The sequence below is a fragment of the Cellulomonas sp. P4_A2 genome (genome assembly GCF_056402515.1).
On the sequence record NZ_JBFUHG010000001.1, the window covers coordinates 330,741 to 388,411 of the forward strand.

The following is a 57,671-nucleotide window of genomic DNA, read 5'->3' on the forward strand; positions in this document are numbered from 1 at the left end:
ACCGTCCACGGGGCGCCGGAACCACCCGGGTCGGCGGCGAGGGTGGTCGAGCTCCCGACGTCGAGGCTGAGCGCCCGTGCCGCCGACGTGGGCAGAGCGACCTCGCCCGGTGCCGCGGGCCACCTCCCCGCCGCGAGCGTCCCGCGCATGGCGGGATCGTCCAGGTCGGCGAGGTAGGCGATGCGCAACGGCTGTCCGTCGGGCGGCAGATACTGCATGACTGTCGACGTCCACGCCGTCTGGGTCGTCGGGAGATCGCCGAACGGACTTCTCAAGAGTGCCGATGCCTTGGCGACGGCCTCCGAGGCGTCGCGTGCGGTCGCGGCGACGCGTTCGTCCACGCCCGCGTCGTCGGGGTCCTCGGGGAAGCCCAGCGCGACGCTCACCTCGACGTCCCGAGCGGGCGCGCCCACCATCGTCAGCTGGAGGGCCCGCTGCGGGGACGCCGTCACGAGCAGCACGCACACCCCGACCAACGCGGACCCGGCAACCATGACGGCCAGCACCGCCGCCAGCACCGCCACCTGGGCGCGCGCTCGCTGCCACACCAGCTCACCCACGCGCGGCTGCTTCGACGAGCCGACCGTCCACCAGGTGCACGGCGCGGTCCGCGAGCGCGATCATCACCGGGTCGTGCGTGGCGACCAGCGCCGTCATCCCGTCCGCCTCGACGACACCGCGGATCAGCGCCATCACGGACAGTCCGGTCTCGCTGTCCAGCTGTCCGGTGGGCTCGTCGGCGACCAGGAGCCGGGGCGAGCCGGCCAGAGCCCTCGCGATGGCGACCCGCTGCTGCTGACCACCGGACAGCTCGTCGGGCCGCTGCAGCGCGTGGGGGGCGAGCCCGACCAGCTCGAGGAGCATCTCGACCCGGCGCTCGCGCTCTGGCACGGGCGTCTCGCGCAGCCGCATCGGCACACCGACGTTCTCGGCCGCCGTCAGCACAGGTATCAGGCCGAAGGTCTGGAAGACGAACGCGACCCGGTCGCGACGGAGCATGGCCTGCTCGTCCTCGCTGAGCGCGCCCACATCGATGCCGTCGACGAGCACGCTGCCCTCGTCCGGACGGTCGAGGCCTCCGACGATGTTGAGCAACGTCGTCTTGCCCGACCCGGAACGCCCGACGAGCGCCACGAGCTCCCCCGGGGCCACGTCGAGGTCGACGCCTCGCAAGGCGTGCACCGCAGAGCGACCGCCACCGAAGGTGCGGTGCACGTCCCGAACCTGCACCGCCGCGCCCAGCCCCGCGCTCACCGGGAGCTGCCGTCGGGCCAGACAGCCAGGTGGTCGGCCTCCAGCGCCAGGCGCACACGACGGGTCAGCGCGAGCGCTTCGCGGTACTCGCGCGGCACCTGCAACCGCCCCGCCCGGTCCATCACCGCGTACTCCTCGTGCGTGACCTCGCCGCCGGCGTCATCCCGGCGCAGCACCTCGCTGCTCGTCCGTCCGTCCCTGATCGCGACGGTCCGCTCCACCAGCCCCCTGACCGCCGAGTCGTGCGTGACCACGACCACGGTGGTGCCGGACTCGCGGTTCGCGGTGCGCAACGCGTCGAAGACCTCGCGCGCCGTCGCGGTGTCGAGCTCGCCGGTGGGTTCGTCGGCCAGCAGCAGCTGCGGCTCGTTGGCCAGTGCGGTCGCGATCGCGACGCGCTGCTGCTCGCCGCCGGACATCTCCTGCGGCCGCCGGTCGGCAACGTGCCCGACGCCGACGAGCTCGAGCAGCTCGTCGGCCCGCGCCGACCGGTGCCGGCGCGACCCTGTCATCGGCATCGCGACGTTCTGCCGGCCGGTCAGGTACGGCAGCAGGTTGCGCGAGGTCTGCTGCCACACGAACCCGACCATGTGCCGGCGGTAGGCGACCCGGTCCCGTGCGTGCATCGCCATCAGGTCCCAGCGCCCCACCCGCACCCGGCCCGCGGTCGGTGCGTCCGTGCCGGACAGCACCGAGAGCAGCGTGGACTTGCCCGACCCGCTGGCTCCGACGACCGCCACCATCTCGCCCTCGTCGACCAGCAGGTCGAGCCCTTGCAGGGCCTGCACCTCGACGGTGCCCGACTGGTAGATCCGCACGAGGTTCTCGCAGACGACGAGTGCGTCGTGGCCGAACTGCGCCGAGGGCGCGACACCTCCGCCCATCGCCTCGAGCGTGCTCTCGGACACCAGCGGCTCCCTCCGTCGGGCGACCTTCCACCCGCAGGCTAAGCCGTCGTCCAGCACATCACTCTTCTCCGTCCCCTCGCCGCGCGGCGAGGGGCGGTTCGCGCCCGCATTCGACTCTGCGGGTCAGTGAGTGCCCCTCGACCTCGTGCGGTCAAGAGCAGGTCCGAGACCCGCTCGCGCAGCTGACGGGCGACCTCGTCAAGGCTCGGGGACCGAGTCCTGAACGCCGCGCGGTGCGCCAAGTCTTCTCGCTCAACGACTCGTGCGAGGTGTCGAGGTCGCTGTCAGGTGGTCGACGCTGCGGCCTCCAGCACGAGGCCCGCGACGTCGTCCGGATGCGAGATCCCGACGACATGGGAAGCCCCAGGGATCTGGATGGTGCGTCTGGCAGCGGCGCGTTCGGCCATCACCTGGTGAGCGTCCGCGGGGATGTTTCGATCGTCGGCGCCGAAGATGAACCAGCTCGGGACGGACTGCCACAGCGCGCGGTCGCCGAGGGGCTCGTTGAGTGCGGCGGCCGTGACGGGACGTTGGGTGATCGCCATGGCAGCCGCCGTGTCCTCGTCCAGATCGGCACAGAACTGGTCGTGGTACCTGGCCTGGTCGATGTAGAGGTCGACGCCGCCGGACCGGAGCGGAACCTCGACGAGCGTGTCGCCCAGGGTCGATCCCGGGGCCAGCGCTGACGCGTCCGCAGCGGTCTCGCCCGGCTGCAGGGCGAACCCGGCGACGTACACCGCGGCAGTGATGTCGCCGGCGCCCGGGTCCACCGCGGTCAGCACAGCGCCGCCATAGGAGTGGCCGACCAGCACGATCGGGCCGTCGAGGGTCCGGAGGAGATCGCTCAGCGGCGCCGCGTCGGTCGCGACTCCGCGCAGCGGGTTGGCGTAGGCGATGACGCGGTGCCCGCCGGCGCGGAGCGGCCCGATCAGCCCGTTCCAGCTGTCGGAGTCGGCGAACGCGCCGTGAACGAGGACGACAGTGACCATGAGTGCTTCTCCTCGAGTCTTCGTGCTGTGTGGTCAGGTCTCGAGCGTGGAGACCGGCTCGCCGGTCCGGACGATGTAGGTGGACAGCATCCGCCCCGTGTCCGGGCCGAGGTCGGTCGCGTTGTGGGGCACCCCGGGCGGGATGAGGAACCCGTCACCGGCGTTGAGCACAGTCGTGTCTGCGTCGCGACGCTCCATCCGCACCGTGCCGGCGACGATGTAGCCGACCTCCTCGCCTGGGTGGTGATGCCATCCGGACGACACGTCGACGGGGATCTCGGTGAGCACCTGCACGATGTCCCGGCCGGGGATCGAGGAGGTCGCGTGCTGGACCTCGGTGCGCTTGAGCGTGCGGGTGAGCTCGTCGCGGTCCAGCGGACCGGTGTCGCCGGTCTGTTCGGGTGTGGTGGTCACGGCGGTGCCTCTCGTGGGTGTCAGTCAGGACGTGTGAAGCAGCGCGAGCAGTTCCTGTGCCACCTCGTCGGGTTGGTCCTCCACGAGGAAGTGGCTGGCGTCCAGGCCGCGACCCCGGAGGTTCTGGGCCCAGGGCCGCCAGACGGCGAGCACGTCGCCGTAGAACCGGGGAAGCGCCCCGGCCGCGCTCCAGAGCACCAGGAGCGGGATGGTGATCCGCCGACCGGCGGCGCGGTCGTCGTCGTCGTGCTGTCGGTCGATGCCGGCGCCGGCTCGATAGTCCTCGCAGATGCCGTGCACGACCGAGGCGTCGTCGAGGATCTGCCTGTACACCCTCATCAGCTCGTCCGGATACCGGTCGGGGTGCCGGCCCAGGCCGAGGGTCCGGACGTGATGGTCGAAGAACGCCGACGGGTTGCTGTTGATGAGGTCCTCGGGCAGCGGTTCGGGCTGAGCGAGGAACGCCCAGTGCCAGTAGGTGAGGGCCATCAGCGCGTCCGCTCGAGCCCACACCTCACCGGTGGGCACCACGTCGAAGGCCGCCGCGGCGGTGACCACGTCGGGGTGGTCCAACGCGACTCGGTAGGCGATGCGCCCACCGCGGTCATGGCCGGCCACCGCGAACCGGTCAAGGCCCAGCGCTGCCATCAGCTCGACCAGGTCGTTGCCGAGCGCGCGTTTGGAGTAGGCGCTGTGGTCGCCCGAGGGACCGGGCCGGAACGACTGTCCGTATCCGGGCAGGTCGACGACGACCACGGTGTGCTTCGCCGTCAGCTGCCCGGCCACCGCATGCCACATGACGTGGGTCTGCGGGTAGCCGTGCAGCAGCAGCACCGGGGGGCCGTCGCCGCCGACGCGGGCGTAGATCGTGCCTCGGTCGACGTCCACCATCCGGGAGAGGAATCCGTCGAACATGTCGTCACCGGGTTCGTGGATGAGTCACGACGGGTCGGCGAGGAACCGCAGCAGCTCGCGGTTCACCTCGGCAGCGTGGGTGACCGGGTGGATGTGCGGGCCGCCCTCGATCTCGACGTACCGCGCGGCCGGGAGCGCGTCGTGCGCCCGGCGCCCCTGGCCATCGATGGACAGGATGCGGTCGGCGGTGCCGTGCATGATCAGGGCGGGCACGTCGACGCGTGCCAGGTCGGCCGTGAAGTCCTCGAGCCATCCCTGCGGGCACGCCCAGGTGGCATACGGGGAGGCATCTGCACCGGCGGACCACATCGCCCGGACGGTGTCCGCGCTGACAAGGGTGCCCTGGTAGGCGTCGAGGTTGAGGAAGTTGTCCATCATCCCGGTCAGCCAGGCGAAGCGGTCGTCGAGGATCGCCTGCTGCACCCCCTTGACCCCGGCCGCGTCGACACCTTTCGGGTTGTCCTGGCCGTGGGCGAACGTCGGCGTGAGGCTCTCGATGAACACCGCGCTGCGCAGCCGTTCGGTCCCGAACCGTCCGATGTACCGGGCGAGCTCGCCGGTCCCGAGCGAGAAGCTGACGATGCTGACGTCGCGCAGGTCCAGGGTGCGCAGCACCGTGTCGAGATCGCCGCTGAGCGTGTCGAAGTCGTAGCCCGTGGTCGCAGCGCTGGACCGACCGAACCCTCGTCGGTCGTAGTTGACGACCCGGAACCCGGCGTCCAGCAGCGGGTGCAGCTGCGGCTCCCAGGACCTGCCGTCGAAGGGCCACCCGTGCAGCAGGACCACCGGCCGGCCGCTGCCCTGATCCTCGTAGTACAGCTCGACGGGCGCCGAGTTCTCCTCTCCGACTGCGATGCTTCCCATCGTCGCTCCCTCGCTCGCGGTCCGTCGCTCAGGTCTTCGACGATGCCCCGCAAGCGTCGGCGGCGCGCGGGGGTCTGCCGGAGAAAGTTTCCGGAGAACCCGACGGTCGGACCGACCGGCCGGGCGGACGATGACCGGATGACTGCCTCCGTGATGGTTGTGGATGACGACGACCGGTTCCGCGGCCTGGCGAACAGGATTCTGGTCAAGTGCGGGTTCCGTCCGGAAAGTGAGGCGCGTAGTGTGTCGGATGCGTTGCAGCAGGTCACACACCGGATTCCCGATCTCGCCCTCGTCGACATCGATCTTCCTGACGGAAACGGCCTGGAATTGAGCAAGCAGCTGACGGCTCCGCCGTGGGGCGTGCGTGTCCTCCTCGTCTCCGTGGACAGCGACGCCGCCACCCAGAAGGACGCCTCCGACGCGGGGGCGGTCGGGTTCCTCCCCAAGAGCGAGCTGTCGTGCACCTCGCTGCACTCCCTTCTCGGCGACGGATGACGTGCGATGAACGGTGCATCCGTGGCGGAGCCGGTGCGCGTCTGCGTCGGAGAGGACGACGTCCTCCTCCGGCAAGGGGTCGTGCAAGTGCTGCGCGACGCGGGACTGGAGGTCGTCGCAGAGGCCGGAGACGCTCTCGAGCTCCTCGCGCTGACCCTGACCCACCGGCCCGACGTCGCCATCGTCGACATCGGCATGCCACCCCGCCGCGACGACGACGGCCTGCAGGTTGCGCTCGAGATCCGCCGGCGATTGCCTGACACCGGGGTCGTGGTGCTGACGCAGCACGACGACCCGCAGTATGCGATGGAGCTGATCGGCGATCGCGTCGACGGCGTGGGTTACCTCCTGAAGGAACGCGTCGGGGATGTCAGGGACTTCAGCGCCGCCGTCGTGCGGGTGGCGCGGGGCGGCACCGCACTCGACCCGACCGTGGTGGCGCACATGGTGCGGCCGCACCGGGTCCCGGACGAGCTTGCTCTCCTCACCGAGCGCGAGCTGGCGGTGCTGGGCGCGATGGCCGAGGGCCAGTCGAACCTCGGCATCGCACGAGCGCTGATGATCAGCGTCGCCGCCGTGGAGAAGCACGTGACCGCCATCTTCCGGAAGCTCGAGGTGAACTCGGACACCGGCGGGCACCGCCGCGTCCAGGCGGTTCTCCGCTTCCTGTCCCCGCAACGGACGTGAGCGTGAGTACCGCGGCAGCGGGAACGCCGAACCTCCCGACGACCGGTGTGGAGGACCCGACGGACGCGGCCGAACTTCCGATGGATGAGGTGCGCCGACTCGTCCACGAGGAGCTGTCCCTGCGTCGCGTGGCAGAGGTGGTCGCCACGGCCGGACCGGCCGACGACATCCTCACTGCCATCTGTCGAGCGGCGTCGGACCAGCTGGACGGCCAGGCGATCACCCTGCTCCGGTTCGTCACTGCCGACACCATCATCGCGGTCGCCTCACACGGCGGACCGGTTCCGCCCGGGACCCGAGTCGTTCACCAGCCTGGCTCCATGTCGGAGCAGGTGGCGCGGACCAAGCGGGCGACGCGGGTCGACGACTTCGCGCGACTTTCCAGCGCCGGCATCGTCGGAAAGTTCGGCATCCGAGCCGGCGTCGGGGTCCCCATCGTCATCGAGGGCCGAGTGTGGGGGATGTTCTCGGCGACGTCTCAGATCGGACCGCTGCCGCTCGACACCGAGACCCGGTTGGAGGGCTTTGCGCAGCTGATGTGGGCGGCCATCGCGACCACGGACGCTCGCGAAACTCTGCAAGGACTCGTCGACGAACAGGCGGCACTGCGTCACGTGGCCGAGCTCGTCGCACGCGAGTCGCCACCGTCCACGGTCATCGCCGCGGTGGTCCGAGAAGCCGCTCACGTCCTGGAGGCCTCCTCGGCCGCCGTCATCCGCGACGAGGGCCACGCGTTCTCGCTCGTCGCTGACGCTCACTTCCACCCCGACGTCGGCGAGCAGCACGCCGACGCCGCGGTCATCGTCGACGGAGAGCGCTGGGGCACGCTCACGGTGACCTCGGCTGCCACGGGCCACCCGGTCGACCGCGACCGGCTCAAACCGTTTGCGGACCTCATCGCCGCCGCGATCGCCAACGCCAAGAACCGGGACGACCTCACCCGGTCACGCGCGCGCGTCATCGCGGCCGCGGACGACGCACGCCGTCGCCTGCAACGCGACGTCCACGACGGCGCGCAGCAACGGCTGGTCCACACGATCATCACTCTGAAGCTCGCCAGAGACCGCGCCGCCGGCGGAGACGACGTCGCCGATCTGCTGGCCGAGGCGCTGACCAACGCGGAAGACGCCAACCGCCAGCTGCGTGACATCGTCCGCGGGATCCTGCCGGCGTCGCTCACCCGCGCCGGGCTCGCCGCGGGGGTCGAGTCGCTGATCGCCGGTACGCCCATCCTGGTCGACGTGCACCTGGACATCCCCCGGCTGGGGACGGCCGTCGAGACCACCGGCTACTTCACCGTCGCCGAGGCGATCAACAACGCGGTCAAGCACTCGCGGGCCACGCACATCCGAGTCATCGGCACGATCGACGAGGGCAGCGACGAGCTCGTCCTCACCGTCGAGGACGACGGCATCGGCGGCGCGGACCCTGCTCGGGGATCGGGATTGACCGGACTCAGGGACCGGATCGACGCCAGCAACGGGACGATCGTCGTCACCAGCCCGCCCGGTGTCGGCACCCTGATCACGGCCCGCATCCCCCTCCGGGCCGGTGGCCCTCAATGAGCCGCCGAACCGCCGACGCGTCCGAAGCTCCGGGCGCGGCCCCCGACGACAGGGAGCTCACGTGAGCAGGCAGTACGGATGCATCGCTTTCACCGACGACGTGCGCGAGGTCCAACGGCAGTACGGCAGCGCCGAGTTCTACGACCGGGTGCGGTCTCGGGCATCGGGTGCCACTGGTCCCGACCCGTTGGGACCGCGAGAGGCGGCGTTCCTGGCCGAACGAGACGGGTTCTACCTCTCCACCGTCAGCGAGACGGGATGGCCCTACGTCCAGTTCCGTGGCGGCCCCCCGGGCTTCGTCTCGGTGAGAGACGCGCACACCATTGCCTGGGCAGACTTCCGTGGCAATCTCCAGCACGTCTCCACGGGCAACCTGATCGGGGACCAGCGCGTGGCCATCATCGCGGTGGACTACAACCGGCGCGAGAGGCTCAAGGTGTTCGGGATGGCCCGGGTGGTCCGCATCGAGGACGACCCGGCCTACGTCTCGTCGTTGACCATCGACGACGACGACGCGGTGGTGGAGGCAGCCATCACCGTCACCGTCACCGCGTTCGACTGGAACTGCCCGCAGCACATCCCCCGGCGACTCACGCTCGACGAGGTCGACCAGCGGGTCGCCCCCCTTCGCGAACGCCTCATCCAGCTGGAGGCCGAGAATGCTGCTCTTCGGGAGGCGGCGAAGATCTGAGGGCGCCCGCATGCGTGAAGCGCTGCTCATGAGTCGCGGAGGGCCCTCAGGCCCGTTCGTAGTTCGCTGACGAGTATTTCGGGCTGCTCGAGAGCCGCGAAGTGTCCGCCCCTGTCGGCGACACCGACGTGGATCAGGTTGCTGTAGGCGGCCTCGATCCAGCTTCTCGGCATCCGGGGGATGTCTCCCGGGAAGACGGTCACGGCGACCGGCAACGTGAGCTTCGGGCCGGCCATGCTAGCCGTTCGGTTCTCCCAGTAGATCCGGGCGGACGACGCAGCACTGTTGGTGAACCAGGACAGCGATATCGCATCCAGCATGGTGTCGATGCTGAGGGCGTCCTCGGCGAGCCCGCGGTTGTCGGTCTTGGACTGGAACTTCTCGTAGATCCAGGCCGCCTGGCCGGCCGGCGAGTCCGCCAGTGCGAACCCGACAGTCTCCGGCTTCGTGCCCTGCAGGTGATTGGACCCGCCGAGCGGGCCGGCGTAGAGGGCCAGGCCGTCCACCGCGTGGCGCTCCTCGGGAGTCAGCGTCTCAGGAATGTGCTCCGGAAAGGCGTACGGGGTGCTCAGGTGAACACCGAGGAGACCCTCGGGTCGTATCGCGCCGAGGGCCGTGGTGACGGCCGCGCCCCAGTCGCCGCCGTGGGCCGCCCAGGAGCGGTAGCCGAGTCGGCGCATGAGCTCCGCCCAGGCTCGGGCTGTGCGGGCGACGTCCCATCCCGCGTCGGTCGGCTTGCCGGAGAAGCCGAACCCTGGCAGCGACGGAATGACGACGTCGAACGCGTCGGCGGCATCCCCGCCGAACGCGACGGGATCCGCGAGCGGTCCGATCAGGCTCAGGAAGTCGGCGACCGACGACGGCCACCCGTGCGTCAAGATCAACGGCAGCGCGTCGGGATTCGTGGACCTGACATGGACGAAGTGGATGTCGAGCCCGTCGATCGTCGTCAGGAACTGAGGGAAGGAGTTGAGCTCGGACTCGAAGCGGCGCCAGTCGTACTCGCGCTCCCAGTACGAGACGAGCGATCGGGCGTTCTCCACGGGGACGCCCTGCGACCAGTCACGGACGGTCTCCCGATCCGGCCAGCGCGTCCGGGCAAGCCGTTCCTTGAGGTCATCGAGTTCGACGTCCGGGATGGCGACGTGGAACGGTCGGATGCTTTCCGCAGGACTGGACGCCTTCATCGTGTGTTTCCCCTCGACTGTGGTGCACGCGCGACGGGCCGGCGTTGCACACTGGTGTGCAACATAGACCGATTGCACACTGATGTGCAATCATGGCGGGTGCAGAACGAGCCCTCCGGTCCTCGAGGCGGCGACACCCGGCAGCGCATCCTCGACGTGGCCATCGAGGTTCTCGGGACGACCCCGGACGCGAGCATGGGCGACGTGGCCTCGGCCGCCGGGGTGGTCAGACGGACCATCTACGGTTACTTCCCGTCCCGGTCTGACCTCTTGGTGGCTCTTGCGCAACGCGCCGCGAGCGAGATCGCGGCGGTCCTCGCCGAAGCTGCCCCGGTCGGCAAGGCGGCCGACGTGGCGTGGGCCGACTTCATCGCCCGCCTCTGGCCGTTGACACACCGGTACCGGGTGCTCGTGGTCCTGCGGCGCGGCGAGTTCGGAGAGGGCATCCACGCACTTCTCGGAAAGGTCGAGCAGTCACTAGCCGACCTGGTCGAACGGGGCCAGGAGAGCGGAACCTTCGGGTCTCACCTACCCTCGGGCGTCCTGAGCCAGGCGGCCTGGTCTGCGGTCTTCACCATCGCCGACGACGACCTGTCCCGGATGGAGCTGGACGTCTCCGCGGTGATCCTGACGAGCCTGCTCATGCTGGGGGTTCCGGAGTCACGCGCGAAGGTTCTGGCCGAGCAGGCGGGTCGGGCCTGAGCCGACGACGTGGGTCGACCATATTTAGATCACTGGGAATATAGTTCCAAGGCGTCTAGTTGGCGTGGTCATGGACCTCTTCGACTCCCTCGTGCGCTACGAGACCTACCTGTGGAACGAGCTCGACGACCGGCTCCGCGATGCGGGCTCGATATCGCTGGGAACGCTGTTCGCACTGCGGGTGATCCGCCGACATGAGGGTTCCTGCCGGGTGCAGGAGCTGCGATCCGAGCTCGGCATCACGGTGGGCGCGGCGAGCAAGCTGGTGGACCGCCTGGAGCGCGATGGCCTCGCGGTGCGCGCAGCCCACCCGACCGACCGCCGCTCCTCGCTGGTCGCGTTGACGCGGGCCGGAGACACCGCTCACGACGACGGTGTCGCGCTGGTTGACGCGGCTCTCACAGAGCACTTCGAGGGCATCGACCTGGGCGAGATGACGTCCACCCTGAACGTGCTGTTGGGACGGCTCAGGTCCCCGCTCGCGGCGGTGTCTGCGTGAGCGCGCGAGGCACGATCCGCGCCGCCTTCGACCAGATCGCCCGGGCGCACACCGACATGGAGGCCGGGACGATCGCCAGGAAGGGAGTGGTGGTCCTGTGATCCCGCTCGAGATCTCCACCGCCCGCGCCCTGGCTGATCGCGAGACACGGTCCACCCAGAGCAGCCAAGCCGGCGGGCATCTTCTTCGGATCGTGGCCCGGCTCAGGGCACACGACGTCGCCCGCCCAGACCCGCGAACCATCGACACGCCGACCGAAGGAGCCCTCCCGTGAACCAGCCCACCATCGCCGTCACCGGTGCCACGGGCCACATCGGCGGGCTCGTCGCCGCACACCTGGACGCCGCCGGCCGCGCGCAGCGGCTGCTCGTACGCGACCCAGCCAGTCCGCGACTGCCGCAGCTCGGGTCTGTCACCGAGGTCGCACGCATCGACTACGCCAACCACGACCTGTCAGAGGCGGCACTGCAGGGTGTCGAGGTGCTGTTCATGGTCTCCGCGCACGAGAGTCCCACCCGCACCGCCGAACACGCCGCCTTCATCGACGCGGCCGCCGCGGCCGGCGTGCGGCACGTCGTCTACACCTCGTTCGCCGCGGCAGCGCCTGACGCGACGTTCACCCTGGCCCGCGACCACTACGCGACCGAGGAGCTCCTGTCGGCCTCCGGCATGGCGTGGACGTTCCTGCGCGACACCTTCTACATCGACTTCATGGAGCAGCTCGTCGGCACAGACGGCGTCATCCGTGGCCCGGCCGGCAGCGGGAGGTGCGCGATCGTCGCTCGCGCCGACGTCGCCCGCGTCGCAGCCACGGTGCTCCTGGACCCGGACGCCCACGCCGGGAACACCTACGACCTCACCGGCCCACAGGAGCTGTCGCTGGCCGATGTCGCCCGCATCATCAACGACGTCCGCGGCCGCACCGTCACGTTCCACGACGAGACGATCGAGGAGGCCTACGCCTCCCGCGCCCCCTACGGCGCCCCGCCGTGGCAGCTCGACGCGTGGGTCAGCACCTACACCGCCATCGCCAGCAACGTCATGGCCGACCCGACAGACGCCGTCGAGAAGATCACTGGCACCCCGCCGACCAGCCTCGAGGACTTCCTCCGGAACCACGGATGAGCGCACGGGCTTGAGGGACCAACTCGGACAAGCCCGCCCGCACACGATCCAGACCGAATAGTCGAAGAACCCTGCATCTCGACAGGTGCGCCGATCGCGCGTCCAGCAGCAGTCCGGTCAGGCCTGCATGTCCACGAAGCGCGAGTAGTGGCCCTGGAACGCGACGACCAACGTGTCGGTCGGACCGTTTCTGTGCTTGGCGACGATGACATCGGCCTCGCCAGCGCGCGGGGACTCCTTCTCGTAGGCGTCCTCGCGGTGGAGCAGGATGACGATGTCGGCGTCCTGCTCGATCGAGCCCGACTCACGCAGGTCGCTCATCTGGGGGCGCTTGTCGGTGCGCTGCTCGGCGCCACGGTTCAGCTGGCTGATCGCGATGACCGGGACCTCGAGCTCCTTGGCCAGCAGCTTGAGGGCACGGGAGAACTCCGAGACCTCCTGCTGGCGGGACTCGACGCGCTTGCCCGACGACATGAGCTGCAGGTAGTCGATGACGACGAGCTTCAGGTCGTGGCGCTGCTTGAGGCGCCGGCACTTGGCGCGGATCTCCATGAGCGACATGTTCGGGGAGTCGTCGATGAACAGCGGGGCCTCGGAGATCTTGCCCATGGTCGCGGCGATCTTGGCCCAGTCGTCCTCGCCCATCTGACCGTTGCGCAGCTTCTGCAGGTGCACGCGCGCCTCGGCCGACAGCAGACGCATGGTGATCTCGTTGCGGCTCATCTCGAGCGAGAACACCACGGACGTCATGCCGTGCTTGATCGACGCCGACCGGACGATGTCGATGCCCATGGTCGACTTGCCGATGGCCGGGCGCGCGGCCAGGACGATCATCTGGCCGGGGTGCAGGCCGTTGGTGAGGCGGTCGAGGTCCGAGAAGCCGGTGGGCACGCCGATCATGCCCTCGCCGCGGTGGCCGGCCGCCTCGATCTCGTCGACCGTGCCGCCGATGATGTCGCCGAGGATGAGGTAGTCCTCCGACGAGCGCCGCTCGGTGACCGCGTAGACCTCGGCCTGGGCGTTGTTCACGATCTCGTCGACGTCGCCGCCGTCGGTGCCGTAGCCGAGCTGGACGATGCGCGTGCCCGCCTCGACGAGCTTGCGGAGCACCGAGCGCTCGCGCACGATCCGCGCGTAGTAGCCGGCGTTGGCGGCGGTCGGGACCGACGAGATGAGGGTGTGCAGGTACGGCGCACCGCCGATGCGGCCGATCTCACCGCGCTTGGTCAGCTCGTCGGCGACCGTGATCGCGTCGGCCGGCTCCCCGCGGCCGTAGAGGTCGAGGATCGCGTCGTACACGACCTCGTGCGCCGGGCGGTAGAAGTCGGTGCCACGGATCTGCTCGACGACGTCGGCGATCGCGTCCTTGGAGATCATCATGCCGCCGAGCACCGAACGCTCGGCGTCGAGGTCCTGCGGCGGGGTGCGGTCGTAGCCGCCGCCACCACGGTTCGAGCTGGCCGGCGCGCCGTACTCGAGCTCTTCGATCGTCATCGCTTCCCCATCGTCATCGTTCGAACATATGTACTCTGGGGGTGTGACACTCGCCCGCGCGAGGCCCACAGAACGTCCTCGCTCCCGGACGCTATGCGCTATCGGGCGGACGTCAAAACGCGGCTCGCGGAGCCTGTGGGAGCCGTCCGTGGTTCTGTGGACACGCCCTGACGAACTGTCGATGGCCTGTGGATAACCTTGGCGCGTTGCCCACAGTCCGTGGACAGGGGTGTGGACGACGGGGCAGTTTCACCCGTGTTTGGCGCTCGGACCGGCGCAAACGCTGAATGGTTCCTGTGGATCGAGGAAAGGTTGGCCGGGATTTCACCTGTCGGACACACTCGCCCTGGCGTGGACAGGCAGATACTGGCCCTCGCCGTTCCGGCCCTCGGTGCGCTCGTCGCCGAACCCCTCTTCGTGCTCGTCGACTCGGCCGTCGTCGGCCACCTCGGCACCGCCCCGCTCGCCGGCCTCGCGCTCGCGTCGACGATCCTCATCACCGTCATCGGCCTGTGCGTCTTCCTCGCCTACGCCACCACCGCGGCCGTCGCGCGACGCCTCGGCAGCGGCGACCGCACCGGCGCCCTGCAGCTCGGTGTCGACGGCATGTGGCTGGCGCTGGGCCTCGGCGTGGTGCTCGCCGTCGCCACCTGGCTCGCGGCGCCGTGGCTCGTCGGCGCGCTCGGGGCGACCGGCGAGGTCGCGGAGCAGGCCGTCACCTACCTGCGCTGGTCGGCCCCCGGCCTGCCCGGGATGCTCCTCGTCCTGGCGTCGACCGGAGCGCTGCGCGGCCTGCTCGACACCCGCACCCCGCTCGTCGTCGCGACCGCCGGAGCGGTCGGCAACGCGATCCTCAACATCGTGCTCGTCTACGGCGTCGGCATGGGCATCGCCGGCTCCGGGCTCGGCACGGCGATCACGCAGGTCACGATGGGCCTCGCGCTGAGCGTCGTCGTCGTGCGCGGCGCCCGCGGGGTCGGCGCCGCCCTGCGCCCGGCCGTCGGCGGGATCGTGGCCAACGCCCGCGCCGGCGCACCCCTGTTCGTGCGCACCCTGTCGCTGCGCCTGGCCATCCTGCTCACGGTCGTCGTCGCGACGAGCCTCGGCCCCGTGCCCCTCGCCGGGCACCAGGTGGTGAGCGCCGTCTGGGGCCTCGCGGCCTTCGCGCTCGACGCGCTCGCCATCGCCGCCCAGGCCCTCGTCGGCCACGCCCTCGGCTCCTCGGACGTTCCCCTGGTCCGCGCCCTCCTGCGCCGGACGCTGCAGTGGGGGGTCGGCGCGGGTGCGCTGCTCGGGCTCGTGCTCGGCGGTCTCGCCTGGCTGTACGTGCCGCTGTTCACCTCGTCGTCGGAGGTCCAGCACGCCGCCACCGCGGCCCTCGTCGTCGCGGGGCTGACCATGCCCATGGCGGGCTGGACGTTCGTGCTCGACGGCGTGCTGATCGGCGCCGGCGACGGACGGTTCCTCGCCTGGGCGGGCCTCGGGACGCTCGTCGTCTACGTGCCGTTCGCGCTGGCCGTGCAGCACGCGTCCCCGTCCGGACCCGCTCAGGGCCTGGCGTGGCTCTGGGCCGCGTTCGCGGGCGTCTTCATGCTCGCCCGCGCGGTGAGCACCGGCCTGCGCGCACGCGGCACCCACTGGATGGTCACCGGCGCCTGAGGTCACCGGACGCAGGAGCGCCCCGCTCCCTGGAGGGAACGGGGCGCTGCTGGTGGAGCTGAGGTCAGGCTGCGACGACCTTGACGGTCACCGTCGCGGAGACGTCTGCGTGCAGACGGACCGACACCTGGTACTCACCGAGGGCCTTGATCGGCTGACCGATCTCGACCTTCCGCTTGTCGATCTGCGGGGCGCCCGACTTCTTGACCGCGTCAGCGATCTCGGCGGTCGTGACGGCACCGAACAGACGGCCCGACTCGCCGGCCTTGGCCGACACGACGACGGCCTTCGACTGCAGGGAGTCGCGGATCGCCTTGGCGTCGTCGAGCGTCGCGATCTCGCGGGCCTTGCGGGCCTTGCGGATCGCGGTGACGTCCTTCTCGGCGCCCTTGGTCCAGGGCGTCGCAAGGTTGCGCGGGACGAGGAAGTTACGGGCGTACCCGTCCTTGACCTCGACCACGTCGCCGGGCTCACCGAGACCGGTGACCTCGTGGGTCAGGATGATCTTCGCCATGATGGTCTCCTTTCTCAGCGCGCCGACGACGAGTACGGCAGGAGTGCCATCTCGCGGGCGTTCTTGACGGCACGCGCGATCGCGCGCTGCTCCTGGACGGACACACCGGTCACCCGGCGAGCGCGGATCTTCCCGCGGTCGGAGATGAACTTGCGCAGCAGCGCAGTGTCCTTGTAGTCGACGACGTCGATCTTCGCCGCCTTGAGCGGGTTCTGCTTCTTCTTTGGCTTGCGGACCACGGCCTTGGCCATCGTGGTGCTCCTTGTCTGCTGGAGCCCTGGGCGTTGCCGTGCCCAGGGATGGGGAAGTTCTGTGAGCTAGAGCGCGCCGATCAGAACGGGGGCTCGTCGGAGTAGCCGGCCGAACCACCGGTGGGCGTGGCCCACGGGTCGTCCTGCTGACCGCCGCCGCCGGAGCCACCGCTGCTGCCGCCACCGTTGTAGCCGCCACCGCCCCCGCCGCCGAAGCCACCGCCGCCGCCACCCGAACGCTGGGTCCGGGTGACCTTGGCCGTGGCGTAGCGCAGGGACGGGCCGACCTCGTCGACCTGGAGCTCGTACACGGTGCGCTTCTCGCCCTCGCGGGTCTCATACGAGCGCTGCACGAGCCGGCCGGTCACGATGACGCGGGTGCCCTTGGTGAGTGACTCGGCGACCGACTCGGCCGCCTCCCGCCAGATGGAGCAGCGCAGGAACAGCGTGTCGCCGTCCTTCCACTCGTTGCTCTGGCGGTCGAACGTGCGGGGGGTGGACGCGACGGTGAAGTTCGCGACCGCAGCCCCCGAGGGGGTGAAGCGCAGCTCGGGATCCCCGGTCAGGTTCCCGATCACCGTGATGACGGTCTCACCGCTCATGCCCAGCTCCTCGCTCGTTCGGAATCAGTCGGAAGATGTGGAGGCGCACGCTACGTGCAGCCTCCGACATGGAGAGATCAGGCGTCGGCGCGCAGGACCTTGGTCCGCAGGACGACCTCGTTGAGGCCGAGCTGGCGGTCGAGCTCCTTGGCGGTCGCGGGCGTCGCGTGGAAGTCGATGACGGCGTAGATGCCCTCGGACTTCTTCTGGATGTCGTACGCCAGGCGGCGACGGCCCCAGATGTCGACCTTGTCGACAGTGCCACCGTCGGTCTTGACGACCGTCAGGTACTTGTCGAGCGACGGAGCAACGGTGCGCTCCTCGATCTCGGGGTCAAGGATGATCATGAGTTCGTACTGACGCAGGCTCATACCCACCTCCTCTGGTCTCAGCGGCCACGGTCGATCCGTGGCAGGAGGGTTCTCGTGCGTCGCTGCGCGTCGTCCGTAGAGCGACGACACCCCGCAGCTCCCACCGATGGCGGCGGACACTGCAGGCACAGCAGCCCCCAAGGCTACCCGGCCCGGGGCACCTGCCGAAATCGGCTGTGCACAGGGCCGGGCGGCCGGGAGCGGATCAGGGTGCCGCGGGGTCCGCGGCCGGTGGTGGCGGGGTCGGCGTCGGCGTCGCGACGGCCTTCGGGCCGGTCGAGACGACGAGGGTCACCGTGCCTCCACGGGCGAGGGACGCACCGGCGCCGGGATCGATCCGGACCACCCGGCCCACGGTGACCGTGTCCGAGGCCTCCGAGACGATCACCGGCGACAGGCCCGCGTTGATCACGGTCGCGGTGGCGTCCGCCTCGAGCTTGCCCTCGAGGCCGGCCGGGACGGCGACCTGCTCGGGCGCCTGCTCCACGGGCGGCGCGGGCGCCTCCGTCGTGGGCGCGGTCGGCGCCTCGGTCGGCTTGACCTTGGTCCCCACGTTCGCGCGCGGCGGGAACTCCAGCACAGGCGCGTACTTCGGCATCTCGAAGACGGGCTTCATGTAGGAGGCCCACAGCATCGCCGGCCAGGTCGCGCCGGTGATCTGCTTGAGCGTGCGGCCGTTCTTGCCCTTGCCGAGCGGCGTGATGGTGTCCAGCCCGGCCCCGCCGTCGGCCGGGGTCTGGCTGAGGGAGACCTCGGTGACGAGGTCCGGCGTGAAGCCGATGAACCACGCCGACTTGTTGTCGGTCGAGGTACCGGTCTTGCCGGCGATCGGGCGGTCGAGCGGCTTGATCCAGTCCTTGCCCGAGCCCGACTGCACGACCTGCTGCATGGCGTAGGTCGCGTCGGCGATCACGTCGGGGGCGAAGGTCTGCTTGCCCGAGACCTGGTGCTCGAAGACGAGGGTGCCTGCGCTGTCGGAGACCGTGCGCACGATGAACGGGGTCTCCTTGACGCCGCCCGACGCGATCGTCGCGTAGGCGCCGACCATGTCGATCGGCCTGACCGCGCCGGTCCCGAGCACGTTGCCGTTGTTGTTGCCGATGCCCTCGGTGACGCCCGCCTCGGCGGCCACCGTCTCGGTGCGGTCGGCCCCGATCTGCATGTTGAGCTGGGCGTAGACCGTGTTCACCGAGTCGGCCGTCGCCTTGACGAGGTCGATCGTGCCCTCGGACTCGTCGCTGAAGTTGTGCACGGTGTTCTTGACCGAGGGGTCCCAGCCGTCGATCACCATCGGGGAGCGGCCGCTGAACTTGGTGGTGAGCGGGACCCCGTCCTGGAGGGCGGCGATCAGCGCGAACGGCTTGACCGTCGAGCCGGGCTGGATCTTGTCGTAGGTGGCGCGGTTCTTGGCGTCCGTGAGGTAGTCGGGACCGCCGTACAGCGCGAGGATCGCACCGTCCTTGGGGTCGACCGTCGTCAGAGAGGCGCGGACGTGGGCGTCCGGGGCGACGCCGCCCTGGCCGTCGAGCTGGCCGGCCTGGAAGGCGGTGACCTGGGCGACCGCGGTGTCCTGCATCGGCTGCTTGATCGTCGTGACGATCGAGTAGCCGCCGCGGTTCAGCTCGTCGCGGGTCAGCCGGTACGGGTCGTCGGCCAGCTCGTTGACGACCATCTCCAGCAGGTAGCCGTTGGTGCCCGCCCACGTGTTGCTGGGCGCGTACGCGATCACGGGTGGGAACACCATCGCGGCACGTGCCTGGCCGGTGACCCAGCCCTCCTCGACCATCGAGTCGAGGACGATGTTCCAGCGCGCCTCGGCCTTGGCCGGGCTCACGGCGGGGTCCCAGTTGTTCGGGGACGGGATGATGCCGGCGAGCAGCGCGGCCTGCTCGACCGTCAGGGCGGAGGCGTCGACACCGAAGTAGGACTGCGCCGCGGCCTGGATCCCGTACGAGTCGCGACCGTAGTAGATCGAGTTCAGGTAGCGACTCATGATCTCGTCCTTGGACTGCGACTGGGCGATCTTGATCGCCAGCAGCGTCTCGCGGGCCTTGCCGACGTAGTCCGTCGTCGTCGTACCGACGTAGTACCGCTCGACGTACTGCTGCGTGAGGGTCGAGCCACCCTCGGTCTTGCCGCCCTTGAGGTTGTTGATCAGGGCGCGACCCATCCCGGTGACCGAGACGCCGCTCTTGCTGGAGTAGAACGACTTGTCCTCGGCGGCGGCGGTGGCCTGGCCGACGTAGGCGGGCAGCGTGGCGTAGTCGACGATCTTGCGCTTCTGGGTGGCGAAGGTCCCCATCACGGCGCCGGGCGTACCGTCGTCGCTCGGGGCGAAGTACACGGTCGTGGTCTGCGCCTTGACGTCGTCGGCAGACGCGCTCGGGATCTCCGTGAACGCGTAGGCCGCGACGACGACACCGGCGCCGAGGAACGCGAGGCCGAGCATGGTCCCGACCAGGACCCGCCACGACGGCAGCCAACGGTGCAGGCCGTGGAACCCGGTGCGCGGGTAGTCGAAGAACTTCTTCTTCTGCTGCGGGGCCGTGCGGCGCTTCGACCCACGGGGTGCACTGCGCCTGCTCCGTGCGGGCGCGGCCCTCCGGTTCGTGCTTGCCAACGCGATGCCTTCCGTCTGAACAAAGTGTGGTCGCGGCGACGTGAGGCCGCGTGAATCCGGGCAGGCCTCTGCCGACGACGCCCAGTATGGAGGAACCGGCTGGGCGAAACCTGGGACGTCGGCCCTGGTTGCGGACCCTTCACACGATCGCTACCTGCCCGACCGACGACGAGCGCAGGTAGGCGGTCTGTCCGTGGCGTGGCTCACTCGTCGGCCACGTGACTTGCTCCGTTCACCTCATTCGACATAGTCTCCAGATGTATCGAGTTGATACATCGAGAACCCCAACAGCCTGAGGAGGTGCCCCGTGCGCGGTCGTTCCGACGTGCTCGAGCCGGCCATCCTCGGGCTGCTGCACGAGGCGCCCATGCACGGCTACGAGCTGCGCAAGCGACTCAACCTCGTGCTCGGCTCGTTCCGTGCTCTCTCGTACGGCTCCCTGTACCCCTGCCTCAAGTCGCTCGTCGACCGTGGCTGGATCCAGGGCACCGAGTCCGTCGTCGCACCCCACGCCGTGGCGTCCAAGCGCGCCCGCATCGTCTACCAGCTGACCGCCGACGGCAAGGAACACCTCCAGGAGATCCTGGCGTCGTCCGGCCCGGCCACCTGGGAGGACGAGAACTTCGACGTCCGGTTCGCGTTCTTCGCGCAGACCGACGCCGAGACCCGGCTCCGGATCCTCGAGGGTCGGCGCACGCGTCTGACCGAACGTCTCGAGACGGTCCGCCAGTCCTTCGCCCGCACCCGCGAGCGCATGGACGAGTACACCCTCGAGCTCCAGCGGCACGGCCTCGAACAGGTCGAGCGTGAGGTCCGCTGGCTCGACGGGTTGATCGACAACGAGCGCGGCGTACGCCGCACCCGTCCTGCAGGCACCGGTCGTCCGGCCGTTGCTGACACCACCGCTGGTGACGACGAAGTCGGACCACCGCGAACCACCGAGAAGGAGCGAGGATGACCTCCATCCGCGTCGCCATCGTCGGCGTCGGCAACTGCGCCGCGTCGCTTGTCCAGGGCGTGCACTACTACGCCGACGCAGACGCCGGCAGCAACGTGCCCGGCCTGATGCACGTGCAGTTCGGCGACTACCACGTGCGCGACATCGAGTTCGTCGCCGCGTTCGACGTCGACGCGAAGAAGGTCGGCTTCGACCTGTCCGAGGCCATCGGTGCCTCGGAGAACAACACGATCAAGATCGCCGACGTCCCGCCGCTCGGCGTGACCGTGCAGCGTGGTCCGACGCTCGACGGCCTGGGCAAGTACTACTCCCTGACGATCGACGAGTCCGACGCCGAGCCGGTCGACGTCGTCGCCGCGCTGCGCGAGGCCCAGGTCGACGTCCTCATCTGCTACCTGCCCGTCGGGTCGGAGGACGCTGCGAAGTTCTACGCGCAGGCCGCCATCGACGCGAAGGTCGCGTTCGTCAACGCGCTGCCCGTCTTCATCGCGTCCGACCCCGAGTGGGCCGCGAAGTTCGAGGCCGCCGGTGTCCCGATCGTCGGCGACGACATCAAGTCGCAGGTCGGCGCCACCATCACGCACCGCGTCCTCGCGAAGCTCTTCGAGGACCGCGGCGTCGTGCTGGACCGCACGTACCAGCTGAACGTCGGCGGCAACATGGACTTCAAGAACATGCTCGAGCGCGAGCGCCTGGAGTCCAAGAAGCTCTCCAAGACGCAGGCCGTGACCTCCAACCTGACCGGCCCCCTGGGCGGCAAGAAGGAGGACCGCAACGTCCACATCGGCCCGTCGGACTACGTCGCCTGGCTCGACGACCGCAAGTGGGCCTACGTCCGCCTCGAGGGTCGCGCGTTCGGCGAGGTGCCCCTGAACCTCGAGTACAAGCTCGAGGTCTGGGACTCGCCCAACTCGGCCGGCATCATCATCGACGCCCTGCGCGCCGCGAAGATCGCCAAGGACCGCGGCGTCGGTGGCCCGATCCTGTCGGCCTCGACGTACTTCATGAAGTCCCCGCCCGTGCAGATGGAGGACACCCTCGGTCGCATCGAGCTGGAGGCCTTCATCGCCGGTGAGCGCGAGCGCTGACCTGAAGTGCAGAGCTGACATCTCGTAGCACGCACGAGGCGCGCACCCCSCACSGGGTGCGCGCCTTCGTCGTCCAGCACCCGCAGCGGCCGGCCCGTCCAGGTGCGACGGGCGCGCACCGCCGTCGGGATGCGCGCCCTTCGAGCTCGCCCGCCGTTCCCCGGACAAGGCCCCCTGCGCCCTGTCCGGCGGCTGCACAAGAGAGAACGGCTGCCGAGGCCATTCGGTTGGGGTCCGGAGGGCATCGGCATCCTGAAGTGTCCTGAGCGGGTGCGAGGATGTCCGCGTGCAGGTGATCGCCGATCTCAAGGCTCTCTGGCCTCTGCGGGACTTCCGCAAGCTGTTCGCCGTCCGGCTCGTGAGCCAGGCGGCCGACGGCATGTTCCAGGTCGGGCTGGCGACGCTGTTCTTCTTCTCTCCGGAGAACGCGAGCACCGCCACGGGCGTCGCCGCCGCGTTCGCGGTGCTGCTGCTGCCGTTCACGATCGTCGGGCCGTGGGCCGGGGTGCTGCTGGACCGCTGGCGGCGCCGGCAGGTTCTGTTCGTCGGCAACCTGGTCCGGGTCGGCCTGACGGCACTGATCGCGGTGATCATGCTGACCGCGGGCGTCACGCCGGCCGTCTACGTGCTGGCCCTGGTGAACCTCTCGGTCAACCGGTTCCTGCTCTCCGCGCTGTCCGCATCGCTGCCGCGCACGGTCGACGGACCGCTCCTGCTCACCGCCAACTCGCTGACGCCGACGCTCGGGGCCGCGGCCGCGGGGGTCGGCGGTGCGATCGGCCTGGTGCTCGGGTTCGTCCTTCCCGAGGGACGCGGGCGTGACGCGACGGCGCTCATCGTCGCGGCCTGCGTCATGGCGACCGCCGCGTACCTGTCCACGCGGCTGGACAAGGACCGCCTCGGTCCCGACGAGCGCGCGAACGCCGCCGAGCTGCGTGCCCAGCTCGGCCTGATCTTCCGCGGCTTCGTCGTCGGCGCGAAATACCTGATCGCGCGGCGGACCCCCGCCCGGGCGCTCGGCATCATGGCCGTGCACCGCTTCCTGTACGGCGTCACGTTCATCGCGAGCATCCTCATCGCGCGCAACCTCCTGAGCGACCCGCAGAACACGAGCGACGGGCTGAAGACGTTCGCGTCCATCCTCGGCGCCTCCGCCCTCGGCTTCTTCCTCGCCGTCCTGGTCACGCCCGTGCTCGCCCGCCGCACCGGTCCGCAGGTGTGGATCGTCCTGTGCCTCCTGCTCGCCGCCGGCAGCCAGCTGCTCCTCGCGACGACGCCGTCGCGCACGGTCGTGCTCAGCGCCGCGGTGCTGCTCGGGCTCGCGGCCCAGGGCGCCAAGATCGCCGTCGACACGATCGTGCAGCGTGACACCGACGACCTCTACCGCGGCCGCGCGTTCGCGCTCTACGACGTCCTCTACAACGCCGCGTTCGTCGGTGCGGCCGCCCTCGGCGCCCTCACGCTGCCGGACACGGGCTACTCGCAGGGCCTCTTCGTCGTCCTCGCCTTCGGGTACGTGGCCGGTGCACTGGTGTACGGGTTCGCGTCACGCGGCGTGGGCTCGACGGCGGTCGCCCAGGAACCCGTCGCCGCATGAGCCACGACGACCTCCCGCTCCGGTCCGTCCTGGACAGTGACCTCGCGCTGACCATCGCGGACGCCCGCGTGACCGACGCGCCGCTGGTCTGGGTGAACGCCGCGTTCACACGACTGACGGGATATCCCCCCGACGAGGTGCTGGGCCGCAACTGCCGGTTCCTGCAGGGCGCCGACACCGACCCGACGGAGGTCTCCCGCATCCGGACCGCGCTCGACGAGGGCCGGACGATCGCCACGGTGATCCGCAACTACCGCCGCGACGGGACGCCGTTCTGGAACCAGGTGGTGATCAGCCCGGTCGCCGACGAGGCCGGCGACACCACGCACTTCATCGGCGTCCAGGCCCTGCTCAGCACGCAGCTTCCCGCCGAGCACGCACGCGACCTCCTGCCGAGCCTCGACGAGCAGGCCACCGCGCGCCTCGACCTGCTGGCGCGCGTGAGCGACGAGCTGACCCGCAACCTCGACTACGACGCGGCGGTCGACGCACTCGGGGACATCGCGATCCCCGCCCTGGCCACCTGGGGCTTCGTCGCGATGACCGACGAGCGCGGCCGGTTCTCCCGGGTCCACCTGGTGGTGAGCGACCCCACCGACCACGAGCTCGCCGTCCAGCTCGCGCACGAAGACCTGGGCTGGCTGACGCGGGCGCCCAAGGTGGCCGCCGCCCTCGGCAGCGCTCCGGGGTTCGTCGCGAAGCCGTACCGGATCGACGTCGACGGGCTGCCCGACCGCACGACCCCGGTGCAGCTCGAGCTCCTGCGCCGCCTCGGGCTCGGGTCCGCGATGCTCGTGCCGCTGCGTGCGCGCGACCGCGTGATCGGCGTGCTCTGCCTGGTGCACGCCGACGAGTTCAGCCCTGACGCCGTGGTCACCGCGGCCCACCTGGAGCGCCGGGCCGGGCTGGCGCTGGACAACGTGCGGCTGCTGCTGGCCGAACGGTCGGCCGCACTGACGCTCCAGGAGAGCCTCCTGCCGACGATCACCGACGTCCCCGGCCTCGACGTCGCGACCGCGTACGTCCCGTCCGCTCGTCGCGCGCAGGTCGGTGGCGACTGGTTCGACGTGCTGCCGCTGCCCGACGGGACGGTCGGCCTCGCGGTCGGCGACGTGGTCGGGCACGACCTGCGCGCCGCCGCGTCGATGGGGCAGCTGCGCTCGCTCCTGCGGTCGTACGCGTGGGAGGGCTCGTCCCCCGGTGCGGTGCTGGCGCGCGCGGACGAGCTGGTCCGCGGCCTCGACATCGCCGACATCGCGACCTGCGTGTACCTGCGATGGTCGTCCGAGGGCGTCGGCGCCCACGTGAACTACGCCCGCGCTGGCCACCCGCCGCCGCTGCTGCGTCTGCCCGGCGGCGAGATCATCCAGCTCGACGAGGGCCTGTCCACGCCGATCGGGCTCGCGGGCCGCGACCGGCCCGAGGCCGCGATCGGCATCCCGCCGGGCGGCGTGCTCGTCCTCTATACCGACGGGCTCGTCGAGCGACGCGACCGCGGGCTGCGCGAGGGCATCGCGGCACTGTCGGCCGAGCTCTCCTCCGTGCCGGACGGCTCGACCTCGGCAGAGATCCGCGACCACCTCGTCGCGTCCCTCGTGGGCACGCACCAGGAGGACGACGTCTGCGTGCTGGTGGTCAGGTCCGCGTAGACCACCAGGCGAGCAGCTCGTCGCGCGCCACGTCCGGGCCCAGCGGTCCGCGCTCCATGCGCAGCTCGAGCAGGAACGTGTACGCCTCGCCCACCTCGCGGCCGGGTTTGAGGTCGAGGATCGCCATGATCTGCGTCCCGTCCAGGTCGGGGCGGATCGAGTTCAGCTCCTCCTGCTCCTGCAGCGCGGCGATCCGTCGCTCCAGGTCGTCGTAGGCCGCGGACAGCCGGGCGGCCTTGCGCAGGTTCCGCGTGGTGCAGTCCGAGCGGGTCAGGCGGTGCAGCCGCTCCAGCAGCGGGCCGGCGTCCGTGACGTACCGGCGCACCGCCGAGTCGGTCCACGCACCCTCGCCGTACCCGTGGAACCGCAGGTGCAGCTCGGTCAGCCGTGCCACCGCGGTCACCGTCGCCTTGTCGAACCGCAGCTCCTTGAGCCGCTTGGCGACGAGCTTCGCGCCGACCATCTCGTGGTGGTGGAAGCTCACGCCTCCGCCCGCCTCGAAGCGGCGCGTCTTCGGCTTGCCGATGTCGTGCAGCAGCGCGGCCAGGCGGAGCACCAGGTCCGGGCCGGGCACCGCGCCGTCCGGGCCGGTCTCCAGGGCGATCGCCTTGTCGAGCACGGTCAGCGAGTGCTCGTAGACGTCCTTGTGCCGGTGGTGCTCGTCGATCTCGAGGCGCAGCGCGGGCAGCTCGGGCAGCACGTGGTCGGCCAGGCCGGTGTCGACGAGGACCTCGAGGCCGTCGCGGGGGTTCGACGAGACCAGCAGCTTGCTCAGCTCGTCGCGCACCCGCTCGGCGCTGACGATCGCGATGCGGTCGGCCATGTCGACGATCGCGGTCCGCGCGGCCTCGTCGACCGCGAAGCCCAGCTGCGCGGCAAATCGAGCGGCCCGCATCATGCGCAGCGGGTCGTCGTCGAACGACTGCCGCGGGTCGACGGGGGTGCGCAGGACGCCCGCCGCGAGGTCCTTGAGTCCGTCGAACGGGTCCACGAAGGTCAGCTCGGGCAGCCGGACCGCCATCGAGTTGACCGTGAAGTCGCGGCGCGACAGGTCCCCCTCGAGGCTCTGCCCGAACGCGACCTGCGGCTTGCGGCTCGTCGGGTCGTACTCGTCCGTGCGGTACGTGGTGACCTCGACGACGACGTCCTGCGCCGTGCTCGTGCGGCGCCCCGCGAACCGGCGCGCGCCGATCGTGCCGAACTCCTTGCCGATGTCCCAGTGCGCGTCACCCCACCGCGCCAGGAGCGCGAGGGTCTCGTCGGGCGACGCCGACGTCGTGAAGTCGAGGTCCGCGGACGCCCGCCCGAGGAACGCGTCGCGCACAGGCCCCCCGACCAGCGCGAGCTCGTGCCCGGCGGACCGGAAGATCTCGCCGAGCTCCAGGGCGTCGGACGGGAGGCTGCTCAGGACGCCCAGGGCGCGTCGGCGCAGGGCGGCGAGGTCAGAGGGGTCGGGCTGTTCGACGGGCACTCGTCCAAGCCTGCCAGACATCCGCCGACGTCTGGTCGTCGCACGCGCTCGGGGACGCTCCCGCACGGGAGGACTGTCCTGCTCCGCCGAGTCGTTACAGTGGCGGGATGTCGAGCCCGGCGCGCCCATCGTTCCCCGGGGGCGTGCCAGCGCCGCCGGGTGGCCACGCGCTGCGCATCGACCCCCGCCTCACGCCCACGAAGCCGGCGACGCCGCCGCTGCCCGTGGTCGACGAGACCTCTGCCGGCGGGATCGTCGTGAGCAGGCGTGACGGTGTCGACCACGCCGCCGTGATCGCCCGCCGCAACCGCGCCGGCCGCCTGGAGTGGTGCCTGCCCAAGGGGCACCTGGAGGGCGAGGAGACGCCCGAGGAGGCCGCGGTCCGCGAGATCGCCGAGGAGACCGGCATCGTCGGCGAGGTGCTCAGGCGGCTCGGGGTCATCGACTACTGGTTCAGCGGCGACGACCGTCGCGTCCACAAGGTGGTGCACCACTTCCTGCTCGGCGCCGTCGGCGGCGAGCTGTCCGTCGAGGGCGACCCGGACGGCGAGGCCGAGGAGGCCGCGTGGATCCCCGTCGCCCAGCTGCACGACGTCCTGGCCTACCCTAACGAGCGACGGCTCGCCGAGGCGGCCCTGCTGGTCCTCGTCGACGAGGCATGAGCGCGCGCTCGACGCTGCGCCGGGTGCTCTGCGCGGCCCTGGTCCTGTTCCCTGCGCTCCTCGCGATCGCGACGCCGGCCGGCGCAGCCGACGACGACCCCCAGCTCCCGGTCACCGTGCACGTCGACGAGATCGCGCCCGCGGTCCTGCGGCCCGGCGAGGACCTCACCGTCCGGGCCACCCTCACCAACACGGGCACGGAGGCGATCCAGAGCCCGGTCGTCACTCTGCGTCTGAGCCGGTTCCTCACCAGCACGCGCGACGACCTCGAGGCCTGGACCACCGAGGACACCTGCACGTCGAAGCGCCCGTGCCCGCCGATCGGGACGGTCACGCTGCCCGGACCCCTCGAGGTCGGGCAGTCCGTCCCGGTCGAGCTGCCCGTGGCCGCGAAGAGCATCCAGCTCACCAACCTGCCCGACACCTGGGGACCGCGCGGCCTGTCCGTCGACGTGCTGGACGGTCGGACCAGGGTTGGCCTCGAACGCACCTTCCTGCTCTGGTTCACCGACGACGCCGACGTCTCGCCGACCTCCGTCTCGGTGCTCGTGCCGGTGGTCGGACCCGGTGCGGACCCGCTCGAACCTCCGACAGCGCAGCTCGACCGGCTCGTCGCACCCGGCGGACGTCTCGACGAGCTCGCGGCGACCCTCGCGACGAGTCCCGGGATAGGCGTCGCCGTCGACCCCTCGCTGCTGGCCCTGGCCGCCGAGGGGAGCAGCCGGTCGCAGACGTGGGGTGCCGCACTCGACTCCGACCTGGCACGGCACGACGTGCTGGCGCTGCCCTGGTCGGACCCCGACATCGGTGCGGCCGCGCACGCCGACCAGGCCGGTCTCGTGCAGCTCGCGGTCGACGCGTCCGCGACGGCCGGGATCGACGGGTCCGGCATCCTGTGGACGCCGACCGGCGGCGCCCTCGACCAGACGACCCTCGGCGTGACTGCGCAGGTGCACCAGCCCGCGGTGGTCGTCGCACCCGGGTCGGTCGACGTGGACCAGCCCAAGAACGGGAAGACCCCGCAGGCCCGCACCGCCGTCCGCACGCCCGCCGGCACCGTCGACGCGCTCGTCCCCGACAGCCGGCTCAGCGCGCTGCTCACCGACCCGACCTCGGTCGACCCGCAGGCGACACCCGCGACGACCGCGCAGCGGGCGCTCGCCGAGCTGGCGGTCGTCACGCGGGAGACCACGTCCGACCAGCCCCACCTGCTCCTGACGGCCGGTCGCGACTGGATGCCCGACACCGCGTCGGTCGCCGCGCTGGTGACCGCGCTCGGCAACGTCCCCTGGGTCGACCTCACCGACGCCTCCACGCTGTTCGGCCCCGACGAGATCGCCGGCAAGGGCACCGTGCCCGCGAGCGCGGGCGGCGCCGACGAGCTCGACCCCGACAGCGTCCGTGCGCTCGCCGCCGCGCGGGACGAGGCCACGGCGTTCTCCACGGTCACGAGCGAGCCCGACCAGCTGCTCGACGGCGTCGACGCCGAGGTCGTCGCGCCGCTGGCGGTCGCCTGGCGCGCCGAGCCGCAGCAGCGGGCGGACCTGGTGGCGCGGGTGCTCGCCGACGTGGGCGCGCGCACCAGCGGGTTGTCGATCGGGCAGCTGAGCGACATCAACGTCATCAGCTCGACCGGCGAGATCCGCATGACGGTCTCCAACGACCTGGACGTGCCGGTCTCCGTGCTGCTCACCGTGGAGCCGGGCAAGCCCTGCCTCGAGGTGGAGGACGTGCCGACGGTCTCCGTCGAGGCCAAGAGCCAGACGCTCGTGCCCGTCACGCTGCACGCCCGCGCCAACTGCGACGTCGTCGTCGTCTCGCGGCTGACCGCCGCCGACGGGACCCCCGTGTCCGAGCCCGTCGCGTTCACCGCTCGGGTGACGCCCACCATCGAGAGCGTCGGCACGATCGTCGTCGGCGTCCTGCTGGCCATCGGCCTGGTGCTCGGCATCATCCGGACCATCCGCCGCGGGCAGAGCGCGCGACGCGGCAGCCGGGTCGACATCGAGGGCGCACCGCCGGCACCGGTCGAGCCGGCCGCCGAGGCGCCGGTCGCCGATCCTGCGGAGCCTGTCTCCCGCGAGTCGAACCCGTGAGCGACCCGACGGCCGACGGGATGCGCCGCGGGGCCGCCGTCATGGCCTCGGGCACGGCCGCGTCCCGCGCGCTCGGCCTCCTGCGCGCCATGGTCCTCGCGGCCGCGATCGGTGGTACCGGGCAGGCCGCCGACGCGTTCGCGGTGGCCAACAAGCTGCCGAACATCCTCTACATGCTGCTCATCGGCGGCGTCCTGAACGCGATCCTCGTGCCGCAGGTGGTCCGCGCCTACAAGCGCAACGCCGGGCAGGAGTACGTCGACCGGCTGCTGACCTTCGGGTTCGTCGCGCTGGCCGGGCTCACCGTCGTCCTCACCGTCGCCGCCCCGCTGCTCGTGAACCTCTACTCGAACTTCCCGACGGAGCAGACGACCCTCGCCGTGACGTTCGCGTTCTGGTGCATCCCCCAGCTGTTCTTCTACGGCGCGTACGGGCTGCTCGGCCAGGTGCTGAACGCTCGTGGCTCCTTCGGGCCGTACATGTGGGCGCCCGTCGTCAACAACGTGGTCTCCATCGCCGGCTTCGCGCTCTTCATCGCCCTGTTCCAGGGAGTGAAGCGCAACGGTGTGGTGCAGGCCTCCGACCTGACCACCACCGAGACCACGCTGTTCGCGCTGTCCGCCACCCTCGGGGTGGTCGCCCAGGCCGCCGTGCTCCTGCCCGCACTGCGGCGGGCCGGGGTGCACTACCGGCCGCGCTGGGGTCTGCGCGGCTCCGGCCTCGGGACGGCCGGCAAGGTCGCGACCTGGACGCTCGCCGGTCTGGGCATCGGGCAGCTCGGCTACCTCGTCGTGTCCCAGGTCGCGTCCGCGGCACCGGACGCCGCCGTCGGCGCAGCAGCGGGATCGGTGGCCGGCAACGCGGCCTACGACAACGCGTTCCTCATCTTCATGCTGCCGCACTCGCTCGTGACGGTGTCGCTGGCCACCGCCATGTTCACGCGGCTGTCCGCGCACGCGCACGACGACGACCTCGTCGCCGTCCGCGGGAACCTCTCGTCGAGCCTGCGCATCGTCGGCGTGTTCACGGTGTTCGCCACCGCGGTGATCGCCGTGCTCGCCTTGCCGCTGTGCCGCGTGCTCCTGTTCACCTCGGCGCAGCAGTCCGCCGAAGCGACCGCCCCCATCGCGCTCGCCATGATCGTCGGGCTGCCCGCGTTCGGCGTGTGGTCGCTGTACCAGCGGGTGTTCTACGCCTACGAGGACGCCCGCGCGATGCTCCCCGTGCAGATCGTCATGGCGGTCGTCGTGGCCGCGGGGTCGTTCGCTTCGTGGCTGTTCCTGCCCGCGAAGAGCTGGGTGGTGGGGATCGGTCTGGCCATGAGCGTGTCGTACGTCGTCGGCATGCTCTACGCCCAGGTACTCCTGCGCCGGCGGCTCCGGTCGCTCGACGGGTCGCGGGTGCTGCGGATGTACGCGCGCGCCGGGGTCTCGGCGCTCGTGGCGGCCGGGGTCGGTCTGACGGTCCTCTGGCTCCTCGGCCGTTCCCTGTCCAGCGGGTTCGTCGCGTCGATCGTCGAGTGCGCTGTCGTCGGGACCTTGATGGGACTGCTGTACGTCGGCGGGCTGCGCGTGCTGCGGGTACGCGAGCTCGACAGCCTGCTGGGACCCGTTCTGCGAAGGCTTCCTGGACGGCGCGGCTAGCATGCAGGGGGCCTGACCGAGCGGGGTCGGCCCCATCGTCGAGCGGAGGTGCTGGTGAGCGAGGTCGTCGGTCGTGGCACTGTGCTCGCCGGGCGCTACCGCGTGCTCTCCGCGGTCGACTCCGACCTCGAGGGCGCCAGCGCGTGGCAGGCAACCGACCAGATCCTCGACCGGGCCGTCCGGGTCCGGGTGCTCGAGTCCGGGGCCGTCGCCCCTGCGCTCGACGCTGCCCGCCGGGCCGCGCTCGTCACCGACCCCCGGCTCGTGCGCGTGCTCGACGTCGGGTCGCACGACGGCTACGGCTACGTCGTCTCCGAGCAGCTCGTCGGCCTGTCGCTCGCCGAGCTGGCCTCGCGCGCACCGCTGACCGCCGACCAGGCCCGTGCCGTCGTCGGCGAAGCCGCCGCCGCCCTCGAGATCGCACGCCGCCGCGGTGTCCACCACCTCGCCCTGCGCCCGTCGGTCGTGCACGTGAGCCCCGACGGCCGGGTCCTCGTCGGCGGGCTCGCGCTCGACGCCGCCCTGCTCGGTGACGCCGGCGGCGACGCGCGGTCGACCACCCGCGCCGACGCCGTCGGACTGGTCCGACTGCTGTACGCCGCCCTGACCGGCCACTGGCCCGGCGATCCCGACTCCCTGCTGCCCACCGGCGGCGACACCCTGCCGCTCGCCCCGCTCGTGAACGGCTCGCCGGTGCCGCCCGCCGAGCTCGTGCCGGGCATCCCGAACGACCTCGACACGCTCTGCGCGGTCACGCTCGGCCCCAACGACGACGGTCCGCACAGCCCCGGCGAGCTCGTCCGCGAGCTCGAGCCGTGGGGCGAGATCCGCGCGTCGGGACTCGGCGAGGACTCGGCCGTGGCCGCCACCACCGTCGAGACGCAGTTCCCGCCGACCGGTGACGCCGCTCCTGAGCCGGGGCCCACGCTGGTCGAGGGTCTCGCGGTGGCGCCCGTCGTCGTGCAGCGGCAGTCCGTGCGCACCGCGTTCCAGGTCCCCGAGACGCAGCCTCCCGGCGCCAACCTGCCCGGCACCCCGCCGCCAGCGATCCCCGCCAAGGGCAACACCCTCGGTGGCGGCGCCACACCGGCCACCGGCGCGCCTGCGGTCCCGCCTCCGCCCGTGGTTCCCGTCGCGGCGGCCGCTGCTGCGCCGGCCCCGGCCCCGGCCCCGGCGCCGGTTCCTCCTCCTGCTCCTGCTCCTGTCGCTCCGCCGCCGCCCACGGTCTCGCGTCGGCCCGTCGCGCAGGCCAAGGCCGCCGCCGACTTCGACGACGTCATGGGGGTCGACACGCGCGACGTCCCGATCGTCGCGCGCCGTTTCGACCCGACGGCGCTCGTGCTGATCATCGTCGGCATCGGCGTGATCATCGGGGTCATCATCGCTGTCCGCACGCTGTTCTCCTCGTTCGAGCCCCCGTCGCCGTCCACCGACGACGGAGCAGCGGCACCGTCGCAGAGCGCCTCGGCGTCGGCGCCGGCAACCGCTGAGACTCCGGCGGCACCCCCTGCCGAGGCCCCCGTCGGTGGTCCGCCGGTCATCGCCTCCGCGACGACGATCGACCCCTCCGACGCGGACGGCGAGCACCAGGAGGACGCGGCCAAGGCGTTCGACGGCGACCCCTCGACGTTCTGGTACACCCAGACCTACAAGCGGGCCGACTTCGCCGGGTTCAAGCCCGCCGTCGGCTACGCGATCACGCTGGCCAACCAGACCACCGTGAACGCCGTGACGCTGCGGTCGAACAGCCTGGGCGGGCACGTGGAGATCCGCGCGACGGACGCCGCGCACCCCACCGACGGACCGGTCCTGGCGTCCGGGTCGTTCGGCCCGGAGGGCGTCTTCCCGCTCGCGCCGCCGCCCGACACGCAGTCGCTCGTCCTGTGGATCACCGAGCTGCCGACCACCGCCGACGGGTCGTTCCGGCTCGAGCTGACCGAGGTCTCGCTGTCCTGAGCCCGCCTCGCGCGCGCTGCTTGTCGGTGCCGGGCGTCATGCTGTTCACGGAACATCTGGCGCCTAGGATCTGTTGATCCCGACAGCCTCCACACCCGACCCGCAAGGACCCACACCGTGACCGACCAGACCACCGCAGCGCCCGACTCCGTGCGCGACCTCGTCATCGTCGGATCGGGTCCCGCCGGCTACACGGCCGCCATCTACGCCGCGCGCGCGGGCCTCGCCCCGCTCGTCATCGCCGGGTCGGTCACCGCCGGCGGCGCGCTGATGAACACGACCGAGGTCGAGAACTTCCCCGGCTTCCCCGACGGCGTCCAGGGCCCCGAGCTCATGGAGCAGCTGCAGAAGCAGGCCGAGAAGTTCGGCGCCGAGGTGCTGTGGGACGACGCCTCCTCGCTCGACCTGACCGGCGAGATCAAGGTCATCGAGACCTTGAACGGTGACACGTTCCGCGCCCGCGCCGTCATCCTGGCCACCGGCTCCGCGTACCGCGAGCTCGGCCTCGAGGACGAGAAGCGCATGTCCGGCCGCGGCGTCTCGTGGTGCGCCACCTGCGACGGGTTCTTCTTCCGCGACCAGGAGATCATCGTGGTCGGCGGTGGCGACTCCGCCGTCGAGGAGGCGACGTTCCTCACCCGGTTCGGCAAGCGCGTCACCCTCGTGCACCGCCGCGACCACCTTCGCGCCTCGAAGATCATGGCCGACCGCGCCGCCAACGACCCGAAGATCGAGTTCGCCTGGAACTCCGAGGTCGTCGGCATCCACGGCGACGCCAAGGTCACCGGCGTGACGCTGCGCGACACGATCACCGGCGAGACCCGCGAGCACCCCGCGACCGGCGTCTTCGTCGCCATCGGCCACGTCCCGCGCTCGGAGCTGCTCGTCGGCCAGGTCGACCTCGACGACGAGGGCTACGTGCAGGTCGTCGGCCGGTCCACCGCCACCAACGTCACCGGGGTCTTCGCCTGCGGCGACCTCGTCGACCACACCTACCGTCAGGCGATCACCGCGGCCGGCTCCGGCTGCGCCGCCGCCCTCGACGCGCAGCACTTCCTCGCGTCGTTGGGCGACCTGGTCGCCCCCGTCCCGCCCATCGAGGCCTACGTCCAGGAGATCGTATGAGCACCACCGTCGTCACAGACGCCACGTTCCAGGCCGAGGTCCTCGAGTCCGAGATCCCCGTGATCGTCGACTTCTGGGCCGTCTGGTGCGGTCCGTGCCGCATGGTCGCGCCCGTGCTCGAGGAGCTCTCGAACCAGTACGAGGGCCGCGTCAAGATCGTGAAGGTCGACGCCGACGAGAACCCTCAGCTGGCGGCCGACTACAACATCGTGTCGATCCCGACGCTGAACATCTACTCCGGTGGCGAGCTCGTCGCGTCCCGCGTCGGCGCCCGCCCGAAGTCGATGATCGCCGAGGACATCGAGAGTGTTCTCGCCTCCGTCTGACGCCTGTCCTCGAACGCCCCCGTCACCACGGTGCCGGGGGCGTTCGCGTGCCCGGGTGCGTTCCTCGTGTCGGGACGCTGCCGGGACCTCGGGGTGCACCGTGCGAAACTCATGGGCATGAGCGAGACACCCATGCCCGCCGGCGAGACGTCGGGCCAGCACCCCACGTCCTCCGCCGCCGGCACGGGCACCCGCCTCGACCGCTGGCTCGGCTCCTACGCCGAGCGCACCCACGGCATGCGCTCCTCCGAGATCCGGGCCCTGTTCGCCGTCGCCAACCGGCCCGAGGTGGTCTCGTTGGCGGGCGGCATGCCGTTCCTCGAGGGACTGCCGCTCGACGTCCTCGGTGAGCTGGCGCAGCGCGTCGTCGCCACGCGCGGCATGCAGGCGCTCCAGTACGGCTCCGGCCAGGGCGACGAGACGCTGCGCGAGCAGATCCTCGACGTCATGGCGCTGGAGGGCATCGGCGCCCACCCTGACGACGTCGTCGTCACCACCGGTTCGCAGCAGGCACTCGACCTGGTCACCCGCATCTTCATCGACCCGGGCGACGTCGTCGTCGCGGAGGCGCCCTCGTACGTCGGGGCGCTCGGCGTGTTCCGTGCCTACCAGGCCGACGTCGTGCACGTGCCGATCGACGCGGACGGGCTGATCCCCGCGGCCCTGGAGTCTTGCCTGGCGTCCCTGGCCGCCGAGGGTCGGCGTGTGAAGTTCCTCTACACCGTGCCCAACTTCCACAACCCGGCCGGGGTCTCGATCTCTCTGGCTCGTCGGCCCCAGATCCTGGAGATCGCCCGGCGCTACGGCGTCCTCGTCCTCGAGGACAACCCGTACGGCCTGCTCGGCTTCTCCGGCGAACCGATGCCCGCCCTGCGCTCGCTCGACGACGAGGGCGTCCTGTACCTCGGGTCGTTCTCCAAGACGTTCGCGCCCGGCTACCGCGTCGGCTGGGTCGTCGCGCCGCACGCCGTGCGCGAGAAGCTGGTGCTCGCCAGCGAGTCCGCGATCCTGTGCCCGTCGAACGCGTCGCAGATCGCGATCTCGACCTACCTCTCGACGTGCGACTGGCGCGGCCAGATCAAGAACTACCGCGAGCAGTACCGCGAGCGGCGCGACGCCATGATCTCGGCGCTCGCCGAGCACCTCCCCGAGGCGTCCTGGAACGTGCCCGACGGGGGTTTCTACACCTGGGTCCGCCTGCCCGAAGGGCTCGACGCCAAGGACATGCTGCCGCGGGCCGTCACCGCACGTGTCGCCTACGTCCCCGGGACCGCGTTCTACTTCGACGGCACCGGCGCCGACCACATGCGGCTGTCGTTCTGCTACCCGACGCCCGAGCGCATCCGTGAGGGAGTCCGCCGGCTCGCCGGCGTCGTCGCCGGGGAGCGTGAGCTCGTCGAGCTGTTCGGCACCAGCGGTTCGTCGGGTCCCGACGACGTCCAGTCGCCGGCGCCCGACGTCGCCTGACCCTGCCCGCTAGGTCGTGATCAGCCACCTCGCCCTCGACGTCCTGCCCCTGGAGCCCCTCACGTGACCACCACCTCGTCGCCCCGGGTCGTCGTGCTCGCCGGGGGCCTCTCCCACGAGCGCGACGTCTCGCTGCGGTCCGGCCGACGGGTCGCCGACGCCCTGCGTTCCGTCGGCGTGGACGTCAGCGTGCACGACGTCGACTCCGACCTGGTGCCCGCGCTGACGCAGCTGCAGCCCGACCTCGTCTGGCCGCTCCTGCACGGGACGAGCGGTGAGGACGGCTCCGTTCGCGACGTCGTGCAGATGCTCGGGCTTCGCCTGCTCGGGGCTGGACCGCGCGAGAGCCGCGTCGCCTGGAGCAAGCCGATAGCCAAGACCGTCGCCGCGCGAGCCGGGCTGTCCACGCCCGACTTCGTGACGCTGCCGCAGACGCTGTTCCGTGAGCTGGGCGCGCGGCAGGTGCTCGAGGTCATGGTCGCCCGGCTCGGACTCCCCCTCGTGGTCAAGCCGTCGCGCGGCGGCTCGGCGCTCGGGGTCACGCTCGTCACCAGCGCCGAGGACCTGCCGCAGGCGATGGTCGACTGCTTCGCGTACAGCGACACCGCGCTCGTCGAGTCCGCCGTGATCGGCACGGAGGTCGCGGTCAGCGTCGTCGACCTCGGCAACGGGCCGTTCGCGCTGCCGCCCGTCGAGATCGTCACCGACGGCCCCTACGACTACGACGCCCGCTACAACCCGGGCCGCACCGAGTACTTCGCCCCGGCGCGGCTCTCCGACGAGGTCTCGCGCGCGGTCATCGGCACCGCGCTGGCGGCGCACAACGCCCTCGGACTGTCGGGGCTCTCCCGGACGGACCTGATCGTCGACGACGCCGGCACGGTCTGGTTCCTCGAGGTCAACGTGGCGCCCGGGATGACCGAGACCTCGCTGCTCCCGCAGGCCGCCGAGGCCGCCGGGCTCTCGCTGGGCGCGCTCTACCGGTCGATGGTGGATGCCGCCCTAGCCCTCTGACCTGCTGATGTGGTCGACTTGTACCGAAGAATCCTGCAAGAAAGTACATGAGCCCGCCACCTCCCGGTGACGGGCTCATGTCTGTGGTTCCTCAGCCCTTGAGCAGGCCCGGGTCCTCGGGTGCAAGGCTGGCAAGGATGCGGTTCAGGTCCTGGACCGAAGCGAACTCCACGGTCAGGCGACCCCGGGACTTGCCCAGGCTGACCTTCACGCGCGTCTCGAACCGGTCGGACAGACGCGCCGCCAGGTGGTCGAGGGCCTCGTTGCGCTGACCGGCGACCGGCGCCGCACGCCTCGCGGTCGGCTCCGCGTCTCCCCCGAGGGACACGATCTCCTCGACCGCCCGGACGGACAGGCCCTCCGCCACGATCCGCTGAGCCAGACGCTCCTGGGCAGCCGCGTCCGGGAGGCCGAGCAGGGCACGAGCGTGGCCGGCCGACAGGACACCTGCGGCGACCCTGCGCTGCACCAGCGGCGGCAGCTTGAGCAGGCGCAGCGTGTTCGAGATCTGCGGACGGGAGCGCGAGATGCGCGTCGCCAGCTCTTCGTGCGTGCATCCGAAGTCGTCGAGCAGCTGCTGGTACGCGGCAGCCTCCTCCAGCGGGTTGAGCTGCGAGCGGTGGAGGTTCTCCAGGAGGGCGTCGCGCAGCAGGTCCGCGTCGTCGGTGTCCCGGATGATCGCCGGCACGGTCGCCAAGCCGGCGAGCTGCGTCGCCCGCCAGCGCCGCTCGCCCATGATCAGCTCGTAGCCGTCGCCCACGTCGCGCACGACGATGGGCTGCAGGACGCCGATCTCCCGGATCGAGCCGACGAGCTCCTCGAGCGCGTCCTCGTCGAACACCGTGCGCGGCTGACGCGGGTTGGGCCGGATCGACAGGACCGGAAGCTCAGCGAACCGGGCACCGGGCACCGGAACCAGGCCCGTGCCGTCGTCCTCGGCGGGCCGGCCCGGCTCCTGCGGGAGGTCCCACTCCTGCACGGGCGTGCCGTCGGTGAACGGTCGCTCCTCGGTCAAGGTCGCCGTCGCCACCGAGCCGCGGCCGTCGGCTGCCTCGGCAGCGGTGGCCAGGACGGCCGTCCTCGGCGCGGAGACAGCGATCTCCCCCAGCTCGGCGTCGACCGACGGCGTGCCCTCGAGGTCGGTCGCGGCGCTCTCGTCGGAGGCTGCTTGCGCGGCGGCTTCTGTTGCTGCCTGCTCGGCCGCCTCGGCTGCCGCCGCCTCGCGCTTCGGGTCCGGGAAGAACACGTCGACCGGGCGCTCGGCACCCGTCGGACGCTGGCCGTCCAGGCCGGTCGGGATGAGGGCCCCGAGGCCCCGGCCCAGACCGCGTCGCTTCTCGCTCACTGTTCCTCCTGCTGCACGGCCATCGCCGGCTCATCGATGTTCTGGTCGGCAGGTCCAGCCTGCTCGCGTTGCGGGTCGTTCTCCGGGATGCGCGCGTCTGCGGCGCGCGTGGCGCCGTCCCGAGCGGTCTCGTCGGCGCTGCTTCCGGTGGCCGCACCTCGCTCCGCGACCTCGCGGGCGGCCTCGAGGTACGCCAGCGCACCGGTGGAACCCGGGTCGTAGGTCATCACGGTCTGCCCGTAGCTCGGCGCCTCGGAGATCCGGACGGAGCGCGGGACCGTGGTGCGGAGCGTGATCTCCGGGAAGTGCGTCCGCACCTCGTTCGCCACCTGCTGCGCCAGGTTCGTGCGGGCGTCGTACATGGTCAGCAGGATCGTCGACACGTGGAGGTTCGGGTTCAGGTGCGCCTGGATCAGCTCGATCGTCTTGAGCAGCTGGCTGAGGCCTTCCAGCGCGTAGTACTCGCACTGGATCGGGATGAGCACCTCGCGGGCGACGACGAAGGCGTTGACCGTCAGCAGACCCAGGCTCGGCGGGCAGTCGACGAACACGTAGTCGATGGGCTCCAGCCCGTTGTCGATCCGCCACGTCAGGTACGTGTCGAGCGCGTTCCGGAGCCGGGTCTCACGCGCCACCATCGAGACGAGCTCGATCTCGGCGCCTGACAGGTCGATCGTCGCCGGCAGGCAGAACAGGTTGGGGACGTCGGGGCTCTCCTGCACCGCCTCCGACATCGGTGCGCCGTCCACCAGCACCTCATAGATCGACGGCGTTCCCGAGCGGTGCTCGATCCCGATGGCCGTCGATGCGTTGCCCTGGGGGTCGTTGTCCAGGACCAGCACGTTGAGTCCGGACTGCGCGAGAGCGGCCGCGAGGTTCACGGTCGTCGTCGTCTTGCCGACGCCGCCCTTCTGGTTCGCCACCGTGACCACCCGGGTCGTCGGCGGACGTGGGAACCGACGCCCCCGCAGCTCGATGCGGCGGCGCGCGTCCTGCTGCAGCTGGGCCATGAGCGGGGTGTCGTCCGAGGCCTCCGGCAGGCTCTCGACCAGCGCGGCGCGCCGTCGCTCGTCCGGGTCGATCTCGGTCACCGATGCCTCCGCCATGCTGTTGCTGGTCGTCGGGTTCTCCGACCCACTGTCGAACCTCGAGGCGGGAGCTTCGAGAACGTGCCCTTCGCTGCTGCTCACGGGCGCCGCGCCCCCGGACACCGTGCTGTTCTCACTACCGCGCGCCGCCGCAGCCCCTGCAGCGCTACGACCCGTGGTGATCGCGTCATCCCATGATTCGCTCGTGCCAGCTTCTGCCTCGTTGATCGAGGCAGCGTCCGTGGTCTCCGCCGCACCGTGTTCCGCGTCAGGCCGTCCTGCTGTTGCTGGAGCACCTACCGTGGATGCCGTAACCGACGCTACGTCCGACGGCTGCGGCTCGATGCTCTGGGAATCGGTCGTCGTTGTTTCACGTGAAACAGGAGCCGGCCGATCGGCGACGGCGGCCGCTTCCCCGTGAGGAGCTTGCGCGACCCCGTCCCGCTCGACGGTCAGCGAGCGAACCTGGCTCGCCCATGCGCCGCCCGCCGTCGACGAGGCGGTCGGACTCGATACGGCAGCGGGATAGATGCTGCTCACTCCGCTGCTCGCGGCGACCGGCATGCCGCTCCCTTCGGCGCTCACGACGTCCCGGCCACCGTTCACTCCCGAGCTCGCGACGGCCGGGGCGCCGTTCGCTCGAGTGGTCGCGACGACCGGCGTGCTTGTAGCGCCGGTAGTCGTGACCGCGGGCGTGTCATACACCGCGTCCGCCACACTCATCCGGGTCACGGCCGCGATGGTCACGTCGGATCCGGCATCCCCCGGGGCGTTCGGATACGCGGCGCTGGGCGGAACAACTGACGCAGGTCCACCGTCGAACGACGCGGGAGCCTGCTCGTTCGCCTCGACGTGCTTGGCCGGAGTCGACTCGGACTCGTCCGACCGGCCCTTCTTCCTACCGAACACCAGGCACAGCCTCCCGTACTACTCGCACAACCCGCGTCACGTCGACTCCCTCGATCGTCGGTGCGTCCAGGACGACGGCCGGGCCTGCGCCGAGCTTTCGCCCGACATGGCGGGCCTCCTCGACCTCGGTCTCGGCCTTGCTGCCCTTCAGGGCGACGAGCGTCCCGCCTGCTCTGAGCAGGGGCAGAGCCCAGCGGTAGAGCTTGTCGAGCGCTGCGACCGCACGGACCGTCACCGCGTCCGCGACGAGGTCCCCGTGCACGTCCTGCGCGCGGCCGCGACGCACGACGACGTTGTCGAGCTTGAGCGTGGTGGCGACCTCGGACAGCCAGTCGGTGCGTCGCTCCATCGGCTCGAGGAGCACGACCTCAGCCCCAGGGATCATCGCCGCAACGACGATCCCAGGCAGACCGGCCCCGCTCCCCAGGTCGACGATCCGACCGGTCTTGGGAAGGAACGGGACGACAGCGGCCGAGTTCAGCAGGTGCCGCTCCCACAGCCGCGGCAGCTCTCGCGGGCCGACCAGACCCCGGAGCTCACCCTCGCTCACGAGCAGGTCGTGGAATCCGAGGACCGCGGGCCACGAGGCGCCGAAGAACGTCGCTACTCGAGGGTCACCCTGCAGAGGGTCGGCTCCGTCGACGACCGTCGACCGAGCTTCCGTCACTGTCAGATCTCCTCGGTTTCACGTGAAACGAACCAGTGGCCACCGTTCGATCCCGAACTATCAGCGGGTGCGCCGGACCTCCCACCAAGGCGGTCGATCGCGACGCCTACGGTACCGTGCGCAGCCCTCCCCACCCGCCATCCACACTCACCGGTTCACGACGTGGGACGCCGACACAACCGGCGTAGCCACGAGGCTCCGGCAGGATTGTGGGCGTTCGCCAACCCGGCCCCAGCGATGAAGGCCCAGGCGGGCCGATGCAGGAGGGACCGGGCTGGTGACCGGTGGCACCGCCTGTGCGCGAGAGCAGACATGCGCGTGGTCGGCCCACCGTGGCTGTGGAGCGCCATGACGCGGAGCCTGAGCCGGCGACTCACCAGACGCGAGCCCGTCCGACTCCTCTGCGCATCCGCCACACCGCCGAGCGTCCGAATTCGCCGCGGGTAGACCTTCGTCGGAGTGCCCTTCCTCAGGAGCCGACGCTTCCGATCCCGTCCATGCGCTACGTCGGATGACACGCGGGCCCCGGTCTCTGGCGCCGTTCACGGGAAACGGCGCGCTTGCGTCCTCCTGCCGGGAGCGCGGCCCGACCAGCCCCGAGCTGTAGTCGCCGAACGTGTCTTTCCTTGTTTCACGTGAAACAAGGGAATGCGGACCCAGGGACGTCGCGCCGAGCAGGACCTAGATCCCGTCGGCAGTCAGCACGTCGATCCCGTCGGCAGTCAGCACGTTCAAGCGTGACAACGCATTAGCCACGTCGGGTTGCTGCCAAGTCCTCGCTGTTGAGAGACCGCGACGACGCCGGCCGTCGTGAAAGTTCTTAGCGGGATCGGAGCCTTGTCGATGTTTCACGTGAAACGGTCCGCCGGTCCTCACCTGCCGCGAGCGTAACGTGACCAACCCAGAGATGTAGTCGACGTACGGCTCCTTCCTGCTTCACGTGAAACAGGACGGCGACGTCGCACCGAGCAGCACGTTGATCCCCGAGGTTGTGTCCCGGCGACTAGCGCGGGGCTCGCCGGCCCATTGTGCGGGACCGGGTGCTTGGCCGAGATCGACGCAGAGCGTGGACGGCTGTGCGTCGAGGACGCGTCGTGCCTGTAGCCCCTGCACCCGGCGACCGTAGGGCGAGACCGTTGCGACGTGATGGCGCTAGCCGAGTTGGAGAGTTCTTTCTCCACGTCCGCCCAGTGGGTGGGCGCGCGGCCGTAGGTCGAGGTTGGGCGGAAGCTGGCCTGGGCGTCGTCGGTGGGTGGGGTGTGACCGTGCTTGATCCATGCGTCTGTCGTGGACTGTCGCAGAGACTGAACTCGGTTCGTCGCCGCGATCGTGGTTCGAATGAGCTTGCTGGCTTGATCGCGCCCGCCTGTTTCACGTGAAACAGGACCGGGGCCCGCACGCCGCGGTCGGTGTGGCCCGCCGGTTGGAGGCTCGTGTCTCGCGCTCAAGCTCAGGAAGGGAGCGGGCCGAGCGCCGCCTCGCGCGACGTCTCTATGCGTCCGATGCCGTGGCAACGCAGTGCGCGGTCATGCTTGAGCGTGCTGACTGCCGACGTCCCGCCTTCTGGATAGTTCGCCTGGCACAAGACGGGGACACGCATGCGCCCGGCCGCGGTGACCGAGATCGACGGAGCTCCACGCGGCGGACGGGTGTTTCACGTGAAACGGCGGAGGCGTCATCGGAAGCGCGTGACGTCGAACACCACACGGGTCGGCTGGAGCGTGTGCGGCGGCTGGGTCGGCTCCGCGACCCAGGTGACGACCGGTGATGCCCGCGTGAGCGCTCATACATCCGTCCACACACACCACTCCCTGTTCCACGTGAAACAGGGAGCATCCTCGGCAACCGCTTGAGCACGCAACGCCGGCACACATCGCCCCGTTTCACGTGAAACAACGAGCGTGTCCGTCGTCAACTAGCCGCGCATACACCGCGACACCGATGCCCCCGGGGATCGCCGTCCCTACGGGGTGGAGTTGTTTCACGTGAAACACAAGAAGGGCGAGCCGTCAGGCTCGCCCTTCTTGCAGCGCGTCAGAGGGCGCCACAACTCACGATCACGCGGGACGGATCACCACGTGACGCTCGGGCTCGACACCCTCGGAATCGCTCGACAGACCGGCCGAGGCAACGGCGTCGTGGACGACCTTGCGCTCGAAAGGGTTCATCGCGCTCAGTGCAACCGAGGCACCGGACTCCTTGACGCGCTCGATGGCCTCGGTGGCGACGGTGACGAGCTCGGCCCGGCGAGCGGACCGGTAGCCGGCGACGTCGAGCATCAGACGGCTGCGCTCACCGGTCTTCGCCTGAACGGCCAGGCGCGTCAGCTCCTGCAGGGCGTCGAGCACCTCGCCGTCCGGGCCGGCGAGGCGACGCAGGGAACGGTCCGCCGGGTCCTCGGAGACGATCTCGACAGCGGCTCGACCGTGGTCGACGTCGATGTCGATGTCACCGTCGAGGTCCGCGATGTCGAGGAGCTCCTCGAGGTAGTCGGCAGCGATCTCGCCCTCTTCTTCGAGGCGCTTCGTGCTCGCGGTCTCGACGGGGGCTTCAGGCTCGGTTGAGGTCATGAAGGGCACTCCGATCAACGTCTACTTCTTGGGCTTGGTGGGCGGCTTGGAGGGCACTGCGTCGGAAGGGCCGGGATCCTCTTCGATCCCGGCCTTCTTCGGGGCGTCGTCGCCAGGCTTGGAAACGGGCTTGGCACGGTCCTTGCGCTTCGGCTGCTGGCGCTGACCGGTGCGCGGCTTCTCCTCGATCTGCGGCGTCGGCGCGTCCTCGATGACACCCTTCGCAGCGGCCTTCTTCGCCTTGCGCTCCTTCATGGCGAGCTCGGCCTGCGACCCGGGCGCCGGCATCCGGCGGATCGTGTAGAACTGCTGGCCCATCGACCAGAGGTTCGTCGTGGTCCAGTAGATGAGGACACCGATCGGGAAGTTGACGCCGGAGAACGCGAAGATCAGCGGGAGGACGTACAGGAGGATCTTCTGCTGCTGGGCCATCGGACCCTGCAGGGCCGCCGGCGGCATGTTCTTCATGGTCAGCTGGCGCTGCGTGAGGAAGGTCGTCGCAGACATGCAGATGATCAGGACGACCGAGACGATCTGGATGTGGATGTTGCCGTCGGCCTTCATGAAGGTGCCGGACAGCGGCGCCCCGAAGATCGTGGCGCTCTCGGCAGACTCGGCCAGCGACTGCGACATCGGCCCGATGGGATCCATCGTTCCGTCGGCCACCTGCGGCAACGAGTTCAGGACGCGGAACAGCGCGAAGAAGATGGGGGACTGGAGCAGGATCGGCAGGCACGACGCGAACGGGTTCGTTCCGTGCTTGCGGTAGAGCTCCATGGTCTCGCGGCTCATCGCCTCGCGGGACGCGGGGTCGGACTTGCCCTTGTACTTCTTCTGGATCGCCTGCATCTCGGGAGCGAGCAGCTGCATGCCGCGCGAGGCCTTGATCTGGCGGAAGAACAGCGGGATCAGCGCGATCCGGATCACGATCACGAGCCCGACGATCGACAGCGTCCAGGCGGCGCCGCCGTCGGGGTCGAGGCCGATGGCCGAGAACAGCGCATGGAACTGCACCATGATGAAGCTGACGACCACCATGATCGGGTGGAGCAGACCGTCGAACCAATCCATGCGGAAGAACTCCTCAGTCGTGAATCAGTGCGCGGACGATGCCGCGTCGAGATGACGGTGTGAATGGTGCGCAGGAGGAACGTCGTCCACCCCGCCCGGGTTCCAGGGGTTGCACCGCAGCACCCGCCAGACCGCGAGGTACGTGCCGCGGATGGCGCCGTGCCGCTGCAGTGCGATGACCGCGTACTGCGAGCACGAGGGATAGAACCGGCAGGTCGGCGGCGTCATCGGTGAGATGAACAGCTGGTACCCACGGACCGCGAGCAGAAGCAGCCTGGCGGGGATCCGAGCGATCGCGTGCACCACAGTCATGGGATGACTACGCACGAGATCGCCGATCCGCACGTCGGACGGCCGTCGCCAGCGCCGCGTCGAGATCCGACCCGAGCTGCGCGTAGGTGCTGGTCGCGGCCGGGGGGAGTGCCCGGACCACGATGCCGGCCTCCGCCGGCAGCACCGACAGACGTGCACGGACGAGCTCCCGCAGGCGCCGCTTGACGAGGTTGCGTGTCACCGCCGTACCGACGGCCTTGGACACGACAAGACCGACCACGGGCCCCGAGGGGGTGTGATCGGTCATGGTCGTCAGATGCACCACGAGGGTGTCCCGTCCGCCGCGCGCGCCTCGGCGCACCGCCTGCTCGAAGTCGGCAGCCCGGCGCATCCGGTGCGCAGCGGGCAGCACCGACGCTGATGTCAGGCCGAGAGCTCCGCGCGGCCCTTGCGGCGACGGCCCGCGAGGATCGCGCGGCCGGCACGGGTGCGCATGCGCAGACGGAAGCCATGGGTCTTGGCGCGACGCCGGTTGTTCGGCTGGAAGGTGCGCTTGGTCACGAGAGTCTCCAACTACATCGGGTGGGCCTCGCATGTACCGCGCGACCAGGTTCGGGCTGCCGAGACCGACTGCTCCACGAACACGCGAGTTCACGCATGCGGCGTCTGGGCGCGCCAGCAGGAGGCCATCGATAAGGCTGCAATACCGTACTTCCCCCCGTCAGCGCGGGTCAAATGCGCGCGAGTCGCAAGAAGAGCGTCCCACGATCGAGGGATCAGGACGAACCGGACGTCACCCGGTCGAGACCTGCCGCGCCCCCGACCCGGCCACTACGCTCGTACCTCGTCGCCAGGGGCAGCGGCCTGTGGACCACGCGCACGATCCGCGGTTGGGGACGGGTGCCAGCAACGACGCGCACGACGTCGGACGATCCCCGTCCTCATCGCCGGAGACGGCGGTCGGAGCCGACGTGATCAGCCGCTCACAGGTGTGGACAACTGTGTGGACAACGCACGGCCGTGCGAGACTCGACCACCCACGCGAACGAACAGCCGAGGTAGCACGTGTCACAGGACGAAGAGCTCGCACGGGTATGGGGCCACGTCGTGTCGACCCTCGAGCAGAGCCCCGACATCACGCCGCGACAGATCGCGTTCGTCCGTCTCGCCCGGCCGCTCGGCCTGCTCGACGGCACGCTCCTGCTCGCCGTCGGCAACGACCTGACCAAGGACTACCTCGAGTCGCGGGTCCGCGGTGAGGTCACCGACGCCCTCAGCACCGCGCTCGACCGGGAGGCCCGGTTCGCCATCACCGTCGATCCCGAGCTGGCCGAGGACGCGCCGCCGGCCCTGCGCGTGGTGAGCAGCGAGCAGCGTTACGACGAGCAGCGCACCGAGCAGCGCAGCGAGTACGAGCCCGACGACCAGCGGCGCGACTCGCGCGCCGACCTGTCGCTGGTGCAGAACGACGCCGACGCGCCGCCTCGGCGTGAGCCCCAGCGCAACGAGCGACAGTTCGACGACCGCCAGCCGAACCGCAAGCAGCCCGCGGAGCCTGCGCGCCTGAACCCGAAGTATCTGTTCGAGACCTTCGTCATCGGCAGCTCCAACCGGTTCGCCCACGCCGCGGCGGTCGCGGTCGCCGAGGCACCGGCCAAGGCCTACAACCCGCTGTTCATCTACGGCGACTCGGGTCTGGGCAAGACGCACCTGCTGCACGCGATCGGCCACTACGCGCAGAACCTCTACCCCAGCGTGCGCGTGCGGTACGTGAACTCCGAGGAGTTCACCAACGACTTCATCAACTCGATCTCCGAGGGCAAGGCCGGCGCGTTCCAGCGCCGCTACCGCGAGGTCGACGTGCTCCTCATCGACGACATCCAGTTCCTGCAGGGCAAGGAACAGACGATGGAGGAGTTCTTCCACACGTTCAACACCCTGCACAACGCGAACAAGCAGGTCGTGATCACGTCCGATCTGCCCCCCAAGCAGCTGAACGGCTTCGAGGACCGCATGCGGTCCCGTTTCGAGTGGGGGCTGATCACCGACGTCCAGCCGCCGGACCTCGAGACCCGCATCGCGATCCTTCGCAAGAAGGCCGGCAGTGAACGACTCCAGGCGCCGCCGGACGTCCTGGAGTACATCGCGTCCAAGATCTCGACCAACATCCGCGAGCTCGAGGGTGCCCTCATCCGCGTCACGGCGTTCGCCAACCTCAACCGGCAGCAGGTCGACCTGTCGCTCGCGGAGATCGTCCTCAAGGACCTGATCACCGACGACCAGACGACGGAGATCACCGCCACCCAGGTGATCGGCCAGACCGCCGCGTACTTCGGCCTGAGCATCGACGACCTGTGCGGTTCGAGCCGCTCCCGCGTGCTGGTGACCGCCCGGCAGATCGCCATGTACCTGTGCCGTGAGCTGACGGACCTGTCCCTGCCGAAGATCGGCCAGGCGTTCGGCGGCCGCGACCACACCACGGTGATGCACGCGAACCGCAAGATCCGCGAGCTCATGGCGGAGCGTCGCTCGATCTACAACCAGGTCACGGAGCTCACCAACCGGATCAAGCAGCAGAGCCGCGGCTGACCGGAAGACGACGGGCCGGACCATGTTCCGTGCCTGTTTTGGCCCAAATGACCGACTCGTTCAACACAGTTATCCACAGGCGTCCACAGGGAGCTGGGGATGCTTGTGACGGGATTCACCTGTTCGGCCCTCCCCAGCGCTTCACGCGGCGAACCAATCGCTGACCTGCGCGAACACCGGAGATCCGGTCAATTCGGGCGCGAAACCACCCCAATACCGGGTGAAGTTCGTGAGGCAGCTCCCACCGACAGAACGATTCGACCCTCGTGCCGCCAACCTTCATCCCGTTCCTGAAAGAACCATGGGACGAATCTCCACACCTGTGTACTTACCTGTGGACAGCGGTGGACGAGGCCTCGAGACGTGTGGACTACAGGACCCTCGGCGGTGGACGTGGAACGGGCCGTCCGCAGCTCCGGACCGTCGTCCACCGGACGTCCGAATCGACGCACAACCGCGGTGCACATGTGATTCCGGCCCTGACCTGGGGCGACGAGCGTCGTCCACACGATGCACAGCCCCGATGACGATGACGACAACTCTCTATGTGATGGATCCACACACCGCCAAGACGTTCCGGGCGACTCACGGACGAGCACCCGCCGTCGAACGAACGACGAGCGCACCACCGACCACCGACGAGCGAACGACATCCGTGTCGTACCCCGTACCGAGCGTCGGACCGAACGCGTAGTGTTCGCCTGATGCCTGAGCCCTGCGCAGGATCACAAGTCTTGTGATCCGGCCGCAGCGCGACCGAGGGCACCGCAGCGCCCCCGCACGACGAGAGGTTGAGGTATGAGGTTCCGGGTCGACCGTGATGTTCTTGCGGACGCCGTCACGTGGACGGCACGCAGCCTGCCCACACGGCCGCCCGTCCCCGTCCTGGCGGGGGTGCGTCTCGAGGCCGACACCACGGGCACCGTGCAGCTCTCGAGCTTCGACTACGAGGTCTCGGCCCGGTCGCAGATCCCGGCGGACGTCAGCGAGCCGGGCTCCGTCCTGGTCAGCGGCCGACTTCTCGCCGAGATCTCCCGTGCGCTGCCGGACAAGCCGGTCGACGTGGTGCTCGAGGGCACCAAGGTGATCGTGACCTGCGGTGCGAGCCGGTTCACGCTCCTGACCATGCCGGTCGAGGACTACCCGAACCTCCCGGTGATGCCGCCCACCACGGGCACGGTCGACGGCGACGAGCTGACGCACGCGGTCGCCCAGGTGTCGGTCGCGGCCAGCCGCGACGACACGCTGCCTCTGCTCACCGGTGTGCGCGTCGAGATCGAGGGCGAGAAGGTCACGCTCCTGGCCACCGACCGGTACCGGCTCGCGCTGCGCGAGCTCACGTGGAAGCCGTCGTCGCCGGACATCTCGACCGTCGCGCTGGTCCGGGCCCGCACGCTGCTCGACGCGGCGAAGTCGCTGGGCAGCGCGGGATCCGTGACCGTGGCGCTGGCCACGGGCACAGGCGTCGACATGATCGGCTTCGAGGCGGCGGGTCGCCAGACCACGAGCCTGCTGGTCGACGGCGACTACCCCGCGGTCCGCCGGCTCTTCCCGGACGAGACCCCGATCCACGCCGTGGTCAGCACGCACGCCCTGGCCGACGCCGCGAAGCGCGTGAGCCTGGTCGCCGAGCGCAACACCCCGATCCGCCTGTCGTTCAGCGAGGGCCAGGTCGTCCTCGACGCCGGCCAGGGTGACGACGCGCAGGCCTCGGAGGCGATCGAGTCGACCCTCGTCGGCGACGACATCTCGGTGGCCTTCAACCCGCAGTTCCTGCTGGACGGTCTCGGCGCGCTGAGCACGCCGTTCGTGCGCCTGTCGTTCACGCACCCGAACAAGCCCGTGGAGTTCACCGGGCAGCAGACCGTCGACGGCGAGGACAACCAGGAGTACCGCTACCTGCTGGTGCCCATCCGCTTCGCCAGCTGACAGAACCGGCGACACCAGGAGCACCGAGCACACGTAGGCAGAACACCAAGCAAGCCCGCCGGGCTCCCCGTCGTCGTTTGCGGCAAGGTGAGGTCTGAAGGCGCGCCCGCAGCAGACGCGCCGCGAACCGAAAGAGGCACGATGCACATCGGTCTGGTGGGTCTGGGCAAGATGGGCGCGAACATGCGGCAGCGCATCCGCGCCGCGGGGATCGACGTCACGGGATTCGACCGCAACCCCGACGTCACGGACGTCCCGTCGTTGGCCGCCCTCGTCGACGCGCTGCCCGCCGGCGAGCGCGTGGTCTGGGTCATGGTGCCGTCCGGCGAGATCACGGACGCGGTCATCACCGAGCTGGCGGGTCTGCTGACCGCCGGCGACATCCTGATCGACGGTGGCAACTCGTACTACCAGGACGACCTGCCGCACGCCGAGCTGCTGGCGACCACCGGGGTCGGCTTCATCGACGCCGGGGTGTCGGGCGGCGTCTGGGGCCTGGCGAACGGCTACGGGCTCATGGTCGGCGGTGACAAGGACGTCGTCGCGAAGGTCATGCCGGTGTTCGACGCGCTGCGTCCGGAGGGTCCGCGCGAGGAGGGCTTCGTGCACGCCGGGACGGTGGGCGCCGGGCACTTCTCGAAGATGGTGCACAACGGCATCGAGTACGGGCTCATGCAGGCGTACGCCGAGGGGTACGAGCTGCTGGCCGCGAAGGACCTGGTCACCGACGTCCACGGCACCATGAAGGCCTGGCAGCGCGGGACGGTCGTGCGCTCCTGGCTGCTCGACCTGCTGGTCCAGGCACTCGAGCAGGACCCGGGCCTGGCCGCGATCGACGACTGGGTCGAGGACTCCGGCGAGGGTCGGTGGACCGTCGACGAGGCGATCGACCTGGCCGTTCCGGCGCCGGTCATCTCGGCGGCGCTCTTCGCGCGCTTCGCCAGCCGCCAGGGCGAGTCGCCGGCGATGAAGGCCGTCGCGGCACTTCGTCAGCAGTTCGGTGGGCATGCCGTGAAGCCCGCGGGCTCCTGACCGGGATCGCATGTACGTCGCGCACCTCTCCCTGACCGACTTCCGCTCGTACGCGCAGGTCGAGCTCCCGCTCGAGCCCGGGATCACCGCGCTCGTCGGACCCAACGGGCAGGGCAAGACCAACCTGGTCGAGGCGCTCGGCTACATCGCGACGCTGGGCAGCCACCGTGTGCCGACCGACGCGGCGCTGGTCCGCTCGGGGGCGACGAGAGCGGTGGTCCGGGCGCGCGTGATCCGCGAGCTGGACGCGGGGAGCCCGCGGCCGACGCTGGTCGAGGTCGAGGTGACGCCGGGCAAGGCCAACCGGGCGCGGGTCAACGGCGGTTCGCCGACGAGGGCGCGCGACATCCTCGGCATCCTGCGCACCGTCCTGTTCGCACCGGAGGACCTGTCGCTGGTCAAGGGCGACCCGGACGGCCGGCGAAGGTTCCTCGACGACCTGCTGGTGCAGCTCACCCCCCGGATCTCGGGCGTCGTGGCGGACTACGACCGGGTCCTGCGGCAGCGTTCCGCGCTGCTGAAGTCGGCCGGGGCCGCGATGCGCGGCAGTCGCACGGGCGCCGACCTGCGGACGCTCGACGTCTGGGACGCCAAGCTCGCGCAGACCGGCGCCCAGATCGTCGTCGCCCGCCGAGCCCTGGTCCGGGCGCTGGCCCCGCACGTCGAGAAGTCGTATGCGCAGGTCAGCAGCGGTCAGGGCGACGCGGTCATCACCTACAAGGCCTCGCTGGATGCGGCACTCGGTGCGGAGGGGGACGACCAGGCCCGCGACGACGGTGCGAGCGTCGACCTCGTCGAGGCGCAGCTGCTCGAGGCCATCGGGCGCCTGCGCACCAAAGAGATTGAGCGCGGCGTGAGCCTGGTCGGCCCGCACCGCGACGACCTGGTCCTGACGCTCGGCGGCCTGCCGGCCAAGGGGTACGCGAGCCACGGCGAGTCCTGGTCGTTCGCGCTCGCGCTGCGGCTGGCGTCCTACGAGCTCCTCACCAACGGGTACGACGACGCGGGCGACTGGGGTCCGGACGGCGAGCCGGTGCTCGTCCTCGACGACGTGTTCGCCGAGCTCGACGCCAAGCGACGCGAGCGGCTGGCCGAGCTGGTCGCGCCGGCGCGGCAGGTGCTGATCACGGCGGCGGTCCCGGGCGACGTCCCCGAGCTCCTCGCGGGTGCGCGGGTCGACGTCATGGGCGGCGAGGTGTCGCGTGTCCTCTGAGGGTCCGTCCGAAAGACCACTGCGGGACCTGGTCAAGCTCACCCCTCCCCGCCAGGTCGCGGCCGGCGCGCTGGCGCGCGCCAAGAAGGCGGCGTCCCAGCGCGGCTACCGGCCCGGCGACCCGGCCCGCCGCCGACCGCTGGTCGACACCACGGGGTCGGCCGGCCCTGGAGCGCGCGACCCGCAGCTCATCGGGTCGACCGTCAGCGGTCTGCTCGACCAGCTGGGCGGGACGTCGGACCAGGTGGCCGGCGTGCTCAAGCACGCGTGGTCGGACCTCGTCGGACCGGAGATCGCGGAGCACTGCGAGTACGTGTCGTTCAGCGGCGGCGCACTCACCGTGCGGGCGAGCTCGACGTCGTGGGCGACGCAGCTGAGGTTCCTGACACCGTCGATGCTCGGCCGCTTCGCCACCGACCTCGGCGACGGCGTCGTCATCGAGATCACCGTGCTCAACCCGGGCGGTCCGCGGTTCAAGACCGGTCCGAAGCGGGTACCCGGCCGGGGCGAGCGCGACACGTTCCGCTGACGGGGGAATCCCGAGCTCCCGGACGGGTGTGTAAAAGAGGGTCCGAGCCCGTCCACCAGGTAGACTGTGAAGGTCATTCCTGGCGCATGTGTGCCCGGAACTCCAGCGTCATGGACTGATCCGCCCCGAAGATCTGCGGCGGGCGCGCTCCGTCGCGTGTGAGAGCTTGAGGAGTACTACCGCCCGTGGCCGATCAGAGCACGCCCCCGTCCGGCACCACGGATGGCATCAAGAGCGGCACCAAGTCAGGCAACGGCGGGTACGACGCCTCCGCGATCACGGTTCTCGAGGGGCTCGAGGCCGTCCGCAAGCGCCCCGGCATGTACATCGGCTCCACCGGCGAGCGCGGTCTGCACCACCTGGTCTACGAGGTCGTCGACAACTCCGTCGACGAGGCCCTCGCGGGGTACTGCGACCACATCGAAGTGACGCTGCTGGCCGACGGCGGTGTACGCGTCGTCGACAACGGCCGTGGCATCCCGGTCGCCATCCACCCGACCGAGGGTCGGCCCACGGTCGAGGTCGTCATGACGATCCTGCACGCGGGCGGCAAGTTCGGCGGCGCGGGCTACGCGGTGTCGGGTGGTCTGCACGGCGTCGGCATCTCGGTGGTCAACGCGCTGTCGACGCGCGTGGAGACCGTGGTCAAGCGCGACGGCTTCACGTGGCAGCAGGACTTCTCCGACGGCGGCAAGCCGCTCGGTGAGCTGCAGAAGGGCGAGCCGACCGACGAGAACGGGACGTCGCAGACGTTCTGGGCGGACGGGTCGATCTTCGAGACGACCGACTACGACTTCGAGACGCTGCGCTCGCGCCTGCAGCAGTACGCGTTCCTGAACAAGGGGCTGCAGATCTCGCTGACCGACGAGCGCCCCGCGCACCTCGGCACGGCCGACGAGGTCGCGGGCTCCGCCGACGAGCTCGCCGAGGGCGAGGCGGCTCCGTTCCGCAGCGTCGTCTACAAGTACGACGAAGGGCTCGCGGACTACGTCCGGCACCTGAACGGCGCCAAGAAGGTCGAGGTCGTGCACCCCGACATCATCGACTTCGAGTCCGAGGACACCGAGCGCCGGCTCTCCCTCGAGATCGCGATGCAGTGGACCAACGCCTACTCGGAGTCGGTCCACACGTACGCGAACACGATCTCGACCACCGAGGGCGGCACGCACGAGGAGGGTTTCCGTGCGGCGATGACCTCGCTGATCAACCGCTACGCGCGCGACAAGGGGATCCTCAAGGAGAAGGACGAGAACCTCACGGGCGACGACATCCGCGAGGGCCTCACGGCCGTCATCTCCATCAAGCTCGGCGAGCCACAGTTCGAGGGTCAGACCAAGACGAAGCTCGGCAACACCGAGGCCAAGACGTTCGTGCAGAAGGTCGTCAACGACCAGCTCGGCGACTGGCTCGACTCGCACCCCACGGAGGCGCGCGACGTCATCCGCAAGTCGATCCAGGCCTCCGCGGCCCGGATGGCCGCGCGCAAGGCTCGCGAGGCCACCCGCCGCAAGGGTCTGCTCGAGTCGGGTGGCATGCCGGGCAAGCTGCGCGACTGCCAGTCGAACCACCCCGACGAGTGCGAGGTCTTCATCGTCGAGGGCGACTCCGCCGGCGGCTCGGCGGTCCGCGGTCGCAACCCGCGCACCCAGGCGATCCTGCCGATCCGCGGAAAGATCCTCAACGTCGAGCGCGCGCGGCTCGACCGGGCGCTGGGCAACCAGGAGGTCCAGGCGCTGATCACGGCGTTCGGTACCGGCATCGGCGAGGACTTCGACATCTCCAAGCTGAGGTACCACAAGATCATCCTGATGGCCGACGCCGACGTCGACGGCCAGCACATCCGGACCCTCCTGCTCACCCTCCTGTTCCGCTACATGCCGGAGCTCATCACGCACGGGCACGTCTACATGGCGCAGCCTCCGCTCTACCGGGTCAAGTGGACCAACGCGGACCACGACTACGTGTACTCGGACCGCGAGCGCGACGCCGTCGTCAGGGACGGTCTGGCCGGGACCAAGCGGCTGCCCAAGGAGAACGCGATCCAGCGCTACAAGGGTCTCGGCGAGATGGACTACCAGGAGCTGTGGGAGACCACGATGTCTCCCGAGCACCGCACGCTGCTCCAGGTCACGCTCGACGAGGCCGCCGCCGCGGACGAGATCTTCTCGATCCTCATGGGCGAGGACGTCGAGTCCCGCCGCTCGTTCATCCAGCGCAACGCGAAGGACGTCCGGTTCCTCGACATCTAGACGTCGAGACAGCACTCGTCCCCGCCCGCACCGAACGTAAGGAACACCGTTGAGCGAGACCACCGGCAGAGAGATCGAGCACGGCCGCATCGAGCAGGTCGACCTGCAGCTCGAGATGCAGCGCTCGTACCTCGACTACGCCATGGCCGTCATCGTCGGGCGCGCGCTGCCTGACGTCCGTGACGGACTGAAGCCGGTGCACCGCCGCGTGCTGTACGCGATGTACGACGGCGGCTACCGGCCGGACCGCCAGTTCTCCAAGTGCAGCCGCGTCGTCGGTGACGTCATGGGCAAGTTCCACCCGCACGGTGACTCACCCATCTACGACGCCCTGGTCCGCCTGGTCCAGGACTGGTCGATGCGCTACCCGCTCATCTCCGGGCAGGGCAACTTCGGCTCCCCGGGCGACGACCCGGCGGCCGCCCCTCGCTACACCGAGTGCAAGATGGCGCCGCTGTCCATGGAGATGGTCCGGGACATCGACAAGGACACCGTCGACTTCCAGGACAACTACGACGGCCGCACCCAGGAGCCCACGGTCCTGCCGTCGCGGTTCCCGAACCTGCTGGTCAACGGCTCGGCCGGCATCGCCGTCGGCATGGCCACCAACATCCCGCCGCACAACCTGCGCGAGGTTGCCGACGGTGTCCAGTGGTACCTCAGCCACCCCGAGGCGTCGACCGAGGAGCTGCTCGACGCGCTCCTCGCGCGGATCAAGGGCCCCGACTTCCCTACCGGCGCGACGATCCTGGGCCACCGCGGCATCGAGGACGCGTACCGCACGGGTCGCGGCTCGATCACCATGCGCGCGATCGTGCAGGTCGAGGAGATCCAGAACCGGATCTGCCTCGTCGTCACCGAGCTGCCGTACCAGGTGAACCCCGACACGCTGGCCAAGAAGATCGCCGACCTCGTCCGCGAGAACAAGGTCACCGGGATCGCGGACATCCGCGACGAGACCAGCGGTCGCGCCGGCCAGCGCCTCGTGATCGTGCTCAAGCGGGACGCCGTCGCGAAGGTCGTGCTGAACAACCTCTACAAGCACACCCAGCTGCAGGACACGTTCGGCGCCAACATGCTCGCGCTCGTCGACGACGTCCCGCGCACGCTGAGCATCGACGCGTTCGTCCGGCACTGGGTCGCGCACCAGCTCGACGTCGTGGTCCGTCGCACCAAGTTCAAGCTGCGCGAGGCCGAGGCGGAGATCCACATCTACCGCGGCTACCTCAAGGCGCTCGACGCGCTCGACGAGGTCATCGCCCTCATCCGTCGCTCGCCCGACGCGGACGAGGCTCGCGTCGGCCTGATGGAGATGCTCGAGATCGACGAGCTCCAGGCGAACGCGATCCTCAACATGCAGCTGCGCCGGCTGGCCGCGCTGCAGCGCCAGCAGATCCTCGACAACTACGCCAAGCTCGAGGCCGAGATCCTCGAGTACCAGGCGATCCTCGACAGCGAGCAGCGCCAGCGCGACATCGTCTCCGAGGAGCTCGCGGAGATCGTCGCCAAGTTCGGTGACGAGCGTCGCACGACGATCATGCCGTTCGACGGCGAGGTCAGCATCGAGGACCTGATCGCCGAGGAGGAGATGGTCGTCACGATCACCCGCGGTGGCTACGCCAAGCGGACGCGGTCGGACAACTACCGGGCGCAGCGCCGCGGTGGCAAGGGTGTCCGCGGCGCGCAGCTGCGTGAGGACGACCTCGTCGACCACTTCTTCGTCACGACGACGCACCACTGGCTGCTGTTCTTCACCAACCTCGGTCGCGTCTACCGGGCCAAGGCGTACGAGCTGCCCGAGGGCGGGCGCGACGCGAAGGGCCAGCACGTGGCCAACCTGCTCGCGTTCCAGCCGGGCGAGAAGATCGCGCAGGTGCTCGACATCCGTGACTACACGACGGTCGAGTACCTGGTCCTGGCCACGCAGCGCGGCCTGGTGAAGAAGACGCGGCTGACCGAGTACGACTCCAACCGCTCGGGCGGCGTCATCGCGATCAACCTGCGCGAGGACGAGGAGGGTCGGCCCGACGAGCTCGTCTCCGCGCGCCTCGTCGACTCCGACCAGGACCTGATCCTGGTGAGCCGCAAGGGCCAGTCGGTCCGCTTCACGGCGTCCGACGAGTCTCTGCGTCCCATGGGCCGCGCCACCTCGGGCGTCACGGGCATGAAGTTCCGCGACGACGACGAGCTGCTCGCGATGGACGTCGTGCGCGAGGACGCGTTCCTCTTCACGGTCACCGAGGGCGGCATCGCCAAGCGCACCGCCCTCACGGTGGAGAACTACCGGCAGCAGGGTCGCGGCGGCCTGGGCATCAAGGTGGCCAACCTCCCCGAGGCCAACGGCGACCTCGTCGGGGCACTCGTGGCGGACGCCGAGGACGAGGTCCTGGTCATCATGGAGCGCGGAAAGATCGTGAGATCCGCCACATCCGAGGTGAACGCGACAGGGCGCACCACGCAGGGAGTGATCTTCGCGAAGCCGGACAACGGCGACAGAATCATCGCCGTCGCGAGGAACACTGAGCGACACCTGGCCGACGATGCAGGTACCGTGGGCGGCGAGAATGCCCAGGTTTCGGACGAACCCGGCGATGTCGAGCCCTCGACAGAGCCCGACGAGACCGCGACCGATCCGTCACCGGAGGACGCATGACCGATTCCACGCCGCCCTCGATCCCGCCGCGCACCCGACCGACCTCCCCGGCCTCCACAGGCCGGCAGACCACGTCGTCACCCGTGCGGACAGGGACGAACGCTGCGTGGAACGGGTCCGACGACGCGTCGGTCCAGGTGCCCACCATGAGCACGTCGAACGGCTCCAACGGTTCGTCCGCCGCCGTGCTGCCCCCGACCGTCGCGCCGCCGCCGCCGCGCACGTCGACGTCGGCCGGCCGCAGCTCCGGCAGCTCGGCAGGCGGCACGGGCCGGACCGCCACCTCGACGGGCACCACCAAGACGTCGATCCGGCTCGGCGACGGGGTCACCGTCCCGCCGGAGAAGGAACCCGTTCAGGCGACATCACCCGCTGAAGAGTCCGAGGAGGACGTTCCGTCCCCGATGATGGTGGCAGTGGACGCCACCACGGCGTGGTTCAAGAAGGCCGGGGTGGCAACCACCGCGGCGTTCGCGTCCCTGACCCGCCCCCGTTCCGAGGATCCGACGATGACTGCGACTCCCGCCACCGCCCCCGCGGCGAAGCCCGCTGCCCCGCGGCCGACCGCCCCGAGCGAGAACCCGCGCCCGTCGAGCGGGCGGATCCCGACGGTCTCCGCCCACGGCGGTCCTCGCCGCGTGCGCCTGGCGATCTCCCGCATCGACCCGTGGTCGGTGATGAAGCTGTCGCTGC

At 70.3% G+C, this 57,671-nt stretch carries 51 protein-coding genes (2 of these 51 cut by a window edge); 28 read left to right on the forward strand and 23 right to left on the reverse strand.

Going from position 1 to position 57,671, the window contains the following annotated elements:
* The 7 genes from AC1DUE_RS01735 to AC1DUE_RS01765 all read right to left on the reverse strand — a co-directional run.
* On the reverse strand, window positions 1-560 hold the 5' end (the start) of the coding sequence (locus tag AC1DUE_RS01735) for an FtsX-like permease family protein (RefSeq protein WP_477037654.1). The gene continues 2,614 nt to the left of window position 1, outside the view; only the first 560 of its 3,174 coding nucleotides appear in the window; it begins with the start codon at window positions 558-560; the stop codon falls past the left edge of the window.
* Window positions 553-1,254 carry an ABC transporter ATP-binding protein gene (locus AC1DUE_RS01740; protein ID WP_477037655.1) on the reverse strand — a complete coding sequence of 234 codons (702 nt, stop codon included), beginning with the start codon at window positions 1,252-1,254 and terminating at the stop codon, window positions 553-555. Before AC1DUE_RS01740 ends, AC1DUE_RS01735 begins: the two co-directional genes overlap by 8 nt.
* Complete coding sequence (locus tag AC1DUE_RS01745; protein WP_477037866.1) at window positions 1,251-2,138, reverse strand: ATP-binding cassette domain-containing protein; 888 nt, start codon at window positions 2,136-2,138, stop codon at window positions 1,251-1,253. Before AC1DUE_RS01745 ends, AC1DUE_RS01740 begins: the two co-directional genes overlap by 4 nt.
* A gap of 308 nt (window positions 2,139-2,446) precedes the next feature.
* Window positions 2,447-3,151 carry an alpha/beta fold hydrolase gene (locus tag AC1DUE_RS01750; RefSeq protein ID WP_477037656.1) on the reverse strand — a complete coding sequence of 235 codons (705 nt, stop codon included), beginning with the start codon at window positions 3,149-3,151 and terminating at the stop codon, window positions 2,447-2,449.
* 33 nt (window positions 3,152-3,184) lie between these two features.
* Window positions 3,185-3,565: a cupin domain-containing protein gene (locus tag AC1DUE_RS01755; protein WP_477037657.1), complete on the reverse strand. Its 381-nt coding sequence runs from the start codon at window positions 3,563-3,565 to the stop codon at window positions 3,185-3,187.
* Window positions 3,566-3,589: 24 nt separating this feature from the next.
* A complete protein-coding gene (locus AC1DUE_RS01760; protein WP_477037658.1) occupies window positions 3,590-4,480 on the reverse strand; it encodes an alpha/beta fold hydrolase in 891 nt (296 codons plus the stop codon).
* Window positions 4,481-4,504: 24 nt separating this feature from the next.
* A complete protein-coding gene (locus tag AC1DUE_RS01765; RefSeq protein ID WP_477037659.1) occupies window positions 4,505-5,344 on the reverse strand; it encodes an alpha/beta fold hydrolase in 840 nt (279 codons plus the stop codon).
* A gap of 138 nt (window positions 5,345-5,482) precedes the next feature.
* Here AC1DUE_RS01765 and AC1DUE_RS01770 point away from each other — a divergent pair, with 138 nt between their 5' ends.
* The 4 genes from AC1DUE_RS01770 to AC1DUE_RS01785 all read left to right on the forward strand — a co-directional run bounded on the left by AC1DUE_RS01770 (window position 5,483) and on the right by AC1DUE_RS01785 (window position 8,785).
* A complete protein-coding gene (locus tag AC1DUE_RS01770) occupies window positions 5,483-5,842 on the forward strand; it encodes a response regulator (protein WP_477037660.1) in 360 nt (119 codons plus the stop codon).
* A gap of 21 nt (window positions 5,843-5,863) precedes the next feature.
* Window positions 5,864-6,529: a response regulator transcription factor gene (locus tag AC1DUE_RS01775; RefSeq protein ID WP_477037661.1), complete on the forward strand. Its 666-nt coding sequence runs from the start codon at window positions 5,864-5,866 to the stop codon at window positions 6,527-6,529.
* Between the two features lie 2 nt (window positions 6,530-6,531).
* Entirely contained in the window at window positions 6,532-8,094 is a 1,563-nt protein-coding gene (locus tag AC1DUE_RS01780) for a GAF domain-containing sensor histidine kinase (protein ID WP_477037662.1), read from the forward strand.
* Between the two features lie 61 nt (window positions 8,095-8,155).
* Window positions 8,156-8,785, forward strand: coding sequence for a pyridoxamine 5'-phosphate oxidase family protein (locus AC1DUE_RS01785; protein ID WP_477037663.1), 630 nt, complete (start codon window positions 8,156-8,158; stop codon window positions 8,783-8,785).
* 26 nt (window positions 8,786-8,811) lie between these two features.
* Here the strand turns inward: AC1DUE_RS01785 and AC1DUE_RS01790 are convergent, their stop codons facing one another.
* Window positions 8,812-10,062, reverse strand: a complete 1,251-nt coding sequence (locus tag AC1DUE_RS01790) for an epoxide hydrolase family protein (RefSeq protein ID WP_477037664.1) — start codon at window positions 10,060-10,062, stop codon at window positions 8,812-8,814.
* Between the two features lie 9 nt (window positions 10,063-10,071).
* On the opposite strand from AC1DUE_RS01790, the gene AC1DUE_RS01795 reads away from it, so the two are divergent.
* From AC1DUE_RS01795 to AC1DUE_RS01805, 3 genes are all read left to right on the forward strand, one after another.
* Window positions 10,072-10,674 (forward strand): TetR/AcrR family transcriptional regulator, encoded by a 603-nt coding sequence (locus AC1DUE_RS01795; RefSeq protein WP_477037665.1) that lies wholly within the window; start codon window positions 10,072-10,074, stop codon window positions 10,672-10,674.
* A gap of 70 nt (window positions 10,675-10,744) precedes the next feature.
* Window positions 10,745-11,173 carry a MarR family winged helix-turn-helix transcriptional regulator gene (locus AC1DUE_RS01800; RefSeq protein WP_477037666.1) on the forward strand — a complete coding sequence of 143 codons (429 nt, stop codon included), beginning with the start codon at window positions 10,745-10,747 and terminating at the stop codon, window positions 11,171-11,173.
* Window positions 11,174-11,443: 270 nt separating this feature from the next.
* Window positions 11,444-12,298, forward strand: a complete 855-nt coding sequence (locus tag AC1DUE_RS01805; RefSeq protein WP_477037667.1) for an SDR family oxidoreductase — start codon at window positions 11,444-11,446, stop codon at window positions 12,296-12,298.
* Window positions 12,299-12,415: 117 nt separating this feature from the next.
* Here the strand turns inward: AC1DUE_RS01805 and dnaB are convergent, their stop codons facing one another.
* A complete protein-coding gene (dnaB, locus tag AC1DUE_RS01810) occupies window positions 12,416-13,792 on the reverse strand; it encodes a replicative DNA helicase (RefSeq protein ID WP_477037668.1) in 1,377 nt (458 codons plus the stop codon).
* 294 nt (window positions 13,793-14,086) lie between these two features.
* Here dnaB and AC1DUE_RS01815 point away from each other — a divergent pair, with 294 nt between their 5' ends.
* On the forward strand, window positions 14,087-15,451 hold the full coding sequence (locus tag AC1DUE_RS01815; RefSeq protein WP_477037867.1) for an MATE family efflux transporter: 1,365 nt from the start codon (window positions 14,087-14,089) through the stop codon (window positions 15,449-15,451).
* Window positions 15,452-15,515: 64 nt separating this feature from the next.
* Here AC1DUE_RS01815 and rplI read toward each other — a convergent pair whose 3' ends face one another.
* The 5 genes from rplI to AC1DUE_RS01840 form a co-directional block, all read right to left on the reverse strand.
* Window positions 15,516-15,965, reverse strand: a complete 450-nt coding sequence (gene rplI / locus AC1DUE_RS01820; RefSeq protein WP_477037669.1) for a 50S ribosomal protein L9 — start codon at window positions 15,963-15,965, stop codon at window positions 15,516-15,518.
* Window positions 15,966-15,979: 14 nt separating this feature from the next.
* The gene (rpsR, locus tag AC1DUE_RS01825; RefSeq protein WP_028051084.1) at window positions 15,980-16,216 is read right to left on the reverse strand and encodes a 30S ribosomal protein S18; all 237 of its coding nucleotides are present in this window, start codon (window positions 16,214-16,216) and stop codon (window positions 15,980-15,982) included.
* A gap of 80 nt (window positions 16,217-16,296) precedes the next feature.
* Complete coding sequence (locus AC1DUE_RS01830) at window positions 16,297-16,818, reverse strand: single-stranded DNA-binding protein (RefSeq protein WP_477037670.1); 522 nt, start codon at window positions 16,816-16,818, stop codon at window positions 16,297-16,299.
* A 77-nt stretch (window positions 16,819-16,895) separates the two neighbouring features.
* Window positions 16,896-17,189 (reverse strand): 30S ribosomal protein S6, encoded by a 294-nt coding sequence (gene rpsF / locus AC1DUE_RS01835; RefSeq protein WP_034611334.1) that lies wholly within the window; start codon window positions 17,187-17,189, stop codon window positions 16,896-16,898.
* A 205-nt stretch (window positions 17,190-17,394) separates the two neighbouring features.
* On the reverse strand, window positions 17,395-19,809 hold the full coding sequence (locus AC1DUE_RS01840; protein ID WP_477037671.1) for a transglycosylase domain-containing protein: 2,415 nt from the start codon (window positions 19,807-19,809) through the stop codon (window positions 17,395-17,397).
* 307 nt (window positions 19,810-20,116) lie between these two features.
* Between AC1DUE_RS01840 and AC1DUE_RS01845 the strand changes: the two genes are divergently transcribed.
* The 4 genes from AC1DUE_RS01845 (at window position 20,117) to AC1DUE_RS01860 (ending at window position 25,101) form a co-directional block, all read left to right on the forward strand.
* Entirely contained in the window at window positions 20,117-20,767 is a 651-nt protein-coding gene (locus AC1DUE_RS01845; protein WP_477037672.1) for a PadR family transcriptional regulator, read from the forward strand.
* Window positions 20,764-21,855: an inositol-3-phosphate synthase gene (locus AC1DUE_RS01850; RefSeq protein ID WP_477037673.1), complete on the forward strand. Its 1,092-nt coding sequence runs from the start codon at window positions 20,764-20,766 to the stop codon at window positions 21,853-21,855. Before AC1DUE_RS01845 ends, AC1DUE_RS01850 begins: the two co-directional genes overlap by 4 nt.
* 286 nt (window positions 21,856-22,141) lie before the next feature.
* Entirely contained in the window at window positions 22,142-23,452 is a 1,311-nt protein-coding gene (locus AC1DUE_RS01855) for an MFS transporter (RefSeq protein WP_477037674.1), read from the forward strand.
* Complete coding sequence (locus AC1DUE_RS01860; RefSeq protein ID WP_477037675.1) at window positions 23,449-25,101, forward strand: PP2C family protein-serine/threonine phosphatase; 1,653 nt, start codon at window positions 23,449-23,451, stop codon at window positions 25,099-25,101. Before AC1DUE_RS01855 ends, AC1DUE_RS01860 begins: the two co-directional genes overlap by 4 nt.
* Here the strand turns inward: AC1DUE_RS01860 and AC1DUE_RS01865 are convergent.
* The gene (locus AC1DUE_RS01865; protein ID WP_477037676.1) at window positions 25,088-26,593 is read right to left on the reverse strand and encodes a CCA tRNA nucleotidyltransferase; all 1,506 of its coding nucleotides are present in this window, start codon (window positions 26,591-26,593) and stop codon (window positions 25,088-25,090) included. The two genes, AC1DUE_RS01860 and AC1DUE_RS01865, sit on opposite strands and share 14 nt — an antisense overlap.
* A gap of 86 nt (window positions 26,594-26,679) precedes the next feature.
* On the opposite strand from AC1DUE_RS01865, the gene AC1DUE_RS01870 reads away from it, so the two are divergent.
* The 8 genes from AC1DUE_RS01870 to AC1DUE_RS01905 all read left to right on the forward strand — a co-directional run bounded on the left by AC1DUE_RS01870 (window position 26,680) and on the right by AC1DUE_RS01905 (window position 36,861).
* Complete coding sequence (locus AC1DUE_RS01870; RefSeq protein WP_477037677.1) at window positions 26,680-27,234, forward strand: NUDIX hydrolase; 555 nt, start codon at window positions 26,680-26,682, stop codon at window positions 27,232-27,234.
* Entirely contained in the window at window positions 27,231-29,330 is a 2,100-nt protein-coding gene (locus tag AC1DUE_RS01875; protein ID WP_477037678.1) for a DUF6049 family protein, read from the forward strand. Before AC1DUE_RS01870 ends, AC1DUE_RS01875 begins: the two co-directional genes overlap by 4 nt.
* Window positions 29,327-30,973: a murein biosynthesis integral membrane protein MurJ gene (murJ, locus tag AC1DUE_RS01880; protein ID WP_477037679.1), complete on the forward strand. Its 1,647-nt coding sequence runs from the start codon at window positions 29,327-29,329 to the stop codon at window positions 30,971-30,973. Before AC1DUE_RS01875 ends, murJ begins: the two co-directional genes overlap by 4 nt.
* Before the next feature lie 54 nt (window positions 30,974-31,027).
* A complete protein-coding gene (locus tag AC1DUE_RS01885; protein WP_477037680.1) occupies window positions 31,028-32,929 on the forward strand; it encodes a protein kinase family protein in 1,902 nt (633 codons plus the stop codon).
* Window positions 32,930-33,046: 117 nt separating this feature from the next.
* Complete coding sequence (trxB, locus tag AC1DUE_RS01890) at window positions 33,047-34,054, forward strand: thioredoxin-disulfide reductase (protein ID WP_477037681.1); 1,008 nt, start codon at window positions 33,047-33,049, stop codon at window positions 34,052-34,054.
* A complete protein-coding gene (trxA, locus tag AC1DUE_RS01895; protein ID WP_477037682.1) occupies window positions 34,051-34,380 on the forward strand; it encodes a thioredoxin in 330 nt (109 codons plus the stop codon). The genes trxB and trxA overlap by 4 nt, the downstream gene beginning before the upstream one ends.
* Window positions 34,381-34,497: 117 nt before the next feature.
* Window positions 34,498-35,847: an aminotransferase-like domain-containing protein gene (locus tag AC1DUE_RS01900; RefSeq protein ID WP_477037683.1), complete on the forward strand. Its 1,350-nt coding sequence runs from the start codon at window positions 34,498-34,500 to the stop codon at window positions 35,845-35,847.
* Window positions 35,848-35,910: 63 nt separating this feature from the next.
* Window positions 35,911-36,861, forward strand: a complete 951-nt coding sequence (locus tag AC1DUE_RS01905; RefSeq protein ID WP_477037684.1) for a D-alanine--D-alanine ligase family protein — start codon at window positions 35,911-35,913, stop codon at window positions 36,859-36,861.
* 91 nt (window positions 36,862-36,952) lie between these two features.
* Here the strand turns inward: AC1DUE_RS01905 and AC1DUE_RS01910 are convergent, their stop codons facing one another.
* The 8 genes from AC1DUE_RS01910 to rpmH form a co-directional block, all read right to left on the reverse strand.
* The gene (locus AC1DUE_RS01910; RefSeq protein ID WP_477037685.1) at window positions 36,953-38,206 is read right to left on the reverse strand and encodes a ParB/RepB/Spo0J family partition protein; all 1,254 of its coding nucleotides are present in this window, start codon (window positions 38,204-38,206) and stop codon (window positions 36,953-36,955) included.
* Window positions 38,203-39,297, reverse strand: a complete 1,095-nt coding sequence (locus AC1DUE_RS01915; RefSeq protein ID WP_477037686.1) for a ParA family protein — start codon at window positions 39,295-39,297, stop codon at window positions 38,203-38,205. The genes AC1DUE_RS01910 and AC1DUE_RS01915 overlap by 4 nt, the downstream gene beginning before the upstream one ends.
* Window positions 39,298-40,192: 895 nt before the next feature.
* A complete protein-coding gene (gene rsmG, locus AC1DUE_RS01920; protein WP_477037687.1) occupies window positions 40,193-40,870 on the reverse strand; it encodes a 16S rRNA (guanine(527)-N(7))-methyltransferase RsmG in 678 nt (225 codons plus the stop codon).
* 2,057 nt (window positions 40,871-42,927) lie between these two features.
* Window positions 42,928-43,440 (reverse strand): Jag family protein, encoded by a 513-nt coding sequence (locus AC1DUE_RS01925; protein WP_477037688.1) that lies wholly within the window; start codon window positions 43,438-43,440, stop codon window positions 42,928-42,930.
* A gap of 21 nt (window positions 43,441-43,461) precedes the next feature.
* Entirely contained in the window at window positions 43,462-44,511 is a 1,050-nt protein-coding gene (yidC, locus tag AC1DUE_RS01930; protein ID WP_477037689.1) for a membrane protein insertase YidC, read from the reverse strand.
* A 24-nt stretch (window positions 44,512-44,535) separates the two neighbouring features.
* Window positions 44,536-44,823, reverse strand: a complete 288-nt coding sequence (yidD, locus tag AC1DUE_RS01935; protein WP_477037690.1) for a membrane protein insertion efficiency factor YidD — start codon at window positions 44,821-44,823, stop codon at window positions 44,536-44,538.
* Window positions 44,824-44,830: 7 nt separating this feature from the next.
* Window positions 44,831-45,196 carry a ribonuclease P protein component gene (gene rnpA, locus AC1DUE_RS01940; RefSeq protein ID WP_477037691.1) on the reverse strand — a complete coding sequence of 122 codons (366 nt, stop codon included), beginning with the start codon at window positions 45,194-45,196 and terminating at the stop codon, window positions 44,831-44,833.
* An 11-nt stretch (window positions 45,197-45,207) separates the two neighbouring features.
* Window positions 45,208-45,345, reverse strand: coding sequence for a 50S ribosomal protein L34 (gene rpmH / locus AC1DUE_RS01945; protein ID WP_034620737.1), 138 nt, complete (start codon window positions 45,343-45,345; stop codon window positions 45,208-45,210).
* Window positions 45,346-45,849: 504 nt separating this feature from the next.
* Here rpmH and dnaA point away from each other — a divergent pair.
* The 8 genes from dnaA to AC1DUE_RS01985 form a co-directional block, all read left to right on the forward strand.
* Window positions 45,850-47,373: a chromosomal replication initiator protein DnaA gene (dnaA, locus tag AC1DUE_RS01950; RefSeq protein WP_477037692.1), complete on the forward strand. Its 1,524-nt coding sequence runs from the start codon at window positions 45,850-45,852 to the stop codon at window positions 47,371-47,373.
* A gap of 798 nt (window positions 47,374-48,171) precedes the next feature.
* A complete protein-coding gene (dnaN, locus tag AC1DUE_RS01955; protein ID WP_477037693.1) occupies window positions 48,172-49,302 on the forward strand; it encodes a DNA polymerase III subunit beta in 1,131 nt (376 codons plus the stop codon).
* A gap of 141 nt (window positions 49,303-49,443) precedes the next feature.
* A complete protein-coding gene (gene gnd / locus AC1DUE_RS01960) occupies window positions 49,444-50,334 on the forward strand; it encodes a phosphogluconate dehydrogenase (NAD(+)-dependent, decarboxylating) (RefSeq protein WP_477037694.1) in 891 nt (296 codons plus the stop codon).
* A 10-nt stretch (window positions 50,335-50,344) separates the two neighbouring features.
* Window positions 50,345-51,547, forward strand: a complete 1,203-nt coding sequence (recF, locus tag AC1DUE_RS01965; RefSeq protein ID WP_477037695.1) for a DNA replication/repair protein RecF — start codon at window positions 50,345-50,347, stop codon at window positions 51,545-51,547.
* Entirely contained in the window at window positions 51,537-52,076 is a 540-nt protein-coding gene (locus AC1DUE_RS01970) for a DciA family protein (protein ID WP_477037696.1), read from the forward strand. Before recF ends, AC1DUE_RS01970 begins: the two co-directional genes overlap by 11 nt.
* A 227-nt stretch (window positions 52,077-52,303) precedes the next feature.
* Window positions 52,304-54,325: a DNA topoisomerase (ATP-hydrolyzing) subunit B gene (gene gyrB / locus AC1DUE_RS01975; protein WP_477037868.1), complete on the forward strand. Its 2,022-nt coding sequence runs from the start codon at window positions 52,304-52,306 to the stop codon at window positions 54,323-54,325.
* A 49-nt stretch (window positions 54,326-54,374) separates the two neighbouring features.
* Complete coding sequence (gyrA, locus tag AC1DUE_RS01980) at window positions 54,375-56,978, forward strand: DNA gyrase subunit A (RefSeq protein ID WP_477037697.1); 2,604 nt, start codon at window positions 54,375-54,377, stop codon at window positions 56,976-56,978.
* 146 nt (window positions 56,979-57,124) lie between these two features.
* Window positions 57,125-57,671, forward strand: partial view of a DUF3566 domain-containing protein gene (locus tag AC1DUE_RS01985; RefSeq protein WP_477037698.1) — the 5' portion only. Its footprint extends 296 nt past the window's final position; the window shows 547 of its 843 coding nt (coding positions 1-547); the start codon lies at window positions 57,125-57,127; its stop codon lies off the right edge, out of view.

Coding starts and splice junctions, on each gene's coding strand:
- AC1DUE_RS01865 (WP_477037676.1), bottom strand. CDS start 26,593: ATGTCTGGCAGGCTTGGACGAGTGCCCGTCGAACAGCCCGACCCCTCT.
- AC1DUE_RS01765 (WP_477037659.1), bottom strand. CDS start 5,344: ATGGGAAGCATCGCAGTCGGAGAGGAGAACTCGGCGCCCGTCGAGCTG.
- recF (WP_477037695.1), top strand. CDS start 50,345: ATGTACGTCGCGCACCTCTCCCTGACCGACTTCCGCTCGTACGCGCAG.
- AC1DUE_RS01745 (WP_477037866.1), bottom strand. CDS start 2,138: ATGGGCGGAGGTGTCGCGCCCTCGGCGCAGTTCGGCCACGACGCACTC.
- yidC (WP_477037689.1), bottom strand. CDS start 44,511: ATGGATTGGTTCGACGGTCTGCTCCACCCGATCATGGTGGTCGTCAGC.
- AC1DUE_RS01770 (WP_477037660.1), top strand. CDS start 5,483: ATGACTGCCTCCGTGATGGTTGTGGATGACGACGACCGGTTCCGCGGC.
- AC1DUE_RS01750 (WP_477037656.1), bottom strand. CDS start 3,151: ATGGTCACTGTCGTCCTCGTTCACGGCGCGTTCGCCGACTCCGACAGC.
- AC1DUE_RS01900 (WP_477037683.1), top strand. CDS start 34,498: ATGAGCGAGACACCCATGCCCGCCGGCGAGACGTCGGGCCAGCACCCC.
- AC1DUE_RS01800 (WP_477037666.1), top strand. CDS start 10,745: ATGGACCTCTTCGACTCCCTCGTGCGCTACGAGACCTACCTGTGGAAC.
- AC1DUE_RS01760 (WP_477037658.1), bottom strand. CDS start 4,480: ATGTTCGACGGATTCCTCTCCCGGATGGTGGACGTCGACCGAGGCACG.
- yidD (WP_477037690.1), bottom strand. CDS start 44,823: ATGACTGTGGTGCACGCGATCGCTCGGATCCCCGCCAGGCTGCTTCTG.
- AC1DUE_RS01850 (WP_477037673.1), top strand. CDS start 20,764: ATGACCTCCATCCGCGTCGCCATCGTCGGCGTCGGCAACTGCGCCGCG.
- rpsR (WP_028051084.1), bottom strand. CDS start 16,216: ATGGCCAAGGCCGTGGTCCGCAAGCCAAAGAAGAAGCAGAACCCGCTC.
- AC1DUE_RS01830 (WP_477037670.1), bottom strand. CDS start 16,818: ATGAGCGGTGAGACCGTCATCACGGTGATCGGGAACCTGACCGGGGAT.
- rplI (WP_477037669.1), bottom strand. CDS start 15,965: ATGGCGAAGATCATCCTGACCCACGAGGTCACCGGTCTCGGTGAGCCC.
- dnaB (WP_477037668.1), bottom strand. CDS start 13,792: ATGACGATCGAAGAGCTCGAGTACGGCGCGCCGGCCAGCTCGAACCGT.
- AC1DUE_RS01925 (WP_477037688.1), bottom strand. CDS start 43,440: ATGACCTCAACCGAGCCTGAAGCCCCCGTCGAGACCGCGAGCACGAAG.
- AC1DUE_RS01860 (WP_477037675.1), top strand. CDS start 23,449: ATGAGCCACGACGACCTCCCGCTCCGGTCCGTCCTGGACAGTGACCTC.
- AC1DUE_RS01870 (WP_477037677.1), top strand. CDS start 26,680: ATGTCGAGCCCGGCGCGCCCATCGTTCCCCGGGGGCGTGCCAGCGCCG.
- trxA (WP_477037682.1), top strand. CDS start 34,051: ATGAGCACCACCGTCGTCACAGACGCCACGTTCCAGGCCGAGGTCCTC.
- gnd (WP_477037694.1), top strand. CDS start 49,444: ATGCACATCGGTCTGGTGGGTCTGGGCAAGATGGGCGCGAACATGCGG.
- AC1DUE_RS01875 (WP_477037678.1), top strand. CDS start 27,231: ATGAGCGCGCGCTCGACGCTGCGCCGGGTGCTCTGCGCGGCCCTGGTC.
- rpsF (WP_034611334.1), bottom strand. CDS start 17,189: ATGAGCCTGCGTCAGTACGAACTCATGATCATCCTTGACCCCGAGATC.
- dnaN (WP_477037693.1), top strand. CDS start 48,172: ATGAGGTTCCGGGTCGACCGTGATGTTCTTGCGGACGCCGTCACGTGG.